46 protein-coding genes (2 of these 46 running past the window's edge) are annotated in these 57,671 nt (G+C 72.2%); 29 read left to right on the forward strand and 17 right to left on the reverse strand.

Going from position 1 to position 57,671, the window contains the following annotated elements:
• Nucleotides 1-712 carry the 5' portion of an MFS transporter gene (locus H1226_RS10110; RefSeq protein WP_258348657.1) on the reverse strand. 635 nt of this gene lie to the left of the window's left edge, so only the first 712 of its 1,347 coding nucleotides appear in the window; the start codon lies at nucleotides 710-712; its stop codon lies off the left edge, out of view.
• Nucleotides 713-1,127: 415 nt separating this feature from the next.
• Here H1226_RS10110 and H1226_RS10115 point away from each other — a divergent pair, with 415 nt between their 5' ends.
• Entirely contained in the window at nucleotides 1,128-1,871 is a 744-nt protein-coding gene (locus H1226_RS10115) for a FadR/GntR family transcriptional regulator (protein WP_258348658.1), read from the forward strand.
• Between the two features lie 269 nt (nucleotides 1,872-2,140).
• Nucleotides 2,141-2,515, forward strand: coding sequence for an SdrD B-like domain-containing protein (locus H1226_RS10120; RefSeq protein WP_258348659.1), 375 nt, complete (start codon nucleotides 2,141-2,143; stop codon nucleotides 2,513-2,515).
• Between the two features lie 46 nt (nucleotides 2,516-2,561).
• Here H1226_RS10120 and H1226_RS10125 read toward each other — a convergent pair whose 3' ends face one another.
• Both H1226_RS10125 and H1226_RS10130 read right to left on the reverse strand, forming a co-directional pair.
• Nucleotides 2,562-3,779 carry a cytochrome P450 gene (locus H1226_RS10125; protein ID WP_258348660.1) on the reverse strand — a complete coding sequence of 406 codons (1,218 nt, stop codon included), beginning with the start codon at nucleotides 3,777-3,779 and terminating at the stop codon, nucleotides 2,562-2,564.
• Nucleotides 3,779-4,306: a PadR family transcriptional regulator gene (locus tag H1226_RS10130; RefSeq protein ID WP_258348661.1), complete on the reverse strand. Its 528-nt coding sequence runs from the start codon at nucleotides 4,304-4,306 to the stop codon at nucleotides 3,779-3,781. Before H1226_RS10130 ends, H1226_RS10125 begins: the two co-directional genes overlap by 1 nt.
• A 267-nt stretch (nucleotides 4,307-4,573) precedes the next feature.
• Between H1226_RS10130 and H1226_RS10135 the strand changes: the two genes are divergently transcribed.
• From H1226_RS10135 to H1226_RS10245, 23 genes are all read left to right on the forward strand, one after another.
• Nucleotides 4,574-5,581 (forward strand): glutathione S-transferase family protein, encoded by a 1,008-nt coding sequence (locus tag H1226_RS10135; protein ID WP_258348662.1) that lies wholly within the window; start codon nucleotides 4,574-4,576, stop codon nucleotides 5,579-5,581.
• Between the two features lie 361 nt (nucleotides 5,582-5,942).
• The gene (locus H1226_RS10140) at nucleotides 5,943-7,790 is read left to right on the forward strand and encodes a phage tail sheath C-terminal domain-containing protein (RefSeq protein WP_258348663.1); all 1,848 of its coding nucleotides are present in this window, start codon (nucleotides 5,943-5,945) and stop codon (nucleotides 7,788-7,790) included.
• Nucleotides 7,791-7,808: 18 nt separating this feature from the next.
• Complete coding sequence (locus H1226_RS10145) at nucleotides 7,809-8,333, forward strand: phage tail protein (RefSeq protein WP_224955584.1); 525 nt, start codon at nucleotides 7,809-7,811, stop codon at nucleotides 8,331-8,333.
• Nucleotides 8,334-8,371: 38 nt separating this feature from the next.
• Nucleotides 8,372-9,103, forward strand: a complete 732-nt coding sequence (locus H1226_RS10150) for a T4 family baseplate hub assembly chaperone (protein WP_258348666.1) — start codon at nucleotides 8,372-8,374, stop codon at nucleotides 9,101-9,103.
• The gene (locus tag H1226_RS10155; RefSeq protein WP_258348667.1) at nucleotides 9,096-9,758 is read left to right on the forward strand and encodes a hypothetical protein; all 663 of its coding nucleotides are present in this window, start codon (nucleotides 9,096-9,098) and stop codon (nucleotides 9,756-9,758) included. The genes H1226_RS10150 and H1226_RS10155 overlap by 8 nt, the downstream gene beginning before the upstream one ends.
• On the forward strand, nucleotides 9,755-10,759 hold the full coding sequence (locus tag H1226_RS10160) for a DUF4255 domain-containing protein (protein WP_258348670.1): 1,005 nt from the start codon (nucleotides 9,755-9,757) through the stop codon (nucleotides 10,757-10,759). Before H1226_RS10155 ends, H1226_RS10160 begins: the two co-directional genes overlap by 4 nt.
• A 33-nt stretch (nucleotides 10,760-10,792) precedes the next feature.
• Nucleotides 10,793-12,679, forward strand: coding sequence for an ATP-binding protein (locus H1226_RS10165; RefSeq protein ID WP_258348673.1), 1,887 nt, complete (start codon nucleotides 10,793-10,795; stop codon nucleotides 12,677-12,679).
• Nucleotides 12,670-12,933 carry a hypothetical protein gene (locus tag H1226_RS10170; protein WP_258348675.1) on the forward strand — a complete coding sequence of 88 codons (264 nt, stop codon included), beginning with the start codon at nucleotides 12,670-12,672 and terminating at the stop codon, nucleotides 12,931-12,933. The genes H1226_RS10165 and H1226_RS10170 overlap by 10 nt, the downstream gene beginning before the upstream one ends.
• Nucleotides 12,930-19,490 carry an eCIS core domain-containing protein gene (locus tag H1226_RS10175; protein ID WP_258348677.1) on the forward strand — a complete coding sequence of 2,187 codons (6,561 nt, stop codon included), beginning with the start codon at nucleotides 12,930-12,932 and terminating at the stop codon, nucleotides 19,488-19,490. Before H1226_RS10170 ends, H1226_RS10175 begins: the two co-directional genes overlap by 4 nt.
• 30 nt (nucleotides 19,491-19,520) lie before the next feature.
• Nucleotides 19,521-20,231, forward strand: coding sequence for a hypothetical protein (locus H1226_RS10180; RefSeq protein ID WP_258348680.1), 711 nt, complete (start codon nucleotides 19,521-19,523; stop codon nucleotides 20,229-20,231).
• Nucleotides 20,228-20,905: a hypothetical protein gene (locus H1226_RS10185; RefSeq protein WP_258348681.1), complete on the forward strand. Its 678-nt coding sequence runs from the start codon at nucleotides 20,228-20,230 to the stop codon at nucleotides 20,903-20,905. The genes H1226_RS10180 and H1226_RS10185 overlap by 4 nt, the downstream gene beginning before the upstream one ends.
• 3 nt (nucleotides 20,906-20,908) lie before the next feature.
• Nucleotides 20,909-21,250, forward strand: a complete 342-nt coding sequence (locus H1226_RS10190; RefSeq protein ID WP_258348683.1) for a LysM domain-containing protein — start codon at nucleotides 20,909-20,911, stop codon at nucleotides 21,248-21,250.
• Nucleotides 21,243-22,382, forward strand: coding sequence for a hypothetical protein (locus H1226_RS10195; RefSeq protein WP_258348685.1), 1,140 nt, complete (start codon nucleotides 21,243-21,245; stop codon nucleotides 22,380-22,382). Before H1226_RS10190 ends, H1226_RS10195 begins: the two co-directional genes overlap by 8 nt.
• A gap of 17 nt (nucleotides 22,383-22,399) precedes the next feature.
• On the forward strand, nucleotides 22,400-22,918 hold the full coding sequence (locus H1226_RS10200; RefSeq protein WP_258348686.1) for a phage baseplate assembly protein V: 519 nt from the start codon (nucleotides 22,400-22,402) through the stop codon (nucleotides 22,916-22,918).
• A gap of 9 nt (nucleotides 22,919-22,927) precedes the next feature.
• Nucleotides 22,928-23,251 (forward strand): hypothetical protein, encoded by a 324-nt coding sequence (locus tag H1226_RS10205; RefSeq protein WP_258348687.1) that lies wholly within the window; start codon nucleotides 22,928-22,930, stop codon nucleotides 23,249-23,251.
• Complete coding sequence (locus tag H1226_RS10210; RefSeq protein WP_258348688.1) at nucleotides 23,251-23,616, forward strand: GPW/gp25 family protein; 366 nt, start codon at nucleotides 23,251-23,253, stop codon at nucleotides 23,614-23,616. The genes H1226_RS10205 and H1226_RS10210 overlap by 1 nt, the downstream gene beginning before the upstream one ends.
• Nucleotides 23,613-26,696 carry a putative baseplate assembly protein gene (locus H1226_RS10215; protein WP_258348689.1) on the forward strand — a complete coding sequence of 1,028 codons (3,084 nt, stop codon included), beginning with the start codon at nucleotides 23,613-23,615 and terminating at the stop codon, nucleotides 26,694-26,696. Before H1226_RS10210 ends, H1226_RS10215 begins: the two co-directional genes overlap by 4 nt.
• On the forward strand, nucleotides 26,693-30,226 hold the full coding sequence (locus H1226_RS10220) for a putative baseplate assembly protein (protein WP_258348690.1): 3,534 nt from the start codon (nucleotides 26,693-26,695) through the stop codon (nucleotides 30,224-30,226). The genes H1226_RS10215 and H1226_RS10220 overlap by 4 nt, the downstream gene beginning before the upstream one ends.
• The gene (locus H1226_RS10225) at nucleotides 30,223-32,358 is read left to right on the forward strand and encodes a hypothetical protein (protein WP_258348691.1); all 2,136 of its coding nucleotides are present in this window, start codon (nucleotides 30,223-30,225) and stop codon (nucleotides 32,356-32,358) included. Before H1226_RS10220 ends, H1226_RS10225 begins: the two co-directional genes overlap by 4 nt.
• 27 nt (nucleotides 32,359-32,385) lie before the next feature.
• Nucleotides 32,386-33,789 (forward strand): DUF6519 domain-containing protein, encoded by a 1,404-nt coding sequence (locus tag H1226_RS10230; protein ID WP_258348693.1) that lies wholly within the window; start codon nucleotides 32,386-32,388, stop codon nucleotides 33,787-33,789.
• A 675-nt stretch (nucleotides 33,790-34,464) separates the two neighbouring features.
• Nucleotides 34,465-36,147 (forward strand): hypothetical protein, encoded by a 1,683-nt coding sequence (locus H1226_RS10235; RefSeq protein ID WP_258348694.1) that lies wholly within the window; start codon nucleotides 34,465-34,467, stop codon nucleotides 36,145-36,147.
• A gap of 1,171 nt (nucleotides 36,148-37,318) precedes the next feature.
• Nucleotides 37,319-38,158 (forward strand): helix-turn-helix domain-containing protein, encoded by an 840-nt coding sequence (locus tag H1226_RS10240; RefSeq protein ID WP_258348696.1) that lies wholly within the window; start codon nucleotides 37,319-37,321, stop codon nucleotides 38,156-38,158.
• On the forward strand, nucleotides 38,155-38,331 hold the full coding sequence (locus tag H1226_RS10245; protein WP_258348697.1) for a DUF397 domain-containing protein: 177 nt from the start codon (nucleotides 38,155-38,157) through the stop codon (nucleotides 38,329-38,331). The genes H1226_RS10240 and H1226_RS10245 overlap by 4 nt, the downstream gene beginning before the upstream one ends.
• 101 nt (nucleotides 38,332-38,432) lie before the next feature.
• Here H1226_RS10245 and H1226_RS10250 read toward each other — a convergent pair whose 3' ends face one another.
• From H1226_RS10250 to H1226_RS10260, 3 genes are read right to left on the reverse strand one after another with little or no spacing between them, the layout of a single operon-like run.
• A complete protein-coding gene (locus tag H1226_RS10250) occupies nucleotides 38,433-40,793 on the reverse strand; it encodes an ATP-binding protein (protein ID WP_258348698.1) in 2,361 nt (786 codons plus the stop codon).
• A 22-nt stretch (nucleotides 40,794-40,815) separates the two neighbouring features.
• The gene (locus H1226_RS10255; protein ID WP_258348699.1) at nucleotides 40,816-41,457 is read right to left on the reverse strand and encodes a DUF6879 family protein; all 642 of its coding nucleotides are present in this window, start codon (nucleotides 41,455-41,457) and stop codon (nucleotides 40,816-40,818) included.
• Nucleotides 41,450-41,719: a hypothetical protein gene (locus H1226_RS10260; RefSeq protein ID WP_258348700.1), complete on the reverse strand. Its 270-nt coding sequence runs from the start codon at nucleotides 41,717-41,719 to the stop codon at nucleotides 41,450-41,452. Before H1226_RS10260 ends, H1226_RS10255 begins: the two co-directional genes overlap by 8 nt.
• A 626-nt stretch (nucleotides 41,720-42,345) precedes the next feature.
• On the opposite strand from H1226_RS10260, the gene H1226_RS10265 reads away from it, so the two are divergent.
• The gene (locus H1226_RS10265) at nucleotides 42,346-44,940 is read left to right on the forward strand and encodes a LuxR family transcriptional regulator (protein WP_258348701.1); all 2,595 of its coding nucleotides are present in this window, start codon (nucleotides 42,346-42,348) and stop codon (nucleotides 44,938-44,940) included.
• Here the strand turns inward: H1226_RS10265 and H1226_RS10270 are convergent.
• The 8 genes from H1226_RS10270 to H1226_RS10305 all read right to left on the reverse strand — a co-directional run bounded on the left by H1226_RS10270 (nucleotide 44,930) and on the right by H1226_RS10305 (nucleotide 51,942).
• Complete coding sequence (locus H1226_RS10270) at nucleotides 44,930-45,358, reverse strand: Dabb family protein (protein WP_258348702.1); 429 nt, start codon at nucleotides 45,356-45,358, stop codon at nucleotides 44,930-44,932. The genes H1226_RS10265 and H1226_RS10270 overlap by 11 nt on opposite strands.
• Nucleotides 45,358-46,518, reverse strand: a complete 1,161-nt coding sequence (locus H1226_RS10275) for an MFS transporter (protein WP_258348703.1) — start codon at nucleotides 46,516-46,518, stop codon at nucleotides 45,358-45,360. The genes H1226_RS10270 and H1226_RS10275 overlap by 1 nt, the downstream gene beginning before the upstream one ends.
• A gap of 89 nt (nucleotides 46,519-46,607) precedes the next feature.
• Nucleotides 46,608-46,841: a DUF805 domain-containing protein gene (locus H1226_RS10280; protein WP_258348705.1), complete on the reverse strand. Its 234-nt coding sequence runs from the start codon at nucleotides 46,839-46,841 to the stop codon at nucleotides 46,608-46,610.
• A gap of 164 nt (nucleotides 46,842-47,005) precedes the next feature.
• Nucleotides 47,006-47,998 carry a transketolase family protein gene (locus H1226_RS10285; protein ID WP_258348707.1) on the reverse strand — a complete coding sequence of 331 codons (993 nt, stop codon included), beginning with the start codon at nucleotides 47,996-47,998 and terminating at the stop codon, nucleotides 47,006-47,008.
• Complete coding sequence (locus tag H1226_RS10290; protein ID WP_258348710.1) at nucleotides 47,995-48,876, reverse strand: transketolase; 882 nt, start codon at nucleotides 48,874-48,876, stop codon at nucleotides 47,995-47,997. The genes H1226_RS10285 and H1226_RS10290 overlap by 4 nt, the downstream gene beginning before the upstream one ends.
• Nucleotides 48,873-50,192: an MFS transporter gene (locus H1226_RS10295; RefSeq protein WP_258348713.1), complete on the reverse strand. Its 1,320-nt coding sequence runs from the start codon at nucleotides 50,190-50,192 to the stop codon at nucleotides 48,873-48,875. The genes H1226_RS10290 and H1226_RS10295 overlap by 4 nt, the downstream gene beginning before the upstream one ends.
• Nucleotides 50,193-50,257: 65 nt before the next feature.
• Complete coding sequence (locus H1226_RS10300) at nucleotides 50,258-51,124, reverse strand: NAD(P)-dependent oxidoreductase (protein ID WP_258348714.1); 867 nt, start codon at nucleotides 51,122-51,124, stop codon at nucleotides 50,258-50,260.
• Between the two features lie 119 nt (nucleotides 51,125-51,243).
• On the reverse strand, nucleotides 51,244-51,942 hold the full coding sequence (locus H1226_RS10305; RefSeq protein WP_258348715.1) for a FadR/GntR family transcriptional regulator: 699 nt from the start codon (nucleotides 51,940-51,942) through the stop codon (nucleotides 51,244-51,246).
• A 320-nt stretch (nucleotides 51,943-52,262) separates the two neighbouring features.
• Here H1226_RS10305 and H1226_RS10310 point away from each other — a divergent pair, with 320 nt between their 5' ends.
• On the forward strand, nucleotides 52,263-53,798 hold the full coding sequence (locus tag H1226_RS10310) for a GMC family oxidoreductase (RefSeq protein ID WP_258348716.1): 1,536 nt from the start codon (nucleotides 52,263-52,265) through the stop codon (nucleotides 53,796-53,798).
• A 19-nt stretch (nucleotides 53,799-53,817) separates the two neighbouring features.
• Here the strand turns inward: H1226_RS10310 and H1226_RS10315 are convergent, their stop codons facing one another.
• Together H1226_RS10315 and H1226_RS10320 are read right to left on the reverse strand one after the other, a co-directional pair.
• Nucleotides 53,818-55,101, reverse strand: a complete 1,284-nt coding sequence (locus H1226_RS10315) for an alpha-hydroxy-acid oxidizing protein (protein ID WP_258348717.1) — start codon at nucleotides 55,099-55,101, stop codon at nucleotides 53,818-53,820.
• Nucleotides 55,102-55,171: 70 nt separating this feature from the next.
• Nucleotides 55,172-55,672: a MarR family winged helix-turn-helix transcriptional regulator gene (locus H1226_RS10320; RefSeq protein ID WP_309148799.1), complete on the reverse strand. Its 501-nt coding sequence runs from the start codon at nucleotides 55,670-55,672 to the stop codon at nucleotides 55,172-55,174.
• 49 nt (nucleotides 55,673-55,721) lie between these two features.
• Here H1226_RS10320 and H1226_RS10325 point away from each other — a divergent pair, with 49 nt between their 5' ends.
• A complete protein-coding gene (locus H1226_RS10325; protein ID WP_258348719.1) occupies nucleotides 55,722-56,654 on the forward strand; it encodes an amidohydrolase family protein in 933 nt (310 codons plus the stop codon).
• 69 nt (nucleotides 56,655-56,723) lie between these two features.
• The gene (locus H1226_RS10330) at nucleotides 56,724-57,020 is read left to right on the forward strand and encodes an SDR family oxidoreductase (RefSeq protein ID WP_258348721.1); all 297 of its coding nucleotides are present in this window, start codon (nucleotides 56,724-56,726) and stop codon (nucleotides 57,018-57,020) included.
• Here H1226_RS10330 and H1226_RS10335 read toward each other — a convergent pair.
• Nucleotides 56,971-57,671, reverse strand: the 3' portion of a protein-coding gene (locus tag H1226_RS10335; RefSeq protein WP_258348723.1) for an ROK family transcriptional regulator. 559 nt of this gene lie beyond the right edge of the window; the window shows 701 of its 1,260 coding nt (coding positions 560-1,260); its start codon lies beyond the right edge, outside the window; the stop codon is at nucleotides 56,971-56,973. The two genes, H1226_RS10330 and H1226_RS10335, sit on opposite strands and share 50 nt — an antisense overlap.

Genomic DNA, 57,671 nt, shown 5'->3' on the forward strand with positions numbered 1-57,671 from the left:
CGGCCGTGTGCTCCTTCTCGGCGGCGAGTTCGCCGGTCAGCCAGTCCTTCTCGGCCGCGGTCAGCCACTTCGCTTCGCGCGGGTCGTCGGCGAGGTAGAACCAGGCGACGACGCCGAGCACGATGGCGGGGATCGCGACGCCGAAGAACATGAAGCGCCAGCCCTCCAGCCCGAACACCCCGTGCTGCTGGATCAGCCAGCCGGCCAGCGGGGCGCCGATGACGGTGGTCAGCGGCTGCGCGAGGTAGAACAGCGCGAGGATCTTGCCGCGGTGCCGGGCGGGCACCCACAGGCTCAGGAACAGCACGGCACCGGGGAAGAACCCGGCTTCGGCGACGCCGAGCAGGAAGCGCAGCACGGCGAGCTGGGTGAAGTCCTGCACCCAGGTGAACAGCAGCGCCACCACGCCCCAGCTGACCATGATCCGGGCGAGCCAGCGGCGGGCGCCGAACTTGTTCAGCGCGATGTTGCTGGGCACTTCCAGCAGCAGGTAGCCGACGAAGAACACGCCGGAGGCGAAGCCGAACTGGGCCGCGGACAGCGCCAGGTCGTCGCGCATCCCGTTCGGCGCGGCGAAGCTGATCGCCGTCCGGTCGAGGTAGTTGACGAAGAACATCAAGGCCACGAACGGCACGAGGCGGACGGCGACCTTGCGAATGGCCGACTTCTCCACCCCCGGACCGCGCTGCTGCGCGGCGGTCGAGGTGTCCACATTGACTCCTTTGAAGCGGGTGCGGGCGAGGACCGCGGCCGGGGTGGGCGGTCCTGGTCCGGGCGTGGCGCGGCCGCGGGCGTTCCGCGGCGGGGCTTCGCCGTTCGGCCTAGTATCGGAAGCAGCCCTCAACCTGTCAACCGGTTGACCAATTACCGGTAACTTGAACGAGAAAGCCCCCGACCCGAACCCCAGCCCCATCCGGTCTTGTCAGCGGCGAAGCCGCTGAGCAGCGACCCAGCACGCAACGGGACCACCCGCGGGTTCTCAGCGGTTCCCTCGCGAGGACAGCTTTTTCGCATGTGGCGGAGCCACCTGCGAAAAAGATCCCGCAGCGAGGGGGCCGCTGAGGTTCCGCCACCCGAGCGCTGAGCAGCAAGAGTGCAACGCCGGCAAGAAGTTAGGATGTGTGGTCATGCCTCCGTACCCGGACAACCCCGATGCCGCGTTCGGCGCCGCCCTCGGCACCGTATCCGCAGGTACGGCGGTCTCCGCGGTCGCCAAGCGACTGCTGGACCTGTTCACCACCGGCGACCTGGAGCCCGGCACCCGGCTGCCGCCGGAGCGCAGCCTCGCCACCTCGCTCGGCGTCGGGCGTTCGGCGATCCGGGAAGCGCTCGCGGCGCTGGAGATCCTCGGCATCGTCGACGTGCGGCCCGGCTCCGGCACCTACCTGCGCGGCAGCGCCTCCGAGCTGCTGCCGCAGACGCTGAGCTGGGGGCTCATGCTCGGCGAGCCGCGCACCCGCGAACTCGTCGAGGTGCGCAACGGGCTGGAGGTGCTGGCGGTGCGCAGCGCCGCCGTCCGCCGCACCGACGACGACCTCGCCGACCTCGCCGCCCAGCTGGACGGGATGCGGGAGAACCGCACCGAACTGGACAAGTTCGTCGAAGCCGACCGGCTGTTCCACCTGCGGATCGCGGTGGCCTCCGGGAACGTGGTGCTGCAGCAGCTGCTGCAGAACGTGCGCTCGCTGCTGCGGTTGTGGGTGGAGCGGGCGCTGGCCGACCAGGGCCACGCCGACCTCGCGCTCGCCGAGCACGAGCTCGTCTACGCGGCCCTGCGCGACGGCGACCCGGACGCCGCCGCCGAAGCCATGAGCGCCCACATGCACACCGCCGCCGGCCGGCTCGCCGAGCACTTCGGCCAGGAGGCATGACGTCGTAGGCTCGCCGCGCTGCTCGCCGAGCTCGGGCGGGTCGTCGACGAGCACGGCGGCGCGTTCACCCTGGATTGCGCCACGATCGTGCTCACCGCGGACCGCCTTCCCCGGTGATCAGCGGATTCTCCCTCCGTGCCAAGGGATTTCCGCGCGGAGGTAACCGGGGGAGGGAGCACCGGCGTCCCCGTTCCGGGAGGTCGTGCTCAGGCGGCCTCCGGGGGAACGGAGTCCGGGCGGGTGCACCGCCCGGTCCAGAGGAGGATGTCGTGCGAGGAATCATGGCCGCGATGCTCGCGGCGCCGTTGCTGGTGGCCACCGCCGCGCTGCCCGCGCAGGCCGAGGCCGCGCCGTCGGACGGCGGGCTGGACGGGGTCGTCTACCTCGACGCCGACGGGGACGGCGAACGGCAGGCCGACGAGGCGGGGGCAGCGGGGATCACCGTCTCCTACAGCTGGGCGAGCGGCGATGTGCACGGGAAGCTGGTGACCGACGAGAACGGCCACTACGCGGTCGCGGACCTGCCCTACGGCAAGTACTCGGTGCAGGTCTACGCCGACGGGCACTCGAACACCACGCCGTGGGCGGTCGGGACGTCCGTGTGGGGCCCGGGCGACTCGGGCATCGACTTCGGCATCCGGTGAGCGGCGGGTGCACGTCCCGTTCCGGGCGGGACGTGCACCGGTCCGATCACCAGGTGATCGGGAGGGCCTTCACGCCGCCGGTCACCCGGTCCGAGCGGACGTCGAGGTCGTCGACGTCCACCGCCAGCCGCAGCTTGGGGAACCGCTGGAACAGTTCGGTGAACACCACCTTCAGCTCGGTGCGCGCCAGGCTCGCGCCGATGCAGAAGTGCATGCCGTGCCCGAAGGTCAGGTGCACGTTCGGCTTGCGCTCCGGGTCGAAGTGCTCCGGCTCGCCGTACACCGACTCGTCGCGGTTCGCCGCACCGGTCGGGATGAGCACCGCGTCACCGCGCGCGATGAGCTGCCCGCCGACCTCCACGTCCTCGTGGGCGTAGCGCAGCAGGCCGAGGCCGCTGGGGTCGGCGACCCGCAGGATCTCCTCCACGGTCTGCTGCACCCGGCCGGCCGGGTCGGCGGCGAACTCGTCCCGGCGATCCAGGTCGGTCAGCAGCAGGAGCACCCCGAGGTCGATGCGCGTCACCGTGGTCTCGTGCCCGGCGAACAGCAGGCCGGAGGCGAGCCTGGACAGCTCGCCGTCGTCGAAGTCCGGGTCGGCTTCCTGCGCCCGCACCAGGTCGGTGACCACGTCCTCGCCGGGGGAGTGCCGCTTCGCCTCGGCGAGCCGGGCCATGTACTCGGCCAGCTCGACCCGCGCGGCCTGTGCGGCGTCGCCGGTGCCCAGCCGGCTCATCCGGTCGGAGAGCCCGGCGAAGTACTCGCGGTCCTCGAACGGCACTCCGAGGAGTTCGCAGATCACCAGCACCGGCAACGGGAACGACAGGTGCTCGTGCAGGTCCACCGGTGCGCCGGGGTTCGCGTCGTGCGCGGCCTGCATCGAGTCCAGGCAGCCCCGCACCAGGTCCTGCACGTGGTCGGTGAGCAGCCGCATCCGCTTCGCGGAGAACGCGGGGGTGAGCAGCTTGCGCATCCGGTTGTGCCGGGCCTGCTCGGTGTCGTAGTCGCCGTTCGGTCCGTTGAGGACGCCCGCGTCGGAGATCTTCGCGGCCTGCTCCGGAGCGGGGTGCGAACGGCCGAACCGCCCGTCGCCGAACACGGCGCGCGCCTCCTCGAACGAGGTGATCAGCCACGCCGGGTCCCCGGCGGGCGTGCGCACCCGGGTGATCGGCGCCTGCTTGCGCAGCACCTCGTACAGCGGCGCGATCTCCAGCACGTTCGGCCGGTCGAACGGCAGCTGCGGCAGGGCTTCGGCCGTGGTGCTCATCAGTGCTCCTCCTGTGGTGGTAAATCTGCGGTGGCCCGGGCGGCGATCCCGTCGAGCCAGTCCAGTTCGGCGCGCAGCCTGCGCAGCGACTCGTCCAGCGCCTCCTGCCCCCAGGTGCTCGCGCCGGTGCGGGTGAGCGCGGAAAGCCGGTCGCGGCGCTGCCGAAGCGCGCACCGGCGCGACTCGACGACGCCGAGGCGCTCGTCGGCGGTCAGCCAGTCGAAGTGCGCCAGGCGGGCGAGGAACTCCGGTTCGTCCGCGGCGAGTTCGGCGGGCAGCTCCGCGAGCATGTCGTGCAGCAGCTCCCGGCCGACCTCGGTGATCGTGTAGACGTTGCGCGGCGGCCGGCCCTCCTGCGGCTCGGCGGAGCGGGTGACGGCCGCGGCCTCGGTGAACCGCCGCAGCGCCGGGTAGAGCGAGTTGTTCGACAGCGCGAACCCGGTTCCTTCCTCCACCCGCTTCCGCAGCTCGTAGCCGTGCGAGGGCTCCTTGGCGAGATGGGCCAGCAGCAGGACGTCGATCCACACCTAAGTCACGATAACCTAGGTCACCCTGACGGTCGACCTCCCGCACCGCCCCCCAGGTGAGTGGCCCCTTCGCCCTGTCTGCTCGGTCTGGTGGGCCACTCACCTGCGCGGCCCTTCTAAGGTGAGTGGCCCGTTCGCCTCGCTTGCTTGGTCCAGCGGGCCACTCACCTCGGGGTGGTGGGGCTTGCCCGATCGGTGGTGAACGCTGGGCCGTTCGGCGGCGTAGGGTCGGGCGGAGTCCGGTCGCAGCCGCAAGGGGGTCGCATCGTGGGAGCCGCGCAGTCCTCGACCGACGAGTTCGTCCGCGAACCGCTGGGCGTGCAGGAGCGGATCACCGCCGACGGGAGCTCCCCGTGGCCCGTCGAACCGCACCGGTACCGGCTCATCGGCGCCCGCGCCTGCCCGTGGGCGAACCGCGTGATCATCGTGCGCAGGCTGCTCGGCCTGGAACCGGTGCTGTCGCTGGGCATCGCCGGGCCGCTGCACGACGACCGCAGCTGGCGCTTCCACCTCGACCCCGGCGGCGTGGACCCGGTGCTCGGCATCGAATGGCTGCGCGAGGCCTACGAGCGGGCGATTCCGGGTTACGACAAGGGCGTCACCGTGCCCGCGGTCGTCGAGATCCCCACCGGGAAGGTCGTCACCAACGCCTACCAGGACCTCGAATTCGACCTCGCCACGCAGTGGACCGCGCACCACCGCCCCGGTGCGCCCGACCTGTTCCCCGCCGCGCACCGCGACGAGATCGCCGAGATCTCCGGTCAGCTGTTCCACGACGTCAACAACGGCGTCTACAAGTGCGGGTTCGCGAAGGCCCAAGGGCCGTACGAGAAGGCCTACGACGCGCTGTTCGCCCGGCTGGACGCGCTGTCCGAGCGGCTCGCCGGGCAGCGCTACCTCGTCGGCGACACGATCACCGAGGCCGACGTGCGGTTCTGGGTGACGCTGGTGCGCTTCGACGCCGCCTACCACGGGCACTTCAAGTGCAACCGGTCCACGCTCACCGACATGCCGGTGCTGTGGGCCTACGCGCGCGACCTGTTCCAGACGCCGGGATTCGGCGACACCATCGACTTCGAGCAGATCAAGCAGCACTACTACGGCGTGCACACCGAGATCAACCCGACCGGGATCGTGCCGAAGGGGCCGGACCCGTCGGGCTGGCTGAGCCCGCACGGCCGCGAAGAGCTCGGCGGGCGCCCCTTCGGCGACGGGACCCCGCCCGGTCCGCCGCCGATCGCGGAACGGGTGCCCTCGATCGCCGAGCCCCGGTGAGCATTTCCCGGATTCACTCGAACCAACGCATTCGATTGCGCCGTTCGGCGCACCCCGGTTGATTCTCCGAATCGCTGATCTTCGGGTTGCTGGGCCATTCGTGAAAACCGCTTGACCTCCGAGTGCGATCTCAAGAAACTGGGCTCGCGCACCGGTTCCAGCAGGTCGCCAGCCGGGAAGGGGTCCCGGCCCTGCTCGACGCGCGAACGATCGGAGCTCCACTGCTCCGAACAGCCATTGGGGGAATGGTCTCATCTCGCGGCCCGGCATTTCCGGGTCGAGCGCTTTTCGCGCGCCCACGTTCCACCGCCTTTCCCCCTGACCCCGCGCGCTTTCCGGCGCGCGGAGGAATGGGAGGGGCATGCCGACGAACACGTCCTATCCAGGTGTCCACGTCGAGGAGATCCCGAGCAGCGCGCGCACCATCTCCACCGTCACCACCTCGGTGACCGCGTTCGTCGGGCACACCCGCCGCGGACCGCTGAACGAGCCGGTCCGGGTGACCAGCTTCGCCGAGTTCGAGCGCCGCTTCGGCGGGCTGACCTCGCGCGGCGCGCTCGGCTACGCGGTGCACCAGTTCTTCGCCAACGGCGGCACGATCGCGCTCGTCGTGCGCGTCGCCGCCCGCGGTACCGGCAAGGCCGCCTCGGTGGTGCTGCACGCCGGCGACCGGCGCAAGGACTGCCCGGTGCTGGCGGTGCACGCGAAGGAACCCGGGGCGTGGGGCAACGGCCTGCACGTCACCGTCGACCACGACACGAACCGCCCGGAGGAGACGTTCAACCTGCACGTCGCCGACGCGCGGGTCGGGGTCCGCGAAGCCTTCGGCGGCCTGTCGCTGGAGCCCGGGCACGGCCGGTACGCGGAGACCGCGGTGAACTCGTCCTCGGCGCTGATCCGCGTCGAAGTGCTGGATTCGGGGCTGCCCGCCGCGAGCGGCACCGTCTCCCGCCCGTTCGACGGCGAGCTGCCGGACCTGGGCGTGGAGCTCACCGCGAAGATCGGCGACGTGGAGCGGGACTTCACGCTCTACGAGGAGGACGTGGACGGCGAGGCGCCGTGCACCGTCGCCGAACTGGCGCTGCTGCTGGAGCGCAAGCTGCGCTCGCTGCCGGACGCCCCGGGCAAGCGCGCGTTCGCGGGGGCGACCGTCACCGCGTTCGGCGACCGGCTGCAGACCGTCGCCGGTTCCACCGACCCGGCCGACGAGGTCCGGTTCCGCGGCGAGTGCGCCGGGGACCTCGGGCTCGACGAGACGGTGCGCCCGCCGGTGTTCCCGCTGGAGTGCGGGGAGGACGGCGACCCGCCCGGACCGCGCGACCTCATCGGCAGCGAGGCGCGCAAGACCGGGTTGCAGGCGTTGCGCGACGTGGACGACGTGAACCTGCTGGCGCTGCCCGAACTCGCCGGCTACGAGTCCACTGAGGACGTGCTGGTGGTGCTCACCGCGGCCGACCGGATCTGCCGCGAGCGCCGGATCTTCCTGCTGGTGGACGCGCCGTCAGCGTGGTCCGGGGTGGATGCGGTGCGCGCCGGCATCGCCGCGTTCGACCCGGTGCGCAGCGACCACGCTGGCCTGTTCTTCCCGCACCTGCAGCTGGTCGACCCGCTGTCCGGGCGGCTGCGGTCCTTCCCGCCGTGCGGGGCGGTCGCCGGGGTCATCGCCCGCACCGATGCCGAGCGCGGCGTGTGGAAGGCGCCGGCGGGGACCGAGGCGAAGCTGCTCGGGGTGCGGTCGCCGTCGGTGCGGCTCACCGACCGGGAGAGCGGGCTGCTCAACCCGCTCGGGGTGAACTGCCTGCGCAGCTTCCCCGTGGTGGGCGCGGTCGTGTGGGGCGCGCGGACCCTCGCGGGTTCGGATGCGGCCGACTCGGAGTGGAAGTACCTGCCGGTGCGGCGGCTGGCGCTGCACGTGGAGGAGAGCCTGCGCCGCGGCCTGCAGTGGGCGGTGTTCGAACCGAACACCGAACAGCTGTGGCAGCAGATCCGGCTCAACGCATCCGCCTACCTGCACACCCTGTTCCGGCAGGGCGCGTTCCAGGGCGGCACGCCCCGCGAGGCGTACTTCGTCAAGTGCGACGCCGACACCACCACGCAGGAGGACGTCGATCGCGGAGTCGTCAACGTCGTCGTCGGCATCGCCCCGACGAAGCCCGCCGAGTTCGTGATCGTGACCATCCAGCAGTTCGCCGGCCTCCCGCAGGCGTAGCGAACCGGAGGAGTGAGCATGGCCGAGTTCCAGATCAACGCCCACCGCTTCGACCCGTACAAGAACTTCAAGTTCCTCGTCCTCTGGGACGGGCGCACGGTGGCGGGCGTCAGCAAGATCAGCCCGTTGAAGCGCACCACCGAGGTGGTCAAGCACCGCCACGGTGGCGATCCGAGTTCCCCGCGCAAGGCGCCGGGCCGCTCCGAGTTCGAGGGCATCACCTTGGAGCGCGGGGTCACCCACGACCCCGAGTTCGACCGGTGGGCCAACAAGGTCTGGCAGGTCGGCGCCGGGCTCGGGTCGGAGGTGTCGCTCGCGGACTTCCGCAAGGACATCGTCATCCAGCTGCTCAACGAGGCCGGCCAGGTCGCCGTCTCGCACAAGCTGTACCGCACCTGGCCCAGCGAGTACCAGGTGCTGGGCGAGCTGGACGCGAACGCGAACGCGGTGGCGATCCAGAGCCTGAAGCTGGAGTGCGAGGGCTGGGAGCGGGACTACGAGGTGCCGGAGCCGACGGAACCGGCGTTCACCAATCCCGCCTAGCTGCACTGCGGACGACGGTTCGGCGGGAGGAGTACCGGGTGGTGGTGACGGGACCGGCGGAGCTGCTGGCCGCCTGGGAAGCGGGGTTGGCGCGGCGCGCGGCCGGGCGGGCGGAAGTGCTGCATCGCGCGGCGCGGCCGGAGGCGTCGGTGGCGCACCTCGACGCGGAACCGCTCGGGGCGCGGGTGGCGGACCTGCTGGTGCTGCGCCGGGCGCTGTTCGGCGAGCGGATGCAGGTGCTGCTGGAGTGCGCCGCGTGCGGCGAGGTCGTCGAGTTCGACCTGGACGCGCGCGGCCTCGCCGACCACCCGCGGCCCACCGGTGATCCGCTGCGGGTCGTCGACGACGGGATCGAGGTCGAGTTCCGGTTGCCGACGGCCGCCGACCTGGACGCGGCGGCCACCGCACCGGCCGAGCAGCGCGGCGCGTGGTTGCTGGCCCGCTGCACGCTCTCCGCCGAACACGACGGCGAACCGGTCGAACCGGCAGACCTGCCGGAGCGGGTGCGGCGGCGGATGGCGGAGCTCGCCGAGCAGGCCGATCCGGCGGCGGACCTGGCGGTGACCGTGCACTGCCCGCACTGCGGGGGCGGTACGCCGACGGTGCTCGACGTGGCCGAATTCCTGTGGGCGGAACTGGATTCGTGGTCCCGGGACGTGCTGCTGGACGTGCACCTGCTCGCCGCCGCCTACGGGTGGAGCGAACCGCAGATCCTGGCGCTCAGTCCGCTTCGGCGGCGCTACTACCTGGAGTTGTGCGCTGATGCCTGATTTCTTCGACCGGCTGGCCGCCCGGCACGATCCGGCGGCGGTGCGGCTGCGCCCCCGGCTGCCGGGGCCGTTCGAGCGGGTGGACTCGCTGCCGGACGCGGCACCGGAGGCCGAATCTCCCGTAGCGGCGCGGGTTCCGGCTCCGGTGCTGCGGGAGCGCGAGGTGCGGCGGGTGGAGCGGGAGGTGCACCGCACCGACCGGATCACCGTGGTGCGCACCGAATCCCCGGCCGCCGAACCGCCACCGCGACCGGAAGCCGCACCGCGGCGGGACGAGGCCGAACCGGTGGCGAGGCTGGTGCCGCCGGCGGACGTCACCCCGGCGCCCGAACCGCAACGCCCGGCCCGGGAGAACGCGCCGGGCGAGCCCGAACCCGTGCGGGAGCGTGGTGGCTCGCTGCGCCCGGTGGCCGCCACCCCGGCCCCGGCCGAATCCCCGCGCACCCGGATCGCCGCCGCTGCTGCGGCACCGCGCACCGCGCCCGCGTCCCGCCGCCGGACGCCCGCATCCGCGGAACCGGCCGTGCGGGTGGAGATCGGGCGCCTCCAGGTCAGCGCCGCCGCACCGCAGCGCCCGCCGGAACGGCAGCGCGCGGGCCGCCGCGCGCCTGCGGTGAACCTGGCCGACTACCTCGACGAGCGGGCGGGTTCATGAGCAACGCACTGGCCATCGCCACGGTCACGCAGGCCCTCGCGCTGCTGATCGAGAGCAACCTGCGGCCCGAGATCGACTTCGCGGTGTCGGTGGAGACCCGCAAGCCACCGGCCGAGCCGCCGACCGAGCCGACGATCACGGTGTTCCTGTACCAGGTGGCGCCGAACCCGTCGATGCGCAACACCGACCTGCCCAGCCGCGCCTCCGGCGGCGGGCTGCTGGCCCGGCCCACGGCGGCGCTGGACCTGCACTACCTGATCAGCGCCTACGGCGAGGAGACCGAGCTGGTGGGGCAGCGGTTGATCGGCTGCGTGGTGCGAACCCTGCAGGAGATCCCGGTGCTGCCCCGCGAACTGCTGGTGGAGGCGGCCTCGCGGCCGTACCTGGCGGGCAGCGACCTGGCGGAGTCGGCGCAGCGGGTGCGGTTCTCGCCGATCCAGATGGACACCGACGAGACCTCGAAGTTGTGGGGGATGCTGCACCAGACGCCGTACGCGCTGTCCACGACCTACCAGGGTTCGCTGGTGCTGATCGAGGGCCGCGAGGAGCCGGTGCCGCCGAAACCGGTGCGGCAGGTCGTGCCGACGGCGCGGCCGTTCGAGCCTGCGGACACCCGTGGTGGAGCGGCGGAATCCGCCGGCGGCGAGGAGTCGGCCGAGCCGCCGGAGGCGACCGGGCCGGAGCCGGAGCGGGCGTCCGGGACCGAGCGGGCGTCCGGGACCGAGCGAGCAGCCGCGCCGGAGCAGGCGTCGGAACCCGGCGCGGCGAAGCCGAAGCGGCGCACCACCACGTCGAAGCGGTCCGGCACCGCGAAGCGCACGGGCGGCACCACCGCGACCAAGCGCACGAGCGGCACCACCGGAGCGAAGAGCACCAGCAGCACCACCGGAGCGAAGCGCGGCCGCACGAGCTCGACGCGCGAAACCCGCACTTCCCCTTCCGTCGAGCCGGGATCCAGCGAACAGTCCACTTCGGACGGCGATCGTGATGGTCAGGGCTGATCCGGTGCGCGACGAGCGGAGAGGGGACGCGGGATGACCGAGGAACGCGCCGCGGCGGACTCGGCGCTGGCGGCCGCGGTGCGCGCGGTGCTGGCCGCGCTCGAAGCGCACGCCGGTGGCGAGATCGCCGAACACGCCGTCCCGCCGGTGCCCGAGCTGGAGGCGCTGGCCGGCTGCTTCGGCCTGAGCACCTTCGAACGCGAGGTGCTGCTGCTGTGCGCGGCGATGGAGCTGGACGCGGGCACGGCGGGCCGGTGCGCGGCGGCGAGCGGCTCGGCCCGCGCGCACCCCACGTTCTCCCTCGCGCTGGCCGCGTTGAGCGAGCCGCACTGGAGCGCGCTGACGCCGGTGTCGCCGCTGCGCCGCTGGCGGCTGGTGGAGCTGGACGAGCAGGCCGGGTTGACCACCGGCCGGTTGCGGATCGACGAGCGGGTGCTGCACTTCCTGCTCGGCTCCCCGTACCTCGATGCGCGGCTGCACGGCCTGCTGCGCCGCGTCCCGGAGCCGGGGCGGCTACCCGCCTCCTACCGGGACGCCGCGGAGCGGATCGCGTCGAGCTGGGCGGACGGCGACGCGGAGACCGCGTTGCGCGTGGAGCTGGTCGGCGGCGACGCGCGCACCCGCGCGGACCTGGCGGCCGCCGCCGCGGACGCCTGCGACCTGGGCCTGTACGCGCTGTCCGCGGCGGACGTGCCGGACGATCCGGCGGAGCGGGACCTGCTGGCCCGGCTGTGGCAGCGGGAGGCGGTGCTGCTGCCCGCCGCGCTGCTGCTGGAGGTGGACGAGCAGACCCGGGAGCAGCTGGCGGCGGCGGAGGCGTTCGTGGAGTCGGCGGCCGTGCCGCTGGTGATCGGCAGCGTCGAACCGCGCCCGAGCTCCCGCGCCCGCGGTGCGCGGATCACGGTGCCCGGGCTGGACGACGCCGAGCAGTTCGAGCTGTGGCGCGGCGCGTTCGGCGAGCTCGCCGACTCGGACGTCGGCGACCTGGTCGCCCAGTTCTCGCTGCCGCCGCACGTGGTGGTCTCCGCGGCCGCGACCGTGCGGGGGACCGCGGACGGCGACCTGGCGCAGGCGGCGTGGCGGGCCGGCCTGGAGCAGGCCCGGATGGGGCTGGACGAGCTGGGCAGGCGCATCGAACCGGCGGCGGGCTGGGGCGATCTGGTGCTGCCGGAGCGGCAGCTGCGGGTGTTGCGCGAGGTCGTCGCGCACGTGCGGCAGCGCGCCACCGTGCACCACGACTGGGGTTTCTCCGCGACGCTGCGCCGCGGCTTGGGCGTGACGGCGCTGTTCGCGGGCGGTTCCGGCACCGGCAAGACGCTCACCGCCGAGGTGATGGCCCGCGAACTGGGCCTGGACCTGTTCGTCATCGACCTGTCGCAGGTGGTCAGCAAGTACATCGGCGAGACGGAGAAGAACCTGCGCAAGGTCTTCGACGCGGCCGAGCGCGGCGGTGCGCTGCTGCTGTTCGACGAGGCGGACGCGCTGTTCGGCAAGCGCAGCGAGGTCAAGGACAGCCACGACCGCTACGCGAACCTGGAGGTCAGCTACCTGCTGATGCGGATGGAGGCATACCGGGGCCTGGCGATCCTCACCACGAACATGAAGAAGGCACTGGACTCGGCCTTCCTGCGCCGCATTCGCTTCGTGGTGGACTTCCCGTTCCCCGGTGAGGCGGAGCGCGCCGAGATCTGGCGGCGCGTGGTGCCGGAGCAGGCACCGGTGAAGGACCTCGACCCGGAGCTGCTGGCGCAGCTGACGGTGGCGGGCGGTTCGATCCGCAACATCGCGCTGTCCGGCGCGTTCCTCGCCGCCGAGGACGGCGAACCGGTGCAGATGCGGCACATGCTCGCTGCCGCGCACACCGAGTACCGCAAGCTGGAGCGGTCCCTGACGCCCTCGGAGGTGCGGGGATGGGTGTGAACGTGCACATCGGCGAGCTGGTGCTGGACGGGTTCGACGGCGTCGACCCGGACCGGGTCGCGGTCGCGTTTCAGGCGGAGCTGACCCGGCTGGTGGAGCAGCGCGGCGTGCCGCTCGCCGCGTGGGGTCCGCGCCAGGTGGACGGCATCGCGGACCTGCCGCCGCTGCCCGCGACCACTTCACCGGCCCGGTTGGGCGAGGCGCTGGCGCGGTCGGTGCACGCCGGTCTCAGCGGCAGGGGGCGGCCCGGATGAGCGCACCCGTCCCGGCCCGGCAGTCCCGTTCGACGCAGGATTCCCGGCGCCGCAAGCGGAAGAACCGCACCGCGGACCGGGCCCCGGAGCCGAAGGAGATCGTCAGCGGCGCCGGCCAGCCCCTCGACGAGAGCACCCGTCGCGAGCTGGAGGAATCGCTCGGCCACGACTTCAGCCGCGTCCGCCTGCACACCGACCGCGATTCCGGCGAGCTCGCGCAGGACCTCGGCGCGGATGCGGTGGCGGTGGGCCAGGACGTGCTGTTCGCGCCCGGGAAGTTCCGGCCCGGCACGGCCGAGGGCACCCGGCTGCTCGCGCACGAACTCCTGCACACCGTGCAGAACCCGCACGGGCTCGGCGCCCTGCGCGCGGGCCGCGAGCTGGGGGCGGTGAGCCTGCCGCAGCAGGCGATCGAACGCGAAGCCGAGTCCACTTCGGATCCCGCCGGAGTGCGCCCCGGGCAGGCCACGCCCGGCTGGTTGCGCTACGCGACCGTGGACGCCGACCGCCGCCGCGCCGAGGAGCTGGACCCGGTGACGATGATCGACCGGCTCGCCAACGGCATCCAGCGCTCGCTGCGCGGTGATCCGGAGGACCGGTCCAAGCGCACCCGGAAGCGGCTCGCGCGGCTCCCCGAGGACGTCCTCGACGTGGTGCTGGACCGGCTGGAGTCGCGGCTGCTCAGCTCCGAGCACGAACGCGTCCTGGACCTCCTGGACGAGGTGGAGGCGGACCCGGACCTGGAACCCGGCGCGATGGCGACTCCGGCGGTCGAACCGGACGCGAGCGCCGAGGTGCTGGCCGAACGCGAAGAGCAGCAGCAGGAGACCGACCGGCAGCGCGAATCCGAGCAGCAGCCGCCCGAAGCCACCGGACCGGAGAAGGAGCAGGAGGTTCCCGGCGGGGCCGACGGCGGGACGCCGGAGAACGCGGGGCCGGAGGCCGCGGCACCGGAGCAGGACGCGGCGGCGGGGGAGCAGGAGTCGGCGGAGCCCGCTGCCGAGCAGGACTCGGAGGAATCCGCCGCGGACACCGCGGAATCCGAGGAGCAGGGCGCCGAGCAGCAGCCGGAAGGCGAGCAGGCCGCTGACGAGAAGGGCGCTGACGAGGAAGCCTCTGACGAGAAGGGCTCCGAGGACAAGGGCGAGGACGAGCAGGCCGAGCAGGACGAGAAGGCGGCGGGCGAGGAGGAGAGCGCCGAGCAGGACTCGGCGGCGAAGAACCGCCCCGACGCCATCGACCCCCTCGCGGCGAAGCCGAAGGACCGGCAGCAGGACGTCGATCCCTCCCCGGAGCAGGCGGGCAAGGACACCCAGCTCGCCGGTGCCGTCGACTCCCTGGACGGCGCCCGCAACCAGGACGTGCTCGGCCCGGAGGAGGAACCGGACTCGGAGGCGCACGGCGGCGACTCGGAGGTCGAGGTCGGCGGCGAGGAGAAGAGCGCCTGGGACGTGAAGCTCGCCCCCGAGGACTTCTTGCCCGAGCAGGACCTGGACGTCTCCGGCGTGCCGACCGCGGACAAGCTGGAACCGGGCGCCGCACCGCCGCCGATGCCGTCCTTCCCCGCGCCACCGCCGACGAAGGCCGAGCAGGTCCAGGCGGAACGCGACGCGGAGGACACCGAGGACGAGGCGGCCGAAGCGGAACCGGCGGAGGCAGAACCGGAGGAGCAGGCCGAACCGGACCCGTCGATCACCACCGAGGGCACGCCGGACGCAGCCGGCCTGGCGACCCTCGCCGCGGACAAGGCCGCCGAGAAGCAACCCGGCGCGGCGGCGAAGCCCACCGATCCGAAGGCGGGCGCGGATCCCGAAGCGGGCCCCGCTGAGGCGCAACGCCTCGCCCAGGAGGCCCCGGGCAAGACGGAGGGTGCGAAGGACGAACCCGGCGGCGCCGTCAAGGAATCCGCGGCGAAGGAGGAGAAGGACGGCGCGGACAAGGGCGGCAAGGATTCGGGCGGCAAGGATTCGGCGGGCGGGGCCGAGAAGGGCGGCGAGCAGCCGGGCAAGGGCGGGAAACCGGACCAGGACGCGCAGGGCGGGGGCACCGAGTCCGAGAAGTCCGCAGCCGGCGGCGAGGATTCCGGCGGCGCAGCGGGCGCGAAGAGCACCGACGATGCGGAATCACCTTCTGCAGCGAGGGATTCGCACACCACCGGCGGCACCGAGCCGACGAACGAATCGAGCACCGGTGCCGAACCGCCCGAGCAGGAGCCCGCGTCCGCGAAGCAGAGCTCCGCCCCCGCTCCGGCGGCGACCGGCGAGGCCCCGAAACCCACGTCGGAACCGACGGCCAGAGCGGCGAAACCGACCTCCGCAGCCGCCCAGAAGACCGAGCAGGCGGCTCCGGAACCCGAACAGGCCAAGCCGGCGCCCGCCGCGCCGAAGGCCGGACCCGCTCCGGCCGCCCCGCGCTCCGGCGGCGGCGGGAAGGCGGCCAAGGGCGGCGGCGCGAAGGCGAAGAAGAAGGCGCAGGCGGCCCCGAACCTCTCCCAGGTGTCCCCGGAAGCGGGCTTGCGCACGGCGTCCGGCCTGAAACCGCACGTGGCGCTGCAGGCGATGGGCGGGGTGGACGGCGCCGTGGACCGCACGGTCGGCGACGAGCACCAGCAGCTCGCCGCCGATCCACCGTCGATGCAGCGCCCGTCCGGTGCTCCGCAGACCGCGAGCGGTGCCCCGGACACCGATGCCCCCGCCGAGTACTCCCAGGACGAGGCCGCGAAGTCCGACGCCCCCGAGAGCAAGGACGCCGAGGTCAAGGGCGAGAAGAAGCCGGAGGGCCCGATCCCCGCCGAGGAGGTGGAGGAACCGGACGGCTGGGACACGTTCCTGATGGGCGCGGGCTACGTCATCGGTTGGCTCGGTGAGAAGGTCGGCTTCGACGTCTCCCCGGAGGACCTGGCCGCCCAGTTCGCCGGGATGCCCACCGAGGACGAGGCGATGGAGCAGGCGAAGGCCGGCACCGCCCCCGGGGTGGAGATGCAGGGCGACGCCGGGGACAAGTCCCGCGAGCAGGACGACGCGGTCACCACGAAGGGCGAGCAGACCGCCGACACCGCCCGCGACGATGCGAGCCGCGGCATGGGCGAGGACCAGGTCTACCCGGACGCGCCGAAGGAGCAGCTGAAGGGCGAGGTCCCCGGCCGCGAGGGCGGGAAGGGCGGCGGCAAGGTCGACGCGGGAACCGGGGCAGTACCACCGGAAGCGGCCTCGGAGGTCGCCGAGCACGAGCGCGGCAAGGAGTTCAAGTCAGCGTTCGGCAAGGGCGAGCAAGGCCTGGCCGACGGCAAGCAGCAGAAGGAGCGCGACACCCGCACCTCCCGGCAGAAGCACGACCGCGAGGTCGACGCGGAGGTGAAGCGCAACACCGACCAGCAGACCGGCAAGCGGGAATCGACGTTCGACGACGTCTCCGGCGAGCGGGAGAAGTGGCGCGCGGACCAGGACGCCGAGCTCGACAAGCTCGGCACCGGCAAGACGGAGAAGCGCGAGCAGGCCCGCAAGGACGTGGAGAAGGAGGAGCAGGACACCGACAAGAAGGTCGAGGAGCGCAAGAAGGACGACGACGAGGGCATCAAGAACAAGCGGGAGACCGCGAAGACCGAGGCGAAGACGAAGCGGGACGACACCTCGCGGGAGTCGAAGAACTGGGTGGAGAAGGCCTTCGACGAGATCAAGAGGTTCTTCATCGAACTCCGCGACAAGATCGTGGCGATCCTGCAGGCCGCGCGCGACGCCATCGTCGATTTCATCGAGAACTTCAAGCGCGACGTCGAGAACCTCATCAAGACCATCCGCGACAAGATCGTGGGGCTGGTCGAGGACCTGATCGAGGCGCTGATCGAACTGGCCGTCGCGCTGGTGCAGGCGGTCATCGAGCTCGCCCGGCGCATCCGGCAGTTCATCGAAGACCTGGTGGCCGCCGCCATCGCCTTCGTCACGGAGCTCGCCGCGAAGCTCAAGCAGCTCATCACCGACCTGCTCGAAGCGATCTCGAAGCTGCTCAGCGACATCCTCAACGTGCTGAAGAAGGCGCTCGCCGACGTGCTCCAGGCCGTCAAGGACGCCATCAAGTCGGTGCTGGACTTCGCCTCGAAGCTCCTGGCGGGCTTCGGCGAGTTCATGATGGTCGCCGTCGACTTCCTCGCCGACCCCGGCGGCTGGCTCTCCGGCGCGAAGAGCTCCGCGGAGGACGGCGCGAAGAACCACTTCTTCCGCGAGGTCAAGAGCGCGGTCAAGGACTGGTTCAACCAGAAGATCGAGGAGATCATCGGCCTGCCGAAGGCCATCTTCGAGCGGTTGAAGAAGGGCGGCATCACCCTCCAGGAGATCGTCAAGGAGACCTGGGACGCCGTAGTCCCGCAGCTGCCGTTCATCATCGGCGAGATCGTCATCACCAAGGTGGTCGCGAAGCTCATCCCCGGCGCCGGCTGGGTCGCCGCCGTCATCGACGCCTTGCGCACCGCGATCGGCGCTCTGGGCGAGATCCTCCTCGCGTTCGGCGCCGTCCTCGACTGGCTCAAGTCCGTAGGCAAGGGCGGCAACGGAGTCCTCTTCGCCAAGGCCGTAGCCGCCGGCGTCGTCGCCCTCCTGGAACTCGCCTACCAGTTCCTCCTCGACGGAATCGGCAAGTACGTCAGCAAAGTCGGAGACCGCTTCAAGACCCTCGCGAAGAACCTCGGCAAGGACAAGGACAAGACCAAGGACGACGGCGCCGAGCCACCCCCGGACCACGGCGACCAGCACCCGAGCCAAGGTGGCCAGCAGGAGCACCAGCAGCGTCCCGGCCAAGCCGACGGCCAAGACCGCCCCGGCAAGCCGACCGCCGGCCCGCAGCGCCCCGGCCGCGGTGACAAGCCAGACGAACGATCGAAGCGCGATCCCGAAACTCCGAAGAAGCCGGGTGACAAGCCGAAGGACGACAAAACCGGCGACGTCAAGCCCCGCAAGGACGATCGGCAGCAGGACGCGCCGAAGAGGGACAAGCCCAAGGACGACGAGTCCAAGCCGAACCGCGACCGCCCGAAGGACGGGGATCGCAAGCCCGATCGCGACCAGTCGGGCAAGAAGTCGCCGCCCGACACTAAGAAGCGGCAGGACGCGGACCGGGACCGCAAGCGCGAGGACGAAGTCCAACCGCCGCCCCGCAAGCCGGACCCGGCACCCGACCGCAAGAAGGACGACACGACGCCGGACCACCGGAAGCAGGACGAGGACTCGGGCCGCCCGAGGAAGGACGACGACCAGAACCGCGCGAAGAAGGACGACGACGCTTCCGGTGCCGACCAGCGACGGCCGCACGACCGGAACGGCAAGAAGGACTCGGGCAAGTCTGACGACAAGCCGAATAGACCCAAGGGCGACAAGGACGGCCCGACCAAGCCCAAGAAGCAGAGGACCAAGGACGGCGACACCCCGAACGGAAGGAAGCCGGATCGGGACCGTCCTGGTAATCGGAGGCCGGATCGGGGCCGTCCTGGTCGGCCGAAGCGTAAGGAGGACAAAGACCTCCGGTCCGAGCGGGAGGATGCAAGTGAGTCAAAAGATGCGCGACTCGCATTAATTTCTGCAAGATTGCGGAGGATCCTTAAAGATAAGTTGGATCCTGGAATCAGTTTTAGTACGCATCGTGCGTTGCTTGTTTCCTTGCGGCGCCGATTCCGGCTGACTGCGCTCTATAAGCAAGGCGGAGACAAGTTTTCGGTTGTTGCTCGCCTCAACCCGGCGGTCCCTGTTATTTCTGGGTTCAGTACATACGAGAATAAAATAGATCATAGTAAGCCGGGGCCGCCCGCCCCTCTGCCGTCGGCTCCGTCGCCGAAGAACGACGTTCTCGCTTCCGATTTCACTGCGCTGGGGATAAATGAGAGCTGGGCAAGTAAACGCGGTAGGCCGTCTACCTCCGCACGAAAAGATGAGCCGATCGGGTTTCGTCATATCAATAAGTACGGACTGAATGGCGACGAGAGTAACTACTGGGTTCGTCAGCATCTTCTCACTCGATTGCTTGGCGGTAAGGCCGATGGCAGGAATCTTGTTCCTGCTAGAACTACGGTAAATCAGAATTTTAAGAATGAGGTCGAGAAATATGCTGAAAACTGGATTCGGTCTGGAGGCGACAAGTATGCGTGGTATGACGTGAAGGTTTCTTATCATTCGGGGAAGCCGATGGGTTTCCCGTCGAGGATTCGGGCGGAGTGGGGAGCGTACTACCCGGATTATCGGAACAACAAGTGGGAAAAGGAAAGGCGGGCGAGGCACTACTATGAGGATTCCGGCCTGGAGCTACCTCCTGGTCCGGGCTCGCGAGTTTTCGTCAACCATGATTCCGCAGCACGCTTGCAGGCGATGCTGGATATACCTAAGGGCATAGCGGAAGACATTGAAGATGTCGCTGAGGTACATAATGAAGATATTCCAGGAATGGCGGTGCTGATAGCCGATCTTAAAACCGTCAGGCGTCTCAAGCGGCGACGCAGGCGTGGGTGGGATAAACACATCAAAAAGTTGATCCAGGCGGCGGCTGCAGGACATCTCACCTTTGACAAAAAGCCGTAGTTGGAATTCCGTAATTGAAGGAGTCGTTCAGTGGGTAACAATACATCGATCGAGTCTGCGTTGTATTCCGCATTTGATGAGGTTGTTGAGTCGAAGGTTTTTGAGGTTGATTTTCAGGATATTGGTTCGTTTTCTGGTGGGGAGTCTGGTCGTCCTGGTATGTTTGATGATCTTGATGAATGGCGGAACGTAATTATCGATGACCGCATGGATGCCGCGACGCCGAAGGTTTCCGAACTTGGACTTCAGTGGCGGACTCGATATAGAAGAAAACATCCAGAGGTGCTTGGCGAGTTCCGTGTCCGAAATCTCTACAGGGCGTTGCTGCGACCTCCTCCCGAATTAGTATGGAGCGGATCTACCGAAGCGGAAAAGGATTTTGTTGAGCAGCTTCGTGTTATTGACGATACTCCGCGATCCGGTGCAGGTTTGCTTACTGCTATCCGAATCCAGGAGGGCGTGTCTCCATTGGAGGTATGGTACTTCGATAAAGACTTGAGTCGCACTACTGTGGGCGGTGGAGACTTCATTAGGCTCAATATTGACTATAGTGGTTACATGAAGTCGCTTGCGCTAACTAAAGGGTCTTTTGGGTGGCAATATCTTTTTGCTGACATTTCGATAAATAATCTTAGTCGCGATGTGGTGCAAAATATTGATGCCATGTTGAGGGTATTTCCGAATGAGTTCCCTGGTTATGAATACCGTGACCTGCAGTCGCGTCTGGAGGCCAGGACATGACCCGCTACGCCGACATCCCCAAGCCCATCCGCTCCGGCATCGTGCTCGTCGACCCCGAGCGCGGTACCCCGCAGCGGGTGATCGTGTTGCAGTTCAACCCCGACACGCTCGAACGCTCGGTGTCGCCGCAATCAGCCGGAGGCGAAGGTGATTCCGGCGGTGGTGGCAGCGGGTCGGGGGACAAGAACGAGGCGCTGCGGCTGAAGGGCCCGGCGGAGGAGTCGTGGAAGTTCACGGCGGAGATCGACGCGACGGACCAGCTGGAGATCGCGGCACCGGAGGGCATCCACCCGCAGCTGGCGGCCCTCGAAATGCTGGTGCAGCCGACGACCGCGCAGCTCCGGGAGGCCACCCGCCTGGTGAAGAACGGCACCATCGAGATCAGCCCGATCGAGATGCCGCTGACCCTGTTCACCTGGGGCGGCAAGCGGGTGATCCCGGTGCGGCTCACCGAGATGTCCATCAACGAGTCGGCGTTCGACGTGAACCTGAATCCGATCCGGGCGAGCTTGAGCCTCGGCTTGAAGCTGCTGACGGTGAGCGATCTGCCGCCGGGCCACCGGGGCGCGGAGCTGTACCTGGCGCACTTGGCGCAGAAGGAACGGCTCGCGGGCGTCGGAACGTTGGGTTCGCTGGGTTCCTTGGGCCTGAACGGGGCAGGGGCGGGGAGGTAGGCCGTGATCGAACCGTACGAGACCGCACTCGACGACATCCCGGGCGCGCACCCGTATCCGCGCACGAGCCGCTACCACGACGTGGAGATCGGGGTGCACCGCACGGCCGACGGAACCGAGGTGCGGTACGCGAAGCGCCGGCTGCTGCCGAAGCTCCCGGAGCACGCGGACGAGCACGTGGTGAACGCCGGCGAACGCCCGGATCACCTGGGGCAGCGGTACTTCGGCGATCCGGGCCAGTGGTGGCGGATCGCGGACGCGAACCCGGTGCTGGACCCGGCGGAGCTGACCGCGGAGCCGGGCCGGGCGATCGACGTGCCGAGCCCGGGGGGTTTCGATGTCTGAGGTCCCGATCGGCTCCGGCCCGGTGCACTTGAGCCTGCACATGGGCCCGAAGCTCACCAGGCCCGTGCCGGGCGAGGTGGCGCAGGCGCTGTTATCCGCGCAGATCACCAGCACCGCGGGCGAGCGCAGCGGTTTCCAGCTGGCGTTCGACCTCACCAAGAAGGGGCGGATCGTCGACCGCCTCCTCCCGGAGGGCTTCTTCGACCCGAAGACGCGGGTGATCCTCGCGCTCGCCATCAAGGGGACGCCGAGCGTCATCCTCGACGGGCTGATCGTGCGCAACGAGGTCGGCGCCAGCAACCAGCCGGGGCAGTCCACGCTCACCGTCACCGGCGAAGACCTCACCTTGCTGCTGGACCTCGAAGAGCGCACCGACCGGTATCCGAACCTGGCGCCCTCGCAGCGGGTGGAGCGGATCCTGGGCAAGTACGCCGACTACGGCATCGACAGCCGCATCATCCGCGAGCAGGTGCACCAGCCGCCGCGGGAGGAACTGCGCGTCGACTACCAGTCGAGCACCGACCTGCAGTACGTCAACGACTTGGCCCGCGCCAACGGGTACACGTTCTACCTGGACCCCGGACCGCGCCCGGGACGCTCCACCGCCTACTGGGGCCCGGAGCAGCGGCTGGGGCAGCGGCAGCACGCGCTCACCGTCAACAGCGACGCGCACTCCACAGTGGACCAACTGACGTTCGCCTACGACGGCACGGCCCGCGAGCAACCCGAGGCGCGCGTGCAGGACCCGGCGACCCGCCGGGTGACGCTGCTGCCGGATCCGGACATCGGGCCGCTGCGGCCACCGCTGGCGCGGCGCGAATCCCCGGCGTTGAAGCGGAAACCCCTGTCCGGCACGGCGAAGATGGATCCGGAACGCGCCCGCGCGCAGGCGCTCGCGCGGGCGGCGACCTCCGCCGACGCGATCTCCGGATCCGGCTCGCTGGACGTGAACCGGCACGGGTACGTGCTGCGGCCGCGCGAGCTCGTCGGGGTGCGGGGCGCGGGCGTCACCTACGACGGCGACTACTACGTGAAATCGGTGACGCACAACCTGCGGGTCGGTTCGTACCAGCAGAACTTCACGCTCTCCCGCGAAGGGCTCGTGGCCCGCAGCGACACCGTCCGCCCCTAGCCCGAGGAAGGAACCGCATGGCCGACGCATCGAATAACCGCTTCCTCGGCAAGTTCCGCGGCCGGGTCGTGGACAACGCCGACCCGCTGCAGATCGGGCGGATCACCGCGCAGGTGCCGGACGTGCTCGGCGACGTGGCCTCCACCTGGGCGCTGCCGTGCCTGCCGTTCACCGGCCGCGGCGCCGGGCAGTACGTGGTGCCGCAGGTGGGCGCCGGCGTGTGGGTCGAGTTCGAGCAGGGCGATCCGAGCTTCCCGATCTGGACGGGCTGCTGGTACGGCGACCGTTCCGAGCTGCCGCCGGACGCGCTCGGCGAACGCCAGCCCGTCGTGATCCGGACGCCCGGCGACCACAAGCTGCTCATGTCCGACGTGCCCGGCGGTGAAGGGATCCTGCTGCGCGCGGCGAGCGGGGCGTACGTGCAGATCGACGAGAAGGGCGTGACCGTCGGCAACGGCAAGGGCGCGTCCGTGGAACTCGTCGGCGACGAAGTGAACATCAACCAGGGCCGGTTGATCGTGCCCAAGAGGCAGTAGGGGGAAGTCGTGACCGGAGGGAACCTCGTCACCGCCGCGACCGCGGTGCACTGCCCGCACGGCGGCCGGATCGTCGCCGCCACCGCGGCCGCATCGATCCGCGCCGACGGGCAGACCGTGCGGACCACCGGTGAGACGTACGCCGTGCTCGGCTGCCCGAACCTGAGCGGGCCGTGCCGCACGGTGCGTTTCACGCCGCGTGCCGGTGGGCTGCTCGTCGACGGCGTGCCCGCGCTGCTCGACGACACCGACGGGCAGTGCTTCAGCGCCGACCTGCGCCCGCAGGGGCCGCCGGTGTTCCGCGGCGACTCGCGGGGGGTGCGGTGCCGGTGATGAGGACCCACATCGCATTCCCGTTCCGCCTCGACCGCCGCGGCCGCACCGCCCGCGCCGGGCACCACGAGCACCTCGCCGATCTGGTCGAACAGGTGCTGTTCACCAGCCCCGGCGAGCGGGTGATGCGACCCGACTTCGGCTGCGGCCTGCTGGACCTGGTCTTCGCGCCGAACAGCCCGGAGCTCGCGGCGACCGTCGAGCTGTCCGTGCACGCCGCGCTGCAGCGCTGGCTCGGCGACCTCGTCGAGGTGGACGCGCTGGAGGTCACCGCCGAGGACGAGGTGGTGCGGGTGTGGCTGCGCTACCTGGTGCGCGCCACCGGCGAGCACCGCGACGAGATCTTCGAGGGGAGGCGGGCATGAGCGAGCTGCACTGCCGCACCGACGGCAGGCGGGCCCGGGTCCGCGCGGCACGGCTCGGCGGGGTGGACGCGGTGGAGGCCGCCGACGGCGGGCGCACCCTCGTCGTCACGTTCATCGGCAAGGCCCCGCACGGGGTGCGGCCGGAGAACGTGCGCATCGACGGCGGACGCCGCATCACCGGCATCACCGCGATCGACGTCGCCGTGGAGCGGGAGAAGGACCCGGAGCTCGACGACCGCATGTTCGTCACCGTCGACCGTCCCGGCGACACCACCCGCTATCGATTGTCCTTAGTAGACGGCGATCCGTACGGGAGGCCCGGCGAGGAACCGTTCCCCGGGTTCGACCAGCGCTATTGCAGCGCCGAGTTCACCTTCCACCCCGGCGGCCCCACCCCGTTCGACCACGCCGCGCGACCGCCGGGCGAACCGGAACCCGCGCCCGCACCGCTGATCGACTACACCGCCCGCGACTTCGACTCGCTCAAGCGCGTGCTGCTGGACCGGCTCGCGCTCACCACCCCCGGCTGGACCGAGCGCGTCGCGCCGGACCTCGGCGTCACCCTCGTCGAACTGTTCGCGCACACCGCCGACCAGCTGAGCTACCAGCAGGACGCGGTCGCCACCGAGGCCTACCTGGAGACCGCGCGGCGCCGCGTGTCGGTGCGCAGGCACGTGCGGCTCATCGACTACCCGATGCACGACGGCTGCGCCGCCCGCGCCTTCGTCGTGGCCGAGACCGCCACCGAACTGGACCTCGAACCGGGCGGGTTCCGGTTCGCCGCGGTCGATCTGCGCCCGCGCGGCCCGCACGACCCGCCCGAACCCGGTCCCGTCCTCGACGAGGACGCGTTGGCGGAGCTGGACGAGCAGGACGCGGTGGAGGTCTTCGAACCGCTCGCGGACGGCCCGTTCCGGCTGCGGCCCGCGCACAACCGCATCCGGTTCTGGACCTGGGGCGACGAGGACTGCACGCTGCCGGCCGGAGCCACCGGGGCGACGCTGCGCGACGACGAGCGGGCGCTGGACCTGCGGCCCGGCGACCTGCTCGTCCTCGAAGAGGTCCGCGGTCCGGTCACCGGCACCCCCGGCGACGCCGATCCGACGCGCAGGCAGGCGGTGCGGCTCACCTCCACCACCCCGGGCGAGGACGCGCTGCTGGCGCAGCCGGTGCTGGAGGTGACCTGGGCGCGGGCCGACGCGCTGCGGTTCCCGCTGCGCCTGAGCTCCACCGGCGGCTACGACTGCGCACCGATCCCCGACGTGAGCGTGGCCCGCGGCAACGTGGCCCTGGTCGACCACGGCCGCACTCGGCGCACCCCGGACCGGGTCGTCGTGCCGCCGGAGCCCGCGGTGCTCGGTGCCTGCGACGCGTCCGGCTGCCGGGACCGCACCGACGGCAACGAACCCGCCGAACTCCTGGGCTTCCTCATCGACCGCACCCGCGGCGGCCGGAAGCTCACCGGCGACGACGTGCGCGAGCTGCACGCCGTCCTCGGCGAACCCGCCACGACCCGCGCGGGCCTCGACGTGCAGAACGCCGGTCGCAGGCAGGAAGAAGTGCTGCCCACCACCGCGCACGAGCAGGCCGAAGCGCTGCGGCGGCTGCTCGCCCAGTCCGTCTACCCGGGAATCCGGCCGCGGTTCCGGCCCGTCCTGCACCGCACCCCGGTGGTGCAGGCCGTGCCGCACCCGCAGCCGGCGCACCTCGCCGCCGGGCAGGCCGCCCGGCTCGCCGCCATCCCCGGCCGGGTGCGGGAACGGCTCGTGGAGCTGTGGCGCAGCGCCCGCGACTCCGACGGGCTCGCCGACGCCGAGGTCGACGAGCTGGCCGTGCTGTTCGGCCGGGACCTGCTGGAACGCCTCGAACTGCGGCGGCACCCGGTGCGGGCGCTGCGCGACCTGCTGCACCGCGCCGACCACCTGCTCGCCACCAAGCGGCGCAGGCTCGACGTGCTCACCGCCCGCGCCCACGCCGGCACCGTCCTCGGCCCCGACATCGCCTGGGAGATCGGGCAGAGCTGGGGCGAGCAGCACGCCACCGGGCTGCACCCCGACGACCCGGTGCTGCACGGGCCCGCCGCGCACGATCCGGATCCGCGGGCCGCGCTGCCCGCCGTGCACGTCACCGACGGCGAGCACCGGTGGGAACCGCGCCGGGACCTGCTCGGCAGCGGGCCGCGCGACCGGCACTTCGTCGGCGAGCTCGACGACGACGGGCGGCTCGCGCTGCGCTTCGGCGACGACCGCTGCGGCGCGGCACCCGCGCCGGGCGCCGCGTTGGAGATCCGCTACCGGATCGGCGGCGGCACCGCGGGCAACGTCGGCGCCGAGGCCATCGATCGCCTGGTGCTGCGCCGGAAACCGGACGGTGCACCGCTGCCGGGCGTGGTGGTGCGCAACCCGCTGCCCGCCACCGGCGGCACCGAACCGGAACCGGTCGAGCAGGTGCGCCAGCTCGCGCCGCTGGACCTGCGCCGCACCCGGCCGCGCGCCGTCACCGCCGCCGACTACGCCGCGCTCGCCGGGAACGTGCCCGGCGTGCAGCGCGCCGCCGCCGAGATCCGCTGGAGCGGCAGCACCCGGGAAGTGCACGTCGCCGTCGACGCCGAGCGCACCGGCACCCCGGGCCCGGAACTGCTCGCCGAGGTCACCGACCTGCTCGAACGGCACCGCCGCATCGGCCACCAGCTGGTGGTGCGCCCCGCCCGGCAGGTGCCGCTGGAGGTCTCGTTGCGGATCTGCGCGGCGCCGGGGCACCAGCGCGGCCCGATCGTCGCCGACCTGCTGCGGGTGTTCGGCAGGCGGCGGCTGCGCGGCGGAGCGCTCGGGTTCTTCCACCCCGACGCGCTGAGCTTCGGCGAGCCCGTGCGGCTGAGCAGGCTCGTCGCCGCCGCGACCGCCGTGCCCGGGGTGCGCAGCGCGCAGGTCACCAGGCTGCGGCGCGCCTTCCACGACGACGACGGCGAACTCGACGCGGGCCTGCTGCGGGTGGCTCCGCTGGAGATCGCCTGCTGCGACAACGACCCGGAGCGCCCCGAGAACGGCGTGCTCCACCTGGAATTCGGGGGTGCGCGGTGAGCGGATGCGGATGCGGTTGCGACCGCCACGACGAACGGCGCGCCCCGGCCCGGCCGCAGAACCCGCCGGGCCGGTCGGCGCTGGACCTGCGGGCGGGGGAGCACGGCACGTTCCTCGCCGCGATGCTCGACCGGCTCGCCTCGCCCGCGCATCCGGCGCTGCGCGGGCTGACCGTGCGCACCACCGACGATCCGGCGATCGGGCTGCTCGACGCGTGGGCGGTGCTCGGCGACCTGCTGACGTTCCACTCGGAGCGGATCGCCGACGAGGGCTACCTGGGCACCGCCGACGACCACCGGTCGCTGGCGATGCTCGGCGGGCTCGTCGGGCACCGGCCGCGCCCCGGCGTCGCCGCGAGCACCTACCTGTCCTACTCCCTGGACCGGGACCCGCGGGACGAGGACGCCACCGTGCTCATCCCGCGCGGCGCCCGCAGCAACAGCGTGCCCGGCGCGGCCGAGACCGAGTCGGTGGTGTTCGAGACCGGCGAGGACCTGCTCGCGCGCTGGACCTGGAACCGGCTGGCGGTGCGGCGGCGGCGCCCGGCGCTGCTCACCCGGCAGGAGCTGGAGCAGCGTTCGGAGATCTACGTCGCCGGAACCTCGATCTCGTTGCACACCGGGGAGAACCTGCTGTTCGACTTCGGCGACCAGCAGCTGCTGCGGCCCGTCGGTGCGGTGCGGGTGGACCGGGACGAGGACGTCACCGCGATCTCGCTGCCGCAGGCACCGCCGCCGACCCTGGCGGAGCTGCGCGCCGAACTCGGTGCTTGGCTCGCACCCGGCACCGGAGAACCGTCCCCGCAGCTGCCGCACCCGCGGCCCGCCGACACCCTCATCGAGGAGTTCGACGCCCAGGTCCTCGCACCGCTGCGCGCCGAACTGCCCGCGATCGGCTCGCCCGCCCAGTTCGCGCTGCGGCTGGCCGAACCCCTCGACCGGCTCGCCGAGGCGGAAGTGCTCGCCGAACCCCGCGAGCCGGTCGCCGACTGGTTCGGGCGGCTGCGGGCCGTCGTCGCCGAGCTGCGGGACCGGGCCCTCGACCTGGCACCGGCCGCACCGGTCGCACGCCGCGGCACCGCGCCCGCCGCCGGAGCCGACCCGGCCCGCGCGCTGCGAGCGAACTCCGCCGCGCCACCGCCGGGCGTGCTCCGCGAACTGGTCGCGATGCGGGTGACCGCCGCCCCGTTCGGCGCCACCGCCCCGCTGCAACCGGTGCAGGACGCGGTGGGCCGGGTGGTGCGCCAATCGGACTGGCCGCTGCCCGGCGGCACCCGCACCAGCGTGCGCATCGCGTTCGACGCGGGCGGCACCCGGCCGGTGCGCGCCGAGTTCCAGCGCACCGAACCGGGTGGCGGCTGGCAGCACGTGGAGCAGCTGCCGACCCGCAAGGAGTTCGAGTTCGGCGGTGGCCGCGTCGAACTGACCGCATCCGACCCCGCGCTCCCCAGCCCCGCACCGCGCGAGGAGAACGCCGCCGGGGTCACCGTCCGGATGCTGCCGGAGCTGCCCGCCTGCACCCTGACGATCTCCCGCCCCGACGAGCAGGGCCGGGTGCACGTCGGCGTGCAGAACGGCTCCCGGGAGGAGTGGGACCTGCTGCCGCAGCAGCAGGAGACCGCGTTCGTCGGCCCGTACCGGCTCACCGCCCGCTACGGCGCCGGCGGCGAACCGGCGAACGTGGAGCTCACCTTCACCACCGCGCCCTACCCGGGCAGCGAACGGATCCTGGTGCTCGACGGGGTGCACGAGCAGATCACTACCGGCAGCCGCGTCGTCGTGCGGCGCCCCCGCAAGGGCGCGCCCGGCGGGATCCCCGGCGACCCGGCGCTGGCGTGCGTCGTCACCCGCGCCACCGCCGTCCGCACCACCGCCGGGACCCGTTACGGCATCACCGGCCGCGCCACCGAGCTGACCCTCGCCGACCCGTGGCTGGACGACCAGGACCGGCAGCTCTCCGACATCCGCGACGCCACCGCGCACGCGGGCGGCGAACCGCTGCGGCCCGCGGACGAACCGCTGGACGAGGAGGTGCGCGGCAGCACCCTCGAACTCGCCGACCTGCACGAAGGCCTGCGCCCCGGCCGGTACCTGGTCGTGTCCGGGGAGCTCGCCGACCCGCCGGGCGCTCCCGGCACCGAGGTCGCCGTCATCGCCGCCGCGGACACCGCCCTCGACCCGGAACTGCCCGGCGACCACCCGCACACCGTGCTCACCCTCACCACCGACCTGCGGCACCGCTACCGGCGGGACACCGTCGTGGTGCACGGCAACGTCGTGCCCGCCACCCACGGCGAGAGCCGCGACGAACCGATCGGCAGCGGCGACGCGGGCAAGGCGCACCAGACGTTCGCGCTCTGGCAGTCCCCGCTGACCTGGCTGCCCGCCGACAACCCGCTGGGCGCCACCCCGGCGCTGGAGATCCGGGTGGACGGCCTGCGCTGGCACCCGGTGGACAGCCTCGCCGGGCGCGGGCCGGCGGAGCGGGTCTACGTGGTCGGCGGTGACGCGTCCGGGCGCACCACGGTGACCTTCGGCGACGGCGTGCACGGCGCGCGGCTGCCCACCGGGCAGGAGAACGTGCGGGCCCGCTACCGGTTCGGCACCGGGCGCGCCGCCAACGTCGGCGCCGACCGCATCACTCAGCCCGTCACCCGGCCGCTGGGCGTCACCGGGGTCACCAACCCGCTGCCCGCCACCGGGGGCTCGGACGCGGACGGCCCGGCGCTGACCCGGCGCACGGTGCCGCTGGCGGTGTCGGCGCTGGACCGGCTGGTGTCGGTGCGCGACTACGAGGACTTCGCCCGGTCCCGCGCGGGGATCGGGCGGGCCGCGGCGCGGCGCGTGTTCGACGGCAGGCGCGAAGTGCTGCACCTGACCGTCGCCGGGGTGGACGATCTGCCGCTCGCGCCGGACGGCGACCTGCTGCGCGCCCTGCGGTCCGCGCTGGACGAGTACGGCGATCCGCGGCTGCCGGTGCGGGTGCAGCCGCGGGAGGCGGTGCTGCTGGTGGTGTCGGCGAAGGTGGCGCTGGAGCGCGACCACGCGTGGGACGTGGTGCGACCGCGGATCCGGCGGGCGCTGCTGGACGAACTCGGCTTCGCCGGCCGGGAACTGGGCCGGCCCGCGCTGCTGTCCGAAGTGCTGGCCGCCGCCCACTCCGTGCCGGGAGTGTCCTACGTGGACGTCGACGTGTTCGGCGGGATTCCCGAGGACGGCAGCCCGCACGAGCTCGCCGCGGTCACCGACCGGCTCGCCCGGCCCGCCGACGTGGTGCCCGCGCGCCTCGCCGAGCACGTCGAGCAGCGCTACCGCGTCACCGCACCGGGCGGCGAGACCCTCACCGACGTGGCCGCCCGCAACGGGATCTCGTTGCGCGACCTGCTGCGCCGCAACCCCGACATCACCGGCACCGCCCGGCTCGAACCGGGTCGCCGGGTGTTCGTGCACCGCGGCCTGCGCCCCGCCCAGCTGGCACTGCTGTCCCCGGACGTGCCGGATTCGCTGATCCTCACGGAGGTCCACCGATGAGCCGGGAACCGGATGCGCTCGCGAACCTGCTGCCCGCCTGGCACCGGTTGCGCGACGCCGAGCGGGGCGAGCCGCTGCGCGAGCTGCTCGCCGTCGTCGGCGAACAGCTCGACCTGGTGCGCGACGCCGTGGCGCAGCAGTACGACGACTGGTTCGTGGAGACCGCCGCTGAGTGGGCGCTGCCGTACCTGGGCGAGCTCGTCGGCTACCACCGGCTGCCCGGCTACGAGCGGGTCGGCACCGCCGGACTGCGCGACGGCGGCGATCCGGCGGAGGCGCGGCGGCGGCTCGCCGAAGCGCTCGCCCCGCGCCGCGACGTGGCGGCGACCGTCGCGCACCGGCGGCGCAAGGGAACGCTGCCGCTGCTGGAAGAGCTCGCCGCCGGAACCGCCGGGTGGCCGGCCCGCGCCGTGGAGCTGTCCCGGCTGGTGGCGCACCACCAGCCGGTGCGGTTGCACGGCGCAGGGGACGCGTTCCGGTTGCGGCGCGGCAGGCTCGCCGACGTGCGCGAGTCCGCGGCGCTGGACCTGGCGGGCGGCCCGTTCGGCACCGTCGCCCGGTCCGCCGACGTGCGGCGCGCCGGATCGCGGCACCGGCGCGGCGGCCTCACCCCGGCGGGGGTGGCGCTGTTCGCGTGGCGGCTGCGGCCGCACCCGGTGCTCGGCGCGCCCGCGTACTGCATCGACCGCACCCGCAGCCTCTACACGTTCTCCATCCTGGGCAACGACGTGCCGCTGGTGACGAAACCGGTGCCGGAGCCGTCGGCGACGCACATCGCCACCCTGGACAACGTGCCCGCCCGGCTGCGGCGCAGGCAGGTCGCGGATCGGCTGGCGGACTTCTACGGGCCGGGCAAGAGCTTCGTGATCCGGCTGGACGGGCAGGACGCGCCGGTGCCGCCGGCGGCGATCACGATCGCGGACCTGACGGGCTGGCGCTACCGGCCCGGGTACGGGCAGGTGGCGGTCGACCCGGTGCTGGGCCGGATCGCGTTCGGCTCGCGGTCCGCACCCCGCGCCGGGGTGTCGGTGGACTACCACCACGCGTTCTCCGCGAACATCGGCGGCGGCGCCTACCCGCGCGACCCGGAGATCCCGCCGCACGCGCGGATCCGCCGGGTCGGGTCGGGCGAGGAGCACCCGCTGATCCGCGACGCCTACGAGGCGTGGCGCGCGGAACGCGAGTCCGGTGGCGCGGCGGACTGCGTCATCGAGATCGCGCACAACGGCGCGCACCAGGAGGAGCTGGACTTCGACCTGGGCCCGGACGAGCGGCTGCTGCTGCGCGCCGCCGACGGGAAGCGCCCGGTGATCCGGCTGCTCGACACCTACAGCAACCGCCCGGACGCGCTGAACATCCGCGTGCCGCAGGAGGTTCCGGCGGGGCGGCGGCCGCGCGTGGTGCTGGACGGGCTGCTCATCACCGGCCGCGGCGTCAACGTGACGGGTCCGCTGGCGGCGCTGGAGGTCCGGCACTGCACGCTCGTCCCCGGCTGGTCGCTGGAACCCGGGTGCGAGCCGCACGCGCCCGGAGAACCGAGCCTGCTGCTGGACCGCACCACCGCCTGCGTGGAGATCGACCGCAGCGTCCTCGGCACCATCACCGTGATCGGCGACGAGGTGAGCACCGATCCGCTGCCGATCCACCTGCGCGACAGCGTCCTCGACGCCACCGGCCACGACCGGGAGGCGCTGTCCGCCCCGGACTGCCGCCACGCGCACGCGGAACTGCACGCGCACCGCAGCACCGTGTTCGGCGAGGTGCACGCGCACGCGGTGCGGCTCGCGGAGAACAGCCTGTTCACCGGGCGGATGCACGTGGCCCGTCGCGGCATCGGCGACCTGCGCTACAGCTACGTGCCGTCCGGTTCCCGCACCCCGCGCAGGCACCGGTGCGCCGGGGACGTGGCCGAGGGGGTGCGGCCGGTGTTCGAGTCGGTGCGCTACGGCACGCCGGACTACGCGCGGCTGGCGGCGAACTGCCCGCTGCCGATCCGCCGCGGCGCCGAGGACGGGTCCGAGCTCGGCGCGTTCCACGACCTGTACGAGCCGCAGCGGGAGGACAACCTGCGCGCGCGGCTGGCCGAGCACGTCCCGGCGGGGGCCGACGCGGGCCTGATCTTCGTCTCCTGATCTCCAGCACGAGAGGACGCTCCGAACATGCACGCAGACCTGTCCCGCATCAACTTCCGGCCGGAGCGCGGCTATTCCGCGGTGGTCGCCCAGCAGGGCCGCGTCCAGCTGGATTCGGACGCGAACGAGCAGGCGCTGATCCAGCTGCACGAGCAGCGGACGGTGCTCACCGACCTGATCGGCCCGCACGGCGGCCCGGTGGACGCCACCGGCTTCGGCATCGAGCGGATCGCCGGCCCGCACGGGTTGTCGGACCTGGCGATCGGCGGTGGCCGCTACTACGTGGGCGGCATCCGCTGCGACGCCTACCGCCCGACGCCGGGCGAGGCGGTGCCGGACGAGGACGAGCCGGTGCCGCCGGTGGAGCAGCCGTCGAGCTGGACGTACTGGGACCAGCCGGACGGGTTCCGGGACCCGGAGCTGCCCGCGGACCGGCTGCCGGACGAGCCGTACCTGGTGTACCTGAAGGTGTGGGAGCGGATCGTGACGGCCGCCGAGGATCCGCAGCTGCGGGAGGTGGCGCTGGGCGCGGCCGCCCCCGACACCTCGGCGCGGGTGAAGGTGGTGTGGCAGGTCCTGGCCCTGCCCGCCGCCGATCTGGGCGTGACGAACGCGGACGCGCCCGCGGACGCCGTGCGGGAGGCGTTCGAGGAGTGGAACCGGCAGCAGCGCGCCCGACCGCCGCTGCTGGCCGCGCGCAGCAAGCGGCCCGCGGACGCCGACACCGACCCGTGCCTGGTGCACCCGGAGGCCCGCTACCGGGGTCCGGAGAACCAGCTGTACCGGGTGGAGATCCACGAGGGCGGCGCGGAATCCGGCGCCACCTTCAAGTGGTCCCGGGAGAACGGCTCGGTCGTCTTCCCGATCGACGAGGTCGACGGCACGTGGGTGGCGCTGGCCTCGCTCGGCGGGGACGAGAAGCTGGACCTGGACGTCGGCGACCTGGTGGAGGTCGTGGACACCGCCTACGCCAGCCGCCTGGAACCGGATCCGCTGCTGCGGGTGGAGGAACTGGACCTGCCGGAGCGCCGGGTGCGGCTGTCGGCGGAACCCGAAGCCGGCCGGGACGCGCGGCTGCACCCGTTCCTGCGTCGCTGGGACCAGCGCGAGGGCAGCAGGCAGCCCGGCGCCCCCACCCGGCCGATGCGCGGCGGCGCGATCCCCGTGGAGGAAGGCCGGTGGCTGCGGCTGGAGGACGGCGTGGAAGTGCACTTCAAGCGCACCGACCCGGGCCGGCCCGCCTACCGCACCGGGGACCACTGGCTCATCCCGGCCCGCACCGCCACCGGCGACGTCGAGTGGCCGACCGATGCGGGCAGCCGTCCGCTGCTGCGCGAACCGACCGGCATCTTCGTGCAGTACGCGCCGCTGGCGTGGGTGGCGGGCGAGCAGCAGATCGTGGACCTGCGCCTGACGTTCGGGCTCACCTGATCCTGGTGCGGTGCGGTGCGGTGCAGTCGAGACGGGTCGCACCACAACTGAAAGCCGATTCGGTGCGGACGAAAACCGTTGTACCACCGTCGAAATCCGATTCGGTGCGGTCGAAGACCGGTGCAGTGCAAACGGAACCCGTTGCTGCGCGGCCGGAACCGGTTCCAGCGCGACCGGAGCTGTTCGCGGGGGAGTCCGGCCGGGATGTGGGGGAGTGCCCGGCCGGGCTCCTTCCTGCGCGGCCGGGCGGTCGGGGAGGGACCGCGTCCGGCCTGACCTCGCCGGAGCGGCGAGGCCCCGGCCCGCGGCTGGTCGGGGATTCAGCGCTGCGGGCCGAGCATTCGGTGCTGTGGCGGGGAGTTCCGCCGTGCGAGCCCACGGCATTCCGCCCGGCCCGCCGCCGATCGCGGAACGGGTACCCTCGATCGCCGAGCCCCGGTGAGTGTTTCCCCGATTCACGCGCGCGAGCGCAGTCGATCGCGCCGGGAATCTCGGGCGCGTCGAGACGGTGGCTGAGCCGGTGAGAGTGCGCAGATCGGGCTCGCGGACACGGTCCGATCTTCAACGGCTACCCGATCGGCTGCCCTGTGAGGCGCCGTGTCGGGAAGGCGAGGTGCCCTCGGATCGAGACGTCAGGGCACGACCTAGCGGGGTCGTAGTTCATACCGTTCCGTCATGGCCTCCCGAAAGCAGGTTGATCCCCACCTCGCACGACCGTCGACCCCTGAGCCGGTGCGATCGGTCTTGCCGATCGACAGCCAGAGGCACCTCGGCGTCGAGGTTCGGCCGTCCGGGTACATGCCGCCGGCCAGGGTCATGCACCTGCAACGGACGCTCGGCAACATGACTGTGGCGAGGACGCTGCAGGACCACGACGCCACTCCAGCTAGTTTGCAGGCTGAGGGCATCGACACGATGGGGGCCCTGCTCGACCGATTCAAGATGCCGATCTCGAAGTACCGGATCCCGGACGATGCGCGAGCCGCGGTGCCGGAGGACGAGGAGAAGATCGCCGAGTTCAACAAGCGTCTCGACCAACTCGCCGAGAAGGCGCCGTTCAACGGCTCGTTCACGGTCGCCGTCGAGACGAGGGATCTGCCCGGTTCCGGCGATTACATGGCCGCAGCCAAGTTCGCGCGTGCGCTGGCGGAGTTCTACTCCTTCATCGAGGAGTGGAAGGACGTCACGGTGCGTCTCTCCGTCGGGCGTCTTGATGGCGACGCGCCGGAAACGCACAAGGATTCGGTGCGTCGGGAGGTCAGAGGTGTTCTCGGTGAATCAGGCGCGAGCCTGTACGAGGGCAACGGGGAGCGTGCCGATGTCACCATCGGGTATCCGGTAGGGGGCGGCGTGGATCAGGACTTCACCGTGGCGCAGTACGGTTTTAACCAGTTCGGGTCGCCGGAATTCAACGAGTTCGGCAGTGGCCCGGGGTTCGGTTCTCTGGGTGTGCTACCGGTTCCCGATCGGGACCGTCAGGATGCGATCACCGCGGCCGAAAATGCCAAGAAGCCACGTGAAGACGGGGTACCGCCCACGACCGTGATGGCGGCGCTGAACGACCTGGAGGTCAAGCACGACCTCGCCGGTTTCCACTTCGCCTACTACTCGACGTTCGATCGGCCGGTGAAGCCCTTCGTCACCGAGATCGTGGACTCGATCGACAACCGTCCCGAGAGCGCGGGCCCGATCGAGAAGCCGAACGTGGGTATCGCCGTCTCCAAGCCCGCCAAGGGTCTGGAGAGTGCGGCAGCCGCTGTCCGGGCGAAGCCCGGCTGGCAAGTCGTTCATTACTCGATCTCGCGAAACGAGAGCACGATCGAGACGAAGTCGGTCAACCCACCCGCGCGGGCGGGTGCCCAGGGCGGCGGCAAGAAGGTGAGCAATAAGGAAAGGAAGAGAGCGAAGAGCAAGGGGGCACCGGCGACGGCGACCACGGGTGGGGAGGCAGCGGCGAGCTCGGCCGCAGCCGGTGTCGAACACGTCCTCGTACTCGTCGAGTTTCCCGAAGGCGTGCGCTCCAACGAGATGCTCAGCCTGTACTACTCGAGCCTCGACCCGGCGGGTGCGACGGGTGATCAGAGCTTCATCGAGGCATACCAGATGATGGCCCCGAACACGCACATCAGGTACGACGTGGCGGAGCACCAGCGGAAACTGGCCCGGCACATCGAGGAACTGAACGCTTACGACGAGGGCACCGGCCGCTCCGTCATGACCAAGAACAAGGAAGCGCAGAGGGGGGTGAGGTCGGTGCCGGTGGATCCCGGACGGAAACTCGTCCAGAAGAACCTGCTCCATCCCATGCTGCTGCTCATCAACGAGAAGTTGCAGCGGCAACAGCAGCGAGACGCCTAGAACCGACTGGCCCGGCTTCCGCTTCGCCGACGTTCGGGCTCACCTGATCTCGGTGCGGTGCGACCAAGCCGAGCTGCTTGGCGACCGAAACCCGAGCTGGAGCGATCGAAGATCGATGCCTCGCGGCCGGAACCCGTTGCCGCTCGACCGGAACCGGTTTCGGCGCGGTCGGGGTGGACGTAGCGGAGCCCGGCCGGGATGTGGGGGAGTGCCCGGCCGGGCTCCTTCCTGCGCGGCCGGGCGGTCGGGGAGGGACCGCGTCCGGCCGGACCTCGCCGGTGCTCGGCGAGGCCCCGGCCCGCGGCTGGTCGGGGAATCAGCGCTGCGGGCCGAGCATTCGTTGCTGTGGCGGGGAGTTCCGCCGTGCGAGCGGGTCGAGGGCGAGCGGCTTCCGGTGCGTCCCCGTGCTCGCGGGATCTCCGCGACGGGGGTTTCCCGCGAGCGCCGGTGTCACACCTCGGTGCCGCGCGCCGCGTGCAGGGCGGTGTTGCAGGCGGCGCAGGACGGTGCCCGCACCCAATCCTCTTCGGACGGTTCCGCCACCATCCCGGTGCGCGTGCCGCACACCGACGTGTCCTCCGGCTGCCCGTTCCACCGCGGCCCCCGGAACGCGTGCCGCACCCCGTCCGCCGCTGGCCGCCAGAAGTGCCGGGAACTCACGAGACCCGCCGCGCGCACGACCGGCACATCGCCCGATCCGCCACCCCGTCCGGAATCCTCGCGGACCGCCTCAGGTGCACCGGCCCGTAGACGTAGGTCCCGCACTCCGCGGCCAGCGCCCCGCCGCCGGCCCGGCCGACCGCGTGCCACCGCGTGTCCACCGGCCCGCGAGAAGCCGCCCACGCCGAGACCGTCGCGGCGGGGAATCGGTCCTCCCGATTGCGAGCGATTCCGAAGTGGAACTGTCTCATCGAGTTGTCGTCGGTTCGGAGCGGAGTTCCCGTCGTGCTGCTCTGGAACGAATTCATCGTTGCACTCCTTCGGATTCCGCGGCCCCCGGATCCGCTGTCGGGGTGGGCTGGCATCATGCCCGGATCGGTTCGCCGATGTCCCAGAACCATGGACCGCGGGCGGTTTCGACGACAACGGTGTCGTGGTAGCCGCATCGGGTGATCAGTTAGGTGAGCCCGCGACGAATGCGATCTCGCGGGAGCGACGACACGGAGCGCGGATGGCGAAAACTCCGAAGAACCAGGCATTGGGGAAGGCCTTGCGGCAGGCCCGCGAGGAGAACGGATTGACGTTGCGCGCGCTCGGGAAACGGCTCGAACGCGACCCCGGGGTGTTGTCGCGCTGGGAGACCGGTGATCGGACGCCGCGCCCCGAGCAGGTGGCGCAGGTGCTGACCTCGCTCGGCATCAACGGCGAGCGGTACGAGGAGGTCGTCGAGCTCGCGCACGGGGCCGACGCACCCAACTGGGTGGCGACGACGCTTCCGGCGCAGCGGCAGCAGTTGGAGGCGGTGATGGACCTGGAGCAGCGGGCTACGCGCATCGTCGAAGTGTCCCCGCTGATGATTCCAGGGCTCCTGCAAACGAGTGACTACATCGCTGCTGTCATGGAAGGAGGTGGTGTTCCCGCAGCAGAGATCGCGGCACGAACGGCCCTGCGGATCAGCCGCAGGGAAGCGGTAACCGGCCCGCGGTCTCCGGAACTCGTCGCGTACATCGGGGAAGCCGCGCTTCATCAAGTGATCGGTAGTAGAGCTGTTCTGCGTGCGCAGCTCCGGTTTCTCAACCAGGTGGGCGCTCGACCGAACATCGAGCTGCGCGTCGTCCCACTGGCCAACGGTTGGCATCCAGGGCTGGAAGGACCCTTCTTCATCATCCGATCCGGCCTGGATGAGGTCGTCCATTTGGAGAATCGTAAGTCGGGACTCTTCCTGCACGAGCAAGCGGATGTGAAGATCTACCGAGAAGCCGTCGGTATGGTCGAGCGAGTGGCGCGGAACGCGCACGAGTCGCGAGCCATCATCGCCGACCTCGCCAGGAGGATGGAGGAGCGCCGATGAGCGTGGAACGGACCTGGATCAAGTCGAGCCGCAGCCAGAACACCACGACGTGCGTCGAGGTGACGACGACGTTCGACGAGATCAGAGACTCCAAGGACCCGCACGGCCCAACACTCAAGACCGCCGTCGCGCCCTTGGTGCAGGCCATCAAGTCCGGCCGCTTCGACAGCTGAAGCCCTCCCGGGCCACCAGGTGACCGGCCCGCTCGACCGGGTTCCCACGCGAGCGGCCCGGCCACCTGGCCGGATCCGCGCCGCCGGGCGGGCCGGGTGGTTCACGGTTCGAGGAGACGCGCGCGGATCCGCTGGGCCACCGGGTCGGAGAACTCCGCCAGCAGATCCGCCGCCTCGGCACGACGGTCTCCGGCTTCGTCGGACCCGCAGCGGTCGAGCGCGGTGGCGAGGTGGTCCAAGGCGACCGCCCACTGCCAGCGGTCGTCGAGCTCGCGGAAGGAGTTCGCCGCCAGCCGGTGGAACCCGACGGCCTCCTCGGCGCGGTCCAGCGCCGAGTAGACCGCGCCGGTCGCGTCGATCACCTCGGCCTCCCTGGCGTGGTCGCCCAGCCTGCGTTGCAGCGCGGCGGCCCGCTGCAACGTCACCAGCGCTTCGGACGGCAGGCCGAGATCGGCCTCCACCCGCCCGAGTTCGAGCGACCAGTACGCCTGCCACGCCCGGTTCCCGTGCTCGTGGGCGATCGCCAGCGCCTCCTCGACGAAGCCCAGCGCGTCGTCCGGGCGCCCGAGCCCCCGGTGGGCGTGGCTGAGCCCGCGCAGCGCGTCGCCCCTGCCGCCGGGCGAGCCGAGCCGGGTGTAGCGGCGCACCGCGTCGCGGAGCAGTCCGGCGGCCTCCTCGAACCCTTCGAGTCCCAAGTGGACGTTCGCGATGCCGTTGGTGGACACCGCGATCCAGTACTCGTCCTCGGCACCGGTCGCGAGCCGCCGGGTCCGCTCGAACATGCGCAGCGCCTGCTCCAGCTCGTGCCCGCGCAGGTGCGCCATGCCCACCGCGTTGGTGGAGGCCAGCTCGCCCGCCCGGTCCCCGAGCTCCCGGCGCAGGTCGAGCGCGGCCAGCTGGAACCGGATCCCTTCGGCGCGCCGCGCGGACTGGGTGTGCGCCTTGCCCAAGCTCTCCAGCATGTCGGCTTCCGCGTGCCGGTCCCCGGACGCGCGAGCCGCCCCGAGGCCGATGGTGCTGGTGGCGAACCAATCGTCGAACTGGTTGCGGCCCGCGTAGATCCCGCGCAGCAGCGCGGGAAGCCGCCACGCCGCCTCGTGCAGGCCCGCCGCTTCGGCGGCCCGCACGGCGGCCACCAGGTTGACCCGCTCCCGCTCGAACCACTGCGACGCGTCCTCAGGCGAGGTGAACTCCGGGATCGCGGCGCCGGGCTCCTCGGCCGGCGGGCGCCGATGCCCCGGGGCGAGCACTCGCACCGCCCGTTCGGCGCAACCCGCGTACCAGCGCACCGCGCGGTCGAGCGCGGCGCGAGCGGTCTCGGCGGATTCCTCGGTGCGGGCCTGGTCCGTGGCGTACGCGCGGAGCAGGTCGTGGAACTCGTACCGGTCCGGGCGCGGCTGCTCCAGCAGGTGCGCACCGGCCAGGTCGTCCAGCAGCCGCCGCGCGCGGCTCACCGGCACGTCGGCCAGCGCGGCCGCCGCGGCCGACCCGAACTCGCGCCCGGGATGCAGGCCGAGCAGCCGGAACAGGCGGCTCGCGTCCTTCGACAGCGCCCGGTAGGACCAGGCGAACACCGAGCGCACCGCATCAGCGTCGTCGTCATCGCCCGCGGTCAGCGCGTCCCATAACGCGGATTCGTCCCGTAACTCCTCGATGAGGTCGTGCAGCGGCGCGGCCGGCCTGCTGATCGCGCGTTCCGCCGCGATCCGCAGCGCGAGCGGCAGTCGCGCGCACAACCGGGCCAGCTCGTCGAGCTCCGCGTCGTCGTCCGGCCCGCGGTGCCCGGCGGCGAGGCTCCGCAGCAACCGGACCGCCTCCTGCTCGGGCAGCACGCCGAGCGTCACCCGCCGCGCGCCGTCGCGCGCGACCAGCCCGGACAGCCTGCTGCGACTGGTGATCAAGGTGAGGCATTCGCCGCCGCCCGGCAGCAACGGCCGCACCTGCCCGACGGTGGCCGCGTTGTCCAGCACCACCAGCATGCGGCGCCCGGCCAGCAGCGAGCGGAACAGGGCGGCCCGCGACTCCAGATCGGCCGGGATCTGCGCCCCGGGCACGTTCAGCGCGCGCAGGAAGCGCTCCAGCGCCTGATCGGGCGTGACCCGCGGACCCGGGTCGTAGCCGTGCAGGTTGACGTACAGCTGCCCGTCCGGGAACCGCGGCGCCATCCGGTGGGCCCAGTGCACGGCCAGCGACGTCTTCCCGACTCCGGCGGTGCCGACCACCACGCACGGCGCCGTCGTGCGACCGGCCTCGCCATCGGGCAGCAGCAGATCCAGCTGGTCCAGTTCGGCGTGCCGGTTGACGAATCCCGGTGCGTCGGCGGGCAGTTGCCGGGGCACACCGTCTTCGGGGCGCCGCGGGCCGTGGAAGTGGATGCCGCCGCTGACCAGTCCGGCCTGGACGACCTCGTGCGCCGCGCCGGAGAGCTCGTTCCTGGACTCGTCGCCGCCCCGCGCAGGCATGGCACCACCCCCGGTTCCGACGTCAGGCCGAGGGCGCTCGGCGACCCGCGGGGCGCAGCCCCCGCACCGCCCGGTCGAAGAACGCGTCGATCCGTTCTCCGCTGCGGTGCAGGGAATCGATGAACGTCGCCCAGCGTTGCGCGGTCGGCCCGTCGACGCACCGCACCGCGCCCGCCGCCACGCCGTCCGCGTCGTAGCGGACCTCGTAGACGGTGTCCGGGCCGAGCACGAAGATCTCCGGCAGCGGGCCGTCGCGTTCCCACTCCGCCAGCGCCGCCGCATCGACCACGCTGATCGACGCGCCGGACTCGTGCCGGATCAGCAACGAGTTCAGCTCCCAGATCAGGTAGGGGCTCAGCGGTTCCTCGACCACCCGGACGCGGCGCACGGAGAACCCGTGCGCTTCGACCCGGTCGAAGTAGTCCACCAGCTTCGGCCGCCGTTCTTCGAGCAGTCGCAGCGACCGATCCCAATCCCCGTCGTCGAACGCTTTCCAGCTGGCGCTTTCCGGCTGCCGGAAGACCTGCCTGCGTTCGAACTTCCACGCTCCGGTGTTGCTGCGGTTCCAGAACCGGTCGCGGAAATCGGCGAGGTAGTCGTCGAGCGCCAGCTCGTCCCCGGTGATCGAAGCGGGGCATCCGGTGATCGAGGTCGCGTCAGTCATCGGGGATGTCCCCTTTCGCGGACCGGAGCATCGATCCGGGGATGACGACGAGACGTTCGTCGAATCCGACGTTCACCCCGTCCGGCAGCGATCCCGCGTAGGAGTCGGTGAGGTCGCGGCCGATCACGGCGACGTCGCCGTTGTCCAGTTCCCAGATGTCCGGGCAGGTCGGTTCGTCGTCGGTGTGGCCGAGTTCCAGCGCGGATCTGCCCAGTCTTCTTCGAAAGGTCGCGGACGCGTCCGCTTCCCAGGGTCGTGGCATGGTCATCCCCTCCGCTGATCATGGACCCGGCGGGACAAGGCCACGGAAAGCAGCCTCGTTCGGGGAAGTATTCCTCGATCACTGCCGTGTTGGAAACTTCCCGCTTTATGGTTCGATCGCCTGGAGATCTCCATTGTAAAGACGTGGCGAACGGGGGCGGGGATGCTATTGCTCCGCGTCACTCGGATGAGCGGGATTAATGCCTGATTGGTGGAGAAATGCTGCACGCGTGCGGTTTCGTCCGCGAAATCTGCACGGTCTGAGAGCGAAGTATCCGCGGCTGGCGCCCCCTGGCGCCTGCATAAGCAGCCCGGAATACTCATGGTGCACCGAAGGTAGCACCTGTGTCGGTGAATTCGTCCCGCGCAGCGGGATCGTTACGCATCTTCGACCAAACGCGCACAATGCGAAAATCCCACCGCCGCACCGCCCAATCCCCACCGGTGAATGGCCCACCCGACTCGTCTGATGGGTCGAATGGGCCACTCACCTGACGTGGAACCCGCGGCCGAGCTCGGCGCGGAGTCCGCCGACGGCTTTCGGACGGCGTTCCGGTCGACGGGCGCTTCGGCCGGGATCGGGGATCGCGTGCGCCTCGCCGCCCGCCACGCCGGTAATCTCGCCGCATGCGCACGGTGCCGCCGCTCGTCGGGCGGGACGAGGAACTTCGCCGGCTGGAGCAGCTGACCCGTGCCGCGGCCGAGGGGCGCGGTGGCGCGCTGGTGCTGCGCGGGGAGCCGGGCATCGGCAAGAGCGCGCTGCTCGACCGGGTTCGCCGGTCGGACGGATTCCGGGTCGTCGAGGCCTCCGGGGTCGAGCCCGAAGCGGAGCTGCCGTTCGCCGGGCTGCACCAGCTGTGCCTGCCGCTGCTCGGCCGGGCCGCCGAGGTGCCCGCGGCCCTGCGCGACGCGTTCGGCTCGGCGGGCGCGCCGGACGTGTTCCGGGTCGGGCTGGCGGTGCTGGAGCTGATCGGCGCGGCCGCGCGGGAACGGCCGGTGCTGTGCGCGATCGACGACGCCCACTGGCTGGACCACGCCTCGGCGAAGGTGCTGTCGTTCGTCGCGCGGCGCATCGCCGAAGAACCGGTGGTGATGGTGTTCGCGGCGCGGGACGGGTTCGACGAACTCCCCGGGCTGGTGCTCGGCGGCCTGCCCGAGGCGCAGGCGCGTCTGCTGGTGCGCGCCACGCTCGACGAGCAGGTGCGGGACCGCATCCTCGCCGAGGCGCGCGGGAACCCGTTGGCCCTGCTGGAGTTGCCGGGGGAGGACGGCGATCCGCCGGTGACCTCGTCCGTGCCGCACCGGATCGAACGCTCCTTCCGCGCCAGGTTCGCGCAGCTGCCCGCGACCGCCCGGGCGCTGCTGGTCGTCGCCGCCGCCGAACCGGCCGGGGATCCGGTGCCGGTGTGGGCCGCGGCCCACCGGCTCGGCATCGACGGCGGGGCGGCCGCGGCGGTGGAAGCCTCCGGACTGGCCGAGTTTGGCACCCGGGTCCGGTTCTGCCATCCGCTGGCCCGGTCCGCGGTCCTCGGCGCCGCCGACGCGGAGCAGCGCCACGCCGCGCACCGGTCGCTCGCCGCCGTCACCGACCCGGTCGCCGACCCGGACCGCCGCGCCTGGCACCGCGGCCGGTCCGGCACCGGCCCCGATGAGGACGTGGCCGCGGAGCTGGAGTCGGCCGCGGCCCGCGCCGGCGCGCGCGGCGGTGTCGCGGCGACCGCCACCGTCCTCGAACGCGCTGCGGCGCTGTCGCTGGACCCGGTGCGCCGCACCGACCGCACGTTCGCGGCCGTGCGGGCGCGGCTCGCGGCGGGCGGCGTCGAGGCGGCGGCCGAGCTGCTCGCGACCGCGGACACCGGCGGCCTCGACGAGCGGCGGCGTGCCGAAGCCGACCTGTTGCGCGGCCGGATCGCGTTCGCCGCGGGCGGCGACGACGGCCCGGCGTTCATGCTCCGCGCCGCCCAGCGCGTGTCCGAAGTGGACCCGGCGGTGTCCCGGGAGCACCACCTGGACGCGCTGGAGATGGCGCTGGTCGTCGGCCGGGCGTCCGGGGTGCTCGACGCGGTGCTGGCCGCCGCCGCACCCGCACCAGGGCCGCCGGACGTACTCGACGCGCTGGTGGCGCTGGAGACCCGCGGCCACCGGGCGGCGGGCCCGCTGCTGCGCGCCGCCGTCGCCGACGACGCCGCGATCGCCGCCCGCCCCGCGCTGGCCGCCATGATCGCGGCCGAGCTGTGGGACCTGGACGCGCACGCCGACGTCACCGGCCGGATCGTGCGGGCGGGCCGCACCTCCGGCTCGCCGATGGTGGTGCGGCTCGGCCTCGCCCAGACCGCGTCCGGTGCCGTGCTCGCCGGTGACTTCGCCACCGCCGCGTCGGCGATCGCCGAGGAGGAGGCCATCGCCGACGCCGCGGGGGAACCGCCGCTGCGGTATCCGCGCCTGCACCTGGCCGCGATGCGCGGGGACCACGCGGAACTGGCCCGGCTGGGCGCCGAGGGGGACGGCGGCGGGCAGCTCGCCGCCAACCTGCACTGGGCCACCGCGCTGCTGCACAACGGGCGCGGCGACTACCGGGCGGCGCTGGCCGCGGCCGAGGAGGCGACCGTGCCCGGCGACCTGTTCCTCGCCGGGATCGCGCTGCCCGAACTGGTCGAGGCCGCCTCCCGCTGCGGTGCGCGGGCCGCCGCCGAAGCCGCCGCCGACTCGCTCGCCGAACGGACCCGGGCCGGTGGCTCGCCGTGGGGCCTCGGCGTGGCCGCCTGCGCCCGCGCGCTGATCAGCGGGGACGAGGACGACTACCGGGAAGCCCTCGACCACCTCGACCGTTCCCCGGCGGCCCCGCACCGGGCGCGGGCCCGGCTGCTGTACGGGGAATGGCTGCGCAGGCGGAACCGCGGGCTCGACGCCCGGGAGACCCTGCGTGCCGCGCACCGGGAACTCGCCGACCTCGGGATGACCGCGTTCGCCGACCGTGCCGCCGACGAGCTGCGCGCGGCCGGTGGACGGGTGACCCGGCGCCCCGCGTCCGCCGCCGCGGAGCTCACCCTCCAGGAACGGCACATCGCGCGGCAGGTGGCGACGGGCGCGACGTCGAAGGAGGTCGCGGAACGGCTGTTCCTCAGCCCGCGCACGGTCGACGCCCACCTGCGCAACATCTTCCGCAAGCTCGGCGTCAGCTCGCGCCGGCAGCTCCGCGACCTCCCCGGAGTCACTGCCTGACCCGCTCGCCGTGCGGGCCGGGGGCGGCGCTGCCGCGGTACTCGCCGAGGCCGGAGACGAGCGCGGCGATGTCCGGCATGCCGTCGTACCGCCGCCGGTGCAGCTCCGCGATCTTCTCGGCGAGCCCGGGGTCCGGGTCGTCGGTGATGTCGAACGACGCGAACCTGTCCACCAGCGGCAACCCGACGCGGTCGGTGGCGAGGTGTGCCGGGTGCACCAGGTACTCCTGGTAGCCGTCCAGGTCGGCCAGCACGAAGACGGCGCCGTAGTCGTAGTCGCCGCCGTGGTCCGGGCCGACGACGAAGGACCGCACCGCCGGGATGGTCCGGCCCTGGTTGCGCAGGCTCTCCAGGGCCTCCTCGACGCGTTCCGGGTCCGCGTCGGCCCGGAAGGTGAACCGGTTTCCGTGGTAGATCATCAGGATTTCCTCTCGTTCCGGTGCAGCGCCGTCGCGGTGCACCCGGCCGCGGCCAGCGCCGCGCCGGTCCAGGTGAAGGCGCCGGAGATCCCGGCCACCTCGATGAGCGGTTGCGCGGCCAGCGGGGACAGGAACTGGCCGAGGAAGATGCCGGTGACCAGTCCGCTGAGCACCCGCCCGCGCCTGGCGGGCGCCGCTACCTCGGCGAGCCGCAGGTTCAGGTCGGGAACCACGAGCCCGACGCCGACGCCGCCGACGAGCAGCCCGAGCACGACCGGCCCGGCGGAACCGGCGGTGCCGATCACCACCCAGCCCAGTCCGAGCAGGGTGATGCTGCCCGCCGTGAGCACGCGCGGGGCCAGCCTGCCGCGCAACGCCGGGAAGGCCAGTGCGCCGACCGCGCCGGTCAGCGTGCTGCACGCGACGACGGCACCGGTGACCGCCGGGCCGAGGTGGAAACCGGCCAGCAGGAACGGCAGCTGCGTCGGCGCCATGTAGAACACGAGCGTCGCCACCAGCGCCAGCAGGTAGATCCCGCCGATGCGCCCGCTGTTCCGCGCCCGACCGGCGGCGGGCGGGCCCGCGGTGCGCGGAATTCCCCTTACCGTCCGCAGCGCGAACGGCAGCACCAGCGCACCGGCGGCGTAGAGCCAGAACGGCAGTCGCCAGTGCACCGCCGCCAGCACCCCGGCCAGCGGCAGGAAGACGACACCGCCGAGGCTCGCGGCCGCCTGCTGCATCCCGAGGAACGCGGCGCGACGCCCCCCGTCGAACCAGTCGGTGATCAACGCGCTGATCGCGGTCATGAGCCCGCCGACGGCGACCCCGAGCAGCACCCGCGTCACCAGCAGCGGCCCCAGGCCGGTCGCGAAGTAGCCCGCAGTGCCCGCCACCGCGTACAGCGCCAGCGCGCCGACCAGCAGCGGACGGCGGCCGAGCCGGTCGGCGACCGCACCGGAGATCGGCGCGCTGATCGCGATCGCCAGCGACGTGATCGTCAACGCCAGCCGCACCAGCACGTCGGCGCCCGCGAACTCGCCGGTCATCGCGGGCAGGCTCGGCGCGATCAGCGCCGCCGACATGATCGTCAACCCGGCGGCGCCCAGCACCGTCGCCCGCGCCGCCCGCGTCGGCGCTCCCTGAACCGTCGTTCCACTCACGACGTCGACCCTGGCACCGGCCGCGGGCGGAACGCGTCGGCGAAAATCACCTAGGCCGAACGCGGCGGACGGCTAGGTGGTTCGCGCGATCAGGGGCCGTACTGGTCCACGTGCGGTCGGCTCGGCTCCGCCCAGGAGATCAGCACGATGAGGCAGGCGCAGGCGGGCAGGCACCGGCGGCCGCTGCGGCCCGTGTCGTGCAGCCGCCGGATGCCGACGGCGACGAACGGGATCAAACCTCCGTACGCGACGGCGGCGAAGGTGCCCCGCGGCTGCGGGGGTCGCGGTGCGGGCTCGACGTCGCCCGGATCATCTGCCAGCACCGACGCAGTGTCCGACCGAATCCCCGCCCCCGCACCGAAATCGGAGATCAGCACTCGAACGGAGGCACGCGGAGGCGGTTCGCCCGGCCGCTCGCTCACGCCGCCCACCCGCCGCCCGGCCGGACCGCACCGGCCGGGCGTTCGAAGTTCAGCGGGACACCACCTCACCCGAGTTCGGTGAGGACCTTGTCGACGATGGTGGTGCGGGCGAGGCCGTAGCGTTCGTGGAGGGTGGGGAGGGCTCCCGCGTCGAGGAATTCGTCGGGGAGGGCGATGGGGACGACGCGCTGCTGCACGCCGCCCTTGGCCAGTTCCGCGGCGAGGGCCTCGAAGAGGCCGCCGACGACGGTGTGGTTCTCCAGCGTCACCACGAGCCTGCCGCCGCCGAGCTCGGCGAGCACGGTCTCCGAGTCGAACGGCTTGATGGTGGGGCTGTGCACGACCGACACGTCCACGCCGTGCTCGGCGAGGTCCTGCGCGGCCTGCAGCGCGCGCATCGTCATCAGCCCGCTGGAGACGAACACGACGTCGTTGCCGCCGCGCAGCACCGATGCCTTGCCGAGCCGGAACTCGTAGTCGTACTCGTCGAGCACCGTCGGCACCTTCCCGCGCAGCAGCCGCAGGTACGTGGGCCCGTCCGAGGCCGCGAGCTGCGGCACCGCCTGCTCGATGTCCACCGAGTCGCACGGGTCGACGATGGTCAGGTTCGGCATGCCCCGGAAGATCGCGACGTCCTCGGTCGCCTGGTGGCTCGGGCCGTACCCCGTGGTGAGCCCGGGCAGGCCGCCGATGATGTTGACGTTCAGGTTCGGTTCGGCGATGTCCAGGCACAGGAAGTCGTACGCCCGCCGCGCCGCGAACACGCTGTAGGTGGAGGCGAACGGCACCAGGCCGACCTCCGCCATGCCGGCCGCGGCGCCGAACAGCAGCTGCTCGGCCATGCCCATCTGGAAGAACCGGTCCGGGTGGGCTTCGGCGAACACGTGCATGTCGGTGTACTTGCCGAGGTCGGCGGTGAGACCGACGATCCGCTGGTCCTGCTCGGCGAGCGCGGCGAGCGCGTGCCCGAACGGGGCGGGCGCGGTCCGCTGCCCGGGGTCGGCGAACGAGGCGATCATCGCCGAGGTGGTGAGGCGCTTCGTGGTGGGGGTGCTCATGCGCTCGCTCCTTCGAAACCGGCGGTGAGCTGGTCGCGGCACAGCTGCCACTCGTGCTCGTCGATCCGCATGAAGTGGGCCTTCTCGCGGGATTCCAGCAGCGGGACGCCCCGGCCGATCTTCGTGTCGCAGAGGATCACCGAGGGGGCGCCCTCCGGCCCGGCCTGCTCGGCGGCCGCGTCGAACGCCGCCAGGAGTGCTTCGACGTCGTTGCCGTCGACGCGCTGGGTGAACCAGCCGCAGGCCGCCCACTTCTCCTCGGCCGGTTCGATGCTGAGCACCGATTCGGTCTTCCCGTCGGCCTGCAGCGCGTTCATGTCCACGATCGCGGTCAGGTTCCCCAGCCGGTGGTGCTTCGCACCCATCGCGGCCTCCCAGGTGGAGCCCTCGTCGAGCTCCCCGTCGGAGAGGAAGTTGAACACCCGCGGGGATTCGCCGCGCAGCCGCAGCCCCAGCGCCATGCCCACCGCGACGGTCAGACCGTGGCCGAGCGACCCACCGGAGATCTCCATGCCGGGCGTGTAGGAGGCCATGCCGGACATGGGCAGCCGCGACCCGTCCGAACCGTAGGTCTCCAGCTCCGCCACCGGAACGACCCCGGCCTCCGCCAGCGCGGCGTACAGCGCGATCGCGTAGTGGCCGGTGGACAGCAGGAACCGGTCCCGCTGCGCCCAGTGCGGGTCGGCCGGGCGCAGCCGCAGCTGGTCCACGTAGGACACCGCGAGCACGTCGGCGACGCCCAGCGCCTGTCCCACGTAGCCCTGGCCCTGCACTTCGCCCATGTTCAGCATGTGGTGGCGCATCCGGTACGCGGCGTGGCGCACCCGATCCGCGCGCGCGGCGAGACCTTCCGCGCGCGACTCGCTCGGTGCGGTCATGCGGTCCTCACTTCCTTTCCGGGGGCCGGATCGGTGTCCGGCAACTTCGCGGGAGCGGTTTCCGCGGTGAACGCGGCCGCGGCGGTGGAGACGACGCCCAGCAGCACGAACAGCAGCGCCGCGCCGAGCCAGCCGGCGACGCCGTACAGCGCGGTCGCCAGGAACGGCAGCAGGCCCGCCACCATCGAGGCGCCGTTGTAGCCCAGCGAGATCCCGGACGAGCGCACGTCCCGCGGGAACTGCTCGGAGAACCAGGACGACTCCACCGCGAAGATCGGGTCGTGGCTCAGCAGCAGCCCCAGCGACACCGCCACCACCACGGCGATGCCCGCGCCCGTGTTCACCAGCAGGAACATCGGGATGCCGAAGGCGATGGTGAACACCGATCCGAGCAGGAACACGGGTTTGCGCCCGATCCGGTCCGAGAGCGCGCCGAACAGCAGGTGGCTGAGCAGGCCCAGCGCCGAACCGACGATGGTGCCGACCAGCACGTGCTGCTTGTCCGCCAGCCCGGCCAGCACCACGTACGAGAGCAGGAAGCTGGTGGTGATGTAGTAGCCGCCGGTCTCCGCGAGCCGCAGCGCCACGATCTTGAGGATCACCCGCCAGTCGCGGCGCAGCACCTCCAGCGCCGGGGTCGCGTGGATCTCGCCGCCGTCCTTCATAGCGGTGAAGTCGGGGGACTCGGAGATCTTCATCCGGATGAACATGCCCGCGCCGACCATCACGATCGACACCAGGAACGGCACCCGCCACACCCAGTCGCCGTCGAACAGGGCCTCCGAGGCGAGGAACGCGCCGTTCGCCAGCAGCAGGCCCGCCGGAATGCCGATCTGCGGCACCGCGCCGAAGAACCCGCGCCTGCGTTCGGGCGCGTGCTCCACGGACATGAGCACCGCGCCACCCCACTCGGCGCCGAACCCGATGCCCTGCACGATCCGCAGCAGGATCAGCAGCACCGGTGCCAGCACCCCGACCTGGGCGAACGTCGGCAGCACGCCGATCAGCACCGTGCCCAGACCCATGATCGCCAGCGACCACATGAGCACCGTCTTGCGGCCCAGCCGGTCCCCGTAGTGCCCGGCGAGGTAGCCGCCCAGCGGGCGGAAGAAGAAGCCGACGGCGAGCGTGGCGAACGAGGCCAGCACGCCGATGAGCTCGTTGCCGGTGTGGAAGAACACCGACCCGAAGTAGGCCGCCGACGCGGTCCCGTAGATGAAGAAGTCGTAGCTCTCGACCGCGGTACCGATCATCGACGCGACCGACACCTTCGCCGGGTTGTCGCGCGGTGGTCCGGTGGTGGGCGCAGCGGACATGGTCTGCTCCTTTGCAGCGACCGCAGGGGACGCAGGGATTTCCGCGTGGTGCGGGGAAGAACGGGTCAGGGCGCGGGGTAGGTCTCGATCACCCGCGAGTCGTCGCGCGCGCCCAGTCCGGCGTCGGCGGCGCGCTCGTAGCGCTCCCGGGCTAGGTCCAGCAACGGCGTGTCCGCCCCGGCCTGCCGGGCGGCGTCGGCGACGAGGTTGCTGTCCTTGACGAAGATGCCGATGGTGCTGGTCACCTCCACGTCGGTGCCCCGCAGCATCCGCGGACCGCGGTCGGAGAGCATCCACGACCCGGCCGCGCCGGACTCGACCAGGGACAGCACCTGCTCGCGGTCCAGGCCGAGTTCTCCGGCCAGCGACAGGGCTTCGGCGGCGGCGACGATGTGCACCGAGCACAGGTGCTGGTTCACCACCTTGATCGCCTGGCCGTCGCCGATGCGCTCGCCGACCTCGCGGACCGCGCCGAAGCGCTCCAGCACCGGGCGGGCGGCGGCGACGGTCGCCGGGTTCCCGGCCGCGAACAGCGTCAGCTCACCCGTGCGCGCCCGCGCCACGCCGCCGGTCACCGGCACGTCGAGCACCAGCGCGCCGGCCGCGGCGAGCCGGGATCCCTGCTCCCGCACCGAATCCGGGCCGACGGTGCTCATCACGATCCAGCGCTGCCCGTCGAGGTCGTTGCGGCGCAACGCCTCGTCGACGAGGGCGGCCAGCTGGTCCGGGGTCGCGACCATCACGACGACGAACTCGGCGCGCGGTGCCTCCGCGATCGACGCGACCGCCGGAATCCCCTGCGCCGCAGCCCATTCCCGCGCGGACGGGCCCGGGTCGACGGCGGTCGTCGCGCGGCCGGCGGCGACCAGCCTGCTCGCCATGTGCCGGCCGATGGCCCCGATACCGACGAACACGACATCGGGTTCACTCATCTGACAAACCTCCTGCTCGGGCCCGGGAGCGGGCAGCGCGCACCGGCACCCGGACCTCGGGTGCGGTGCTGGGTGGGCGTGCCGGGTGATCGGCTCCGGCCCAGGGGTGGCTGGTGCGGTCAGCTCTCGCCGGTCAGCGAGGACCAGACCTCGAAGTGGCGGCGCATCGCGGCCCGCGCCGCTTCGCCGTCGCGGTTCTCGACGGCGTCGACGATTCCGTAGTGGACGGTGTCGATGACCCGTTCTTCGCCCGGCGCCAGGGGAGCGCGTGCGACGGCGACCCGGCGGCGGTCCACCACCTCGTCGCGCAGCACGTGGCTCAGCCCGTCGTGCAGCAAGGTGAAGATGGGGTTGTCGACGATGGTGAACAGGCGGCGGTGGAAGTCCAGGTCCGCCTCCAGCGCGCGGTCGTCCTCGCCCGCCGCGCTCGCGCGCACCATCTCGTCGACCAGGTCGCGCAGCACCTCGACGTCGTCGGCGGTCGCCAGCCGCGCAGCCGCCTCGGACATGCTGATCTCCAGCATCTCCCGGGCGGAGCGGAACTGGCCGCCGCCGAGCTGGCCGAGTTCGTTCGACAGGTCGAAGTACAGCTGGATGAAACCGGCGTCCGGGACGCCGAGGTAGGAGCCGCGGCCCTGGGTGCGGGTCAGGAAACCCAGCATCTCCAGCATCGACAGCTGCTCGCGCAGCGCGCCCCGGCTGATGTCCAGCGAGGAGACCAGCTCCCGCTCGGTCGGCAGCCGGAGCAGGTCCGTGCCCGGTTCGGGAGTGGCCTGCTCGGCCAGGCTGCGCACCAGGAACGAGAGATCGACACCCACTGGACACCTCCTTTGGTAGGACCAATGCCGGGTACGTTAAGCGCGGCCGGGAGACCTGTCAACGATTTGGTCCGACCTTTCCGCGGCGGCCGACGCGCTTCCCGGTCGCGGCGGCCGAGTCCCGCCGCCCGGGCCTGCCGCGGCCGGCCGATGTCCCGTTCGTCCGGATGCCGCGTTCCGGTGCGCCGTTCACCTGCGACGGAAGCTGAAACCGGTGAGCTGGCGCACAGTCCGTTGCGCGTGCCGTGGCGGCATGGTTTCTCCTGCCACCGGGGAGATCGAGAACCGGCGTCCGCGCGGGCGCCGGCGGAGGAGGGGCGATGTACGACGCGATCATCATCGGAGCAGGGTCCGCGGGGGCGGCGGTGGCCGCGAGACTCGCCGAGGACGACGGACGGCGCGTGCTGCTCCTCGAAGCGGGCCCCGACTACCGCTCCGCCGACACGCCACCCGAGATCCGCGGCGTCGAACCCGGCAAGATCAAGCTGGTGGAGCAGCTGGCGGCCACCCACACGTTCCCCGAGCTGTGCGCGTCCCGGTCCGCCGTGCAAGGGCCCGCGCGCTACGTGCGGGGCCGGGGCGTCGGTGGCAGCTCCGCGGTCAACGGGCTGTTCGCGATCCGGCCGACCGTCGAGGACCTCGACGGCTGGGCCGCGCAGGGGTGCACCGGCTGGGGGTACCAGGACGTGCTGCCGCTGCTGAACCGGCTGGAGGACGACCACGACTTCGCCGACCGGCCCTACCACGGCTCCGGCGGCCCCATCCCGGTGCGCCGGCCGCGGCGGGAGGACTTCGCCACCGTCGAAGCCGCCCTGGACCGGATCGCGGAGCGGCGCGGCCACCCGTGGGCGCCGGACCACAACGCACCCGGCTCGACCGGGGTGTCGCCGTACGCGTTCAACGCGATCGGCGACCGGCGCGTGTCCACCAACGACGGCTACCTCGAACCGAACCGGGAGCGGGCCGAGCTGCACGTCATCGGCGGCGCGCTCGTCGACCGCATCCGGTTCGCCGGGAACCGCGCCATCGGGGTGCGGGCGATCATCGGTGGTGAGCCGGTGGAGTACCGCGCCGCCGAGACCGTGCTCGCCGCCGGTGCCGTGCACACCCCGGCGATCCTGCAGCGCTCCGGCGTCGGACCCGCCGCGGAGCTGCGCGAGCTCGGCATCCGGCCGGTCGCCGACCTGCCGGTGGGAGACGGGTTGCAGGACCACCCGGCGATCCTGCTGGCGCTCGCGCTGCACGAACCACCGGACTACGGCGGCCTGCCCGAACGCGGGCAGCTGTGCCTGCGGTTCACCACCGGCGTCGGCGACGAGATCAACGACGGGATGCTCGCGGCGCCCGGCGCGCTCGGCATCGGCGTCCCCGTTGCGGGCGTTCTCGGCTGGAACAACCGGGTGCACTCGACCGGGCGGGTCCGCATCACCGGCACCGATCCGGCCGCGGACCCCGACGTGGCGTTCGACCTGCTCTCCGACGAGCGGGACCTGCGGCGGCTGCGCGTGGTGGTGGACGAGCTGCGCGCCTTCGCGGCGCAACCGGAACTGCGGAAGATCAGCGTGGCGATGGGGCTCGGCGCGGGCATGGTCGATCCCGCGACCGACATGGACGACCGGGAGTTCGCCGAGTTCGCGCTCGCCAACGTCAGCGACACCGCGCACGCCGCGGGCACCTGCCGGATGGGCGACCCGGACCGGCCGGACACGGTCGTCGACCCGCAGGGCCGGGTGCTCGGCGTCGACGGGCTGCGGGTCGCCGACGCGAGCGTGTTCCCGTGGCTGCCGCGCGCCAACCCGCACCTGACCGCCGTCCTCGTCGGCGAGAAGATCGCCGAATCGATCCGGGGCGCGTAGCGGGCGCGGGTCCGCCCGATCAGCCGCGGAGGACGTCCGGGGTCAGCTCGGCGGGGGAGGCGTGGCCGGTGAGGCCCAGGGTGAGGTCCAGCTCGGCGACGATGTCGGCGACCGCGTCCCGGGCCCCCGCCGCCCCCGCCAGCGCCAGCCCGTGCACGTAGGGGCGGCCGACGCAGACCGCGTCCGCGCCCAGCGCGAGCGCCTTGACCACGTCGCCGCCGGAGCGGATCCCGCTGTCGAACAGCACCGTCAGCTCCGCGCCGACGACCGGAGCGATCTCCGCCAGCGCATCCAGCGCGGCCACCGATCCGTCGACCTGGCGCCCGCCGTGGTTCGACACGACGACGCCGTCCACGCCGGCGTCCACCGCCCGGCGGGCGTCGTCCGGGTGCAGCACGCCCTTGAGCACGATCGGCAGCTTCGTGCGCTCCCGCAGCGAGGCCAGGTCGGCCCAGGTCAACGACGGCCGCGAGTAGGTGTCCAGGAAGGTGCGCACCGCCTCCCGCGGCTCCGGGGAGCGCAGGTTTCGCAGCAGCGGACCGGGGAACCGGCGGCTCATCGACAGCAGCGCCCGCACCGCGGCGAATGTGATCCGCACGTCCTCGCCGCCGGAGCCGCGCGCCACCCGTTCCCGCACCATCTCCCGGAAGCGCGGATCCGAGGTGTACTGCGCGATGCCCTCGCCGCGCGCGAACGGCAGCGAACCCAGGTCCAGGTCCCGCGGGCGCCAGCCCAGCATGGTCGTGTCGAGCGTGACCACCACGGCCTCCGCGCCGCTGCGCTCGGCGCGGGCGAGCAGGCTGTCCACCAGGTCCTCGTCGGTGCTCCAGTACAGCTGGAACCAGCGCGGCGCGTCGCCCATCGCGGCCGCGCAGTCCTCCATCGGCACGCAGGCCTGGTTGGAGAACACGTACGGCAACCCGAGCTCGGCGGCGGCCCGCGCCACGGCCAGGTCCGCTTCGGGGTGGACCAGTTCGACGGCGCCCACGGGCGCGAACAGCACCGGAGCCGGGATGCGGCGCCCGAACAGCTCGACGCCCAGGTCCCGCCGGGACACGTCGCGCAGCGTCCGCGGCACGATCGACCGGCGGTCGAACGCCGCCCGGTTGGCCCGCATCGTCGCCTCGGTGCCCGCGCCGCCCGCCACGTACGCCCAGGCGCGCGGCGAGCAGGCGCGTCGCGCGCGCCGCTCCAGCTCCCGGTGGTCGGTGGGCACCCGCGGCCTGCGGCCCGACACGCCCGCGCCGTAGATCGCGGATTGGCGGGCGCGGCCGAACCCGGCCTGCGCGGTCTCTTCGGACACGGTGGTTCCTCCCCGAGGTCGCCGGTGGGCCCGATCATCGCCGTCCGGCCGGGCCCGGGTCCACAGCGGATCAGTCGAGCTGCTCCCGGTAGCCGGAGTTGATGATGTCGGTGAGGCGTTCCAGCTGGGCCGCCAGGTGCAGCCGCTCCTCGGGGGTGAACGCGGCGTAGCCGCGGGCCTGCTCGCGGCGGCGCTGCTCGCGCAGGCGGTGCAGGGCCGTGGTGCCGCGCTCGGTGAGGCTGATCAGCACGCGGCGCTCGTCCTCGGGGCTGCGCCGCCGCGCCACCAGCCGCTTGCCCTCCAGCTGGTTCAGCATCCGGGTCGCGGTGGGCAGGGTGACGCCCGCCGCCGCGGCCAGGTCGCTCACCGGCAGTTCGGCGCCGGTCGCCAGCGGCAGCACCAGGGCCAGCTGGGCCAGCGACAGCCCTTCGACGCCCGCCGCGTGCGCGGCCCTGGCCCGGCGCATCGCGAGGAACAGCGCGTCGGCGGCCTGCGCCAGCTCGTCGACCCCGGGTTCGTCGAGGCCCGGTTCGTCGGGGCTGGAGTCCGGTTCCTGGGCGGGTCCGCTCATGGGTGCTAGCGTAGCCGTTGGTTAGCAAGCTAAGTAATAGGAGGCGGTCATGTCCACGGCACAACGCATCGACGTCCACCACCACGTCGTGCCGCCCGTCTACCGGGAAGCCCTGCAGCGCGTCGGCTCCGACGCGGCCGGCGGCAGGCACCTGCCGGACTGGAGCCCGCAGGCCTCGCTGGACCTGATGGACCGCAACGGGATCAGCACCGCGATCCTGTCCGTCACCACCCCCGGCGTCGAACCGTGGCCCGGGCAGGAAGGGCGCGACCTGGCGCGCGCCCTCAACGAGCACTGCGCCGAGCTCGTCCGCGACCACCCCGGCCGGTTCGGCTTCTGGGCGACGCTCACGCTGCCCGACGTGGACGGGGCGCTGGTCGAAGCCGAGCACGCGCTCGACGAACTGGGCGCCGACGGGGTCGTGCTGCTGGCCAACAGCGGCGGCACCTACCTCGGGGACGAGGCGTTCGAACCGCTGCTGGCCGAACTCGGCAGGCGCGGCGCCGTCGTGTTCGTGCACCCCTCGGCGCTGCCGGCCGATCCGGTGCCCGGAATCCCGCCGTTCGCCGCGGACTTCCTGCTCGACACCACCCGCGCCGCCGCGAAGCTCGCCGCGAGCGGCACGCTGCACCGCCACCCCGACCTGAAGGTCATCCTGTCGCACGCGGGCGGCTTCCTGCCCTACGCGGTGGAGCGCATCGCGGCCTGCCTGGAGATGGCCGGGAGCGAGCGGAGCACCGCGGACCTGATCGCCGACCTGCGCCGCTGCTACTTCGACACCGCGCTGTCCGCCTCGCCGTACGCGCTGCCCGGGCTGACCGCGTTCGCCGACCCCGAGCGCATCCTGTTCGGCAGCGATTTCCCCTACGCCCCGGCGGACATCGCCACCACCATGACCGAACGACTCGACGCCTCACCGGTGATCGACCACGCCGCCGTGGACCGCGAGAACGCCGCCCGCCTCCTCCCGCGCCACTCCTGACCCCCTGGGTGAGTGGCCCGTTCGACCAGCCACAGTGGGCTAACGGGCCACTCACCCGGCCGGAGTGGGGTGGGGAATCGAGGAGGACGGGCCGCGGAGGTCGCCGCCGACGGCGTCACCGTGAACCTGGTGCTGCCGGGCCGGATCGAGACCGAACGGCTGAGCTCGATGAACGAGGCGATGGCCGCCCGCCGCGGGGTCACTCCGGACGCGGTCCGCGACGCCTCCCGCGCCGACATCCCGGCGGGCCGGTTCGGCACGCCCGAGGAGTACGCGGCGGCGGTGCTGTTCCTCGCGAGCGCTCCGGCGTCCTACATCACCGGTGCGCAGCTGCGCTGCGACGGCGGCCTGGTCCGCGCCCACTAGTCGCGCGGGCGTGGTGGCGCAGCGCGCCGAGCGGATCCGCGTAGAGCACGTCCAGCGACACCGCGGCCGCCGCCTGCTGCTGGATGCCGTCCCCGGCGGCGGTGAGCCGCAGGTCGCGCGGCACCGCGGAGTGCTCGGCCACCGCCCCCGCCACCTCGCGCAGCGCCGCCGGGTGCTCGGTGAACGCCTGCCCGCCGAGCACGATCCGATCCGGGTTGACCACGTCCGCGATGTGCCCGATGGCACGCCCCAGCACCCGGGAGCGTTCTCGCAGCAGGGACGTCGCGAGCGCGTCCCCGCCCGTGGCCAGCTCGGCGAGCGCGGCGGTGGTGCGCACCTCCAGCCCGTGCGCGCCTGCCGCCGCGACCAGCGCAGTGTCGCTCACCGCGTCGGAGAGCCTGCCGGTGCGGTGCGGGTCCAGCAGCTCGGTCGGACCGGACGGCAGGTGGCCGAGCCCGCCGGGGCCGGTGCTGGGGTTGTGCACGGCTCCCCCGATGGTCAGCGCCACTCCGATCATCTCGCGGGCGTAGCAGTACAGCGTGCTGCCGTGCGGGTCGTCCGCCGGGCCGAACGACAGCTCCGCCGCGGCCATCGATTCCACGTGCGGCGCCACCGAGACCGGCAGGCCCAGCTGCTCGCCGATCAGCTCGC

The organism is Saccharopolyspora gregorii (assembly GCF_024734405.1).
GTDB classification, from domain to species: Bacteria; Actinomycetota; Actinomycetes; order Mycobacteriales; family Pseudonocardiaceae; genus Saccharopolyspora_C; species Saccharopolyspora_C gregorii.

What these genes read in the sequence shown, in the direction of transcription:
- H1226_RS10265 (WP_258348701.1), top strand. Translation starts at nt 42,346, where the DNA reads ATGCGCACGGTGCCGCCGCTCGTCGGGCGGGACGAGGAACTTCGCCGG.
- H1226_RS10255 (WP_258348699.1), bottom strand. Translation starts at nt 41,457, where the DNA reads ATGACTGACGCGACCTCGATCACCGGATGCCCCGCTTCGATCACCGGG.
- H1226_RS10145 (WP_224955584.1), top strand. Translation starts at nt 7,809, where the DNA reads ATGGCCGAGTTCCAGATCAACGCCCACCGCTTCGACCCGTACAAGAAC.
- H1226_RS10170 (WP_258348675.1), top strand. Translation starts at nt 12,670, where the DNA reads ATGGGTGTGAACGTGCACATCGGCGAGCTGGTGCTGGACGGGTTCGAC.
- H1226_RS10160 (WP_258348670.1), top strand. Translation starts at nt 9,755, where the DNA reads ATGAGCAACGCACTGGCCATCGCCACGGTCACGCAGGCCCTCGCGCTG.
- H1226_RS10215 (WP_258348689.1), top strand. Translation starts at nt 23,613, where the DNA reads ATGAGCGAGCTGCACTGCCGCACCGACGGCAGGCGGGCCCGGGTCCGC.
- H1226_RS10175 (WP_258348677.1), top strand. Translation starts at nt 12,930, where the DNA reads ATGAGCGCACCCGTCCCGGCCCGGCAGTCCCGTTCGACGCAGGATTCC.
- H1226_RS10200 (WP_258348686.1), top strand. Translation starts at nt 22,400, where the DNA reads ATGGCCGACGCATCGAATAACCGCTTCCTCGGCAAGTTCCGCGGCCGG.
- H1226_RS10320 (WP_309148799.1), bottom strand. Translation starts at nt 55,672, where the DNA reads ATGAGCGGACCCGCCCAGGAACCGGACTCCAGCCCCGACGAACCGGGC.
- H1226_RS10185 (WP_258348681.1), top strand. Translation starts at nt 20,228, where the DNA reads ATGACCCGCTACGCCGACATCCCCAAGCCCATCCGCTCCGGCATCGTG.
- H1226_RS10290 (WP_258348710.1), bottom strand. Translation starts at nt 48,876, where the DNA reads ATGACCGCACCGAGCGAGTCGCGCGCGGAAGGTCTCGCCGCGCGCGCG.
- H1226_RS10240 (WP_258348696.1), top strand. Translation starts at nt 37,319, where the DNA reads ATGGCGAAAACTCCGAAGAACCAGGCATTGGGGAAGGCCTTGCGGCAG.
- H1226_RS10295 (WP_258348713.1), bottom strand. Translation starts at nt 50,192, where the DNA reads ATGTCCGCTGCGCCCACCACCGGACCACCGCGCGACAACCCGGCGAAG.
- H1226_RS10310 (WP_258348716.1), top strand. Translation starts at nt 52,263, where the DNA reads ATGTACGACGCGATCATCATCGGAGCAGGGTCCGCGGGGGCGGCGGTG.
- H1226_RS10245 (WP_258348697.1), top strand. Translation starts at nt 38,155, where the DNA reads ATGAGCGTGGAACGGACCTGGATCAAGTCGAGCCGCAGCCAGAACACC.
- H1226_RS10250 (WP_258348698.1), bottom strand. Translation starts at nt 40,793, where the DNA reads ATGCCTGCGCGGGGCGGCGACGAGTCCAGGAACGAGCTCTCCGGCGCG.
- H1226_RS10115 (WP_258348658.1), top strand. Translation starts at nt 1,128, where the DNA reads ATGCCTCCGTACCCGGACAACCCCGATGCCGCGTTCGGCGCCGCCCTC.
- H1226_RS10140 (WP_258348663.1), top strand. Translation starts at nt 5,943, where the DNA reads ATGCCGACGAACACGTCCTATCCAGGTGTCCACGTCGAGGAGATCCCG.
- H1226_RS10155 (WP_258348667.1), top strand. Translation starts at nt 9,096, where the DNA reads ATGCCTGATTTCTTCGACCGGCTGGCCGCCCGGCACGATCCGGCGGCG.
- H1226_RS10225 (WP_258348691.1), top strand. Translation starts at nt 30,223, where the DNA reads ATGAGCCGGGAACCGGATGCGCTCGCGAACCTGCTGCCCGCCTGGCAC.
- H1226_RS10260 (WP_258348700.1), bottom strand. Translation starts at nt 41,719, where the DNA reads ATGCCACGACCCTGGGAAGCGGACGCGTCCGCGACCTTTCGAAGAAGA.
- H1226_RS10300 (WP_258348714.1), bottom strand. Translation starts at nt 51,124, where the DNA reads ATGAGTGAACCCGATGTCGTGTTCGTCGGTATCGGGGCCATCGGCCGG.
- H1226_RS10285 (WP_258348707.1), bottom strand. Translation starts at nt 47,998, where the DNA reads ATGAGCACCCCCACCACGAAGCGCCTCACCACCTCGGCGATGATCGCC.
- H1226_RS10195 (WP_258348685.1), top strand. Translation starts at nt 21,243, where the DNA reads ATGTCTGAGGTCCCGATCGGCTCCGGCCCGGTGCACTTGAGCCTGCAC.
- H1226_RS10230 (WP_258348693.1), top strand. Translation starts at nt 32,386, where the DNA reads ATGCACGCAGACCTGTCCCGCATCAACTTCCGGCCGGAGCGCGGCTAT.
- H1226_RS10165 (WP_258348673.1), top strand. Translation starts at nt 10,793, where the DNA reads ATGACCGAGGAACGCGCCGCGGCGGACTCGGCGCTGGCGGCCGCGGTG.
- H1226_RS10235 (WP_258348694.1), top strand. Translation starts at nt 34,465, where the DNA reads ATGGCCTCCCGAAAGCAGGTTGATCCCCACCTCGCACGACCGTCGACC.
- H1226_RS10210 (WP_258348688.1), top strand. Translation starts at nt 23,251, where the DNA reads ATGAGGACCCACATCGCATTCCCGTTCCGCCTCGACCGCCGCGGCCGC.
- H1226_RS10125 (WP_258348660.1), bottom strand. Translation starts at nt 3,779, where the DNA reads ATGAGCACCACGGCCGAAGCCCTGCCGCAGCTGCCGTTCGACCGGCCG.
- H1226_RS10325 (WP_258348719.1), top strand. Translation starts at nt 55,722, where the DNA reads ATGTCCACGGCACAACGCATCGACGTCCACCACCACGTCGTGCCGCCC.
- H1226_RS10270 (WP_258348702.1), bottom strand. Translation starts at nt 45,358, where the DNA reads ATGATCTACCACGGAAACCGGTTCACCTTCCGGGCCGACGCGGACCCG.